Origin of the sequence: Bombella sp. ESL0385 (assembly GCF_009725755.1) — a bacterium.
In the GTDB taxonomy this organism is placed as follows: Bacteria; Pseudomonadota; Alphaproteobacteria; order Acetobacterales; family Acetobacteraceae; genus Bombella; species Bombella pollinis.
In genome coordinates, this window is record NZ_WNIJ01000001.1 from 170,852 (window position 1) to 228,522 (window position 57,671).

Genomic DNA, 57,671 nt, shown 5'->3' on the forward strand with positions numbered 1-57,671 from the left:
AGCTCATTCATGGTGGTAGCCCGTTTATGCAGTCGCAAATCCGTGACCAATTTGCGGCTTTATCCTCCGTTATGACAATGCATGCGGCTCGGTTGGCTCATGTTTATGGCTTAAAAGGCCCGACCATTGCGATGGATACGGCGTGTTCTTCCTCTCTTGTGGCGGTGCATCAAGCCTGTAACAGCCTTCGCCTTGGGGAATGTGACGTAGCTTTAGCCGGTGGGGTAAATTGTATCTTCGCCCCGCAAACCGCCATGCTGATGACAAAAGGGCGTTTCTTAGCCAGAGATGGGCGGTCTAAATCCTTTGCGGCTGATGCTGATGGGTATGGGCGTGGGGAAGGCTGCGTCATATTGATGCTCAAACGCCTTAAAGATGCTGTGCGCGATGGTAACGAGATTCGCGGTGTGATTTGCAGCTCTGGGGTGAATCAGGATGGCCATACGCCTGTTCTCACCATGCCGGATGTGGATGCCCAAGAGAGCTTGATTCGTGAGGTTTTGGGTAAGGTTGAGGTTGCCCCGCGCGATGTTGCTTATGTGGAGGCCCATGGGACGGGCACACCGGTCGGTGACCCGATTGAGGCTAAGGCGATTGGGCAAGCCATTGGGCAGTATCAGGATGAGGGGAAGCCTGTCCTTGTTGGGTCGGTAAAGGCGAATCTGGGCCATTTGGAGGCTGCGGCAGGGGCAGCGGCAGTGTTGAAGGCTATGCTGTGCTTGGAGCATGGCATGGTTCCCGGCCAAGCGAATTTAAAAGAGCTTAACCCGGCTATCCCGTTTGATGAGTATGGCATTAAGGTGGCTCAAGGTGAGCCAAGCCCTCTGCCCCAACGCGATAAGCTTTATGCGGTGGTAAACTCCTTTGGGTATGGCGGGACCAATGCCGTAGCCTTGCTGCGGCGGCCTACAGAGGCGGAGAAAAATGCCGCCCGTAAGAAGGCTATGCGCGAGCATCGGCTTAAAGGGGTGCGGCCAGCAGGTTTTATGGGGCGGACGCCTTTGCTGCTGAGTGCATTTTCTGAGGCGTCGCTCAAGCGGATGGGCCATGTTTATGCCGCTCAACTAGGGGATGAGGCGGATAAGCGTCTGTGGGATGGGCTGTGTTTTGCCGCAGCACGATATAGGGCACGCTTCCGCCAACGGGCCCTTATCCTCCCAGAGCGTGGGGCAGATGCGTATGTGCAAGCGCGTGAGGCGTTGGAGGCCTTGGCGGTGGACCGTAATCACCCAGCCCTCTTTACGGGTAAAGCGGTGGTGGACCAACCGGTAAAGCCTGTCTTTTTATGCTCTGGTATGGGGCCACAATGGTGGGGGATGGGGCGTTACTTGCTGCGTAAGGCCCCGGCTGAAGTGCGCGCTCTTGCCCAGCAATGTGATGTGCTTTTTCAGGAGCTAGCAGGTTGGTCTTTACGGGATGCGTTGTTGCAGCCAGAGCGTAAGTCCCGCGTGCAGGAAACAGAGGTTGCACAGCCTGCCATCTTTATGGTGCAGATATGCCTTGCGGCATTTTTTGCTCATTATGGCATTACGCCGGGGGCTGTGGTTGGCCATAGTGTTGGGGAAGTGGCAGCAGCCTATATAAGCGGTGCGCTGGAGCTTAAAGACGCCGTTACGGTTATTTACCATCGCAGCCAGTTGCAGGGCCGTCTTGCTGGGCGTGGAACGATGCTGGCCGTTGGGCTAGGGCGCGAGATGTTGGCCAAACGGTTGGAAGGCCGCTTTGGCGGGCAGATTAGCATTGCGGCGGTTAATAGTGGGGAGTCTTGCACAGTTGCAGGGCCGCAAGACGCTCTTGCAGAGCTAGAGCAAGCATGTCGCAAGGAAGGTGTGTTTGCCCGCTTCCTCAAGGTTGAAGTCCCTTATCATAGCCCAGAGATGGCCGCTATTGAGCACGATATGCTCATAGCCTTGGCGCAGATTCAGCCTAAAAAACCGGTGATTCCGCTTTATTCCACCGTGACGGGTCAAGCATGGCGGGATGAGGAGCGTCATGATGGCGCATATTGGTATGCAAACGCGCGTGAGCCGGTCTTATTTTATGAGGCTATGCACCATCTGTTGCAGGATGGTCATGCCGTCTTTTTAGAGGTCGCGTCACATCCGGTTTTGGGGGCCTCTGTGACGCATTGTGCGGAGGAAGGGCGATATGAGGTCGCCGTCATCCCCACTTTGCGCCGTCATCATGATGATGCAGAAGGGCTATTGCGTGCCTTAGTACGCCTAACCTTGAGTGGGGCGGAGCCGGATTGGCGTTATATCCTTCGGGCCGAGCGGATGGATTTACCCTTCTATCGGTGGGTTGAAAAATTAGTCCCCTCTTTGGAGACAGAAGCCGCGCGGCGTGACCGGTTGGATGAGCAGGTTCATCCTGTTTTAGGGACACCGAGCCTATTGGAAGGGCGTGCGTGGCGGGCGGATATTAGTGTCGTCGTGATGGAGTGGCTGATGGACCATAAGGTGCATCAGATGGTGCTGTTCCCCGCTGCGGCTTATATTGAGGCCGCTTTGGCGGCTCATGCACAGTTGGAGGCCAAAGCCCCCGCTGTGATTGAGGATGTGACCCTCAATACCCCCCTTGTTGTGCAAGAGGGGCAAGTGCCCGTTATGATGTGGCGGTTTAACACAACAACGCGGCGTTTAAGCTTTGAGAGTGAAAGCTTTGCATGGAATGGGGATTGGCAAACTCATGGTCATGCTACGGTGCTGCAAGCGGCTCCGTGGTGTGCGACTGCGGAGCGGAATCAGGGGTTCGATTTTACGGCTCTTTGCCAAGGGACCACATGTTTTGAAGGGGCAGAGGTCTATCAGGCTTTTGCCACGATCGGGCTGGAATATGGCCCTGCCTTCCAAACATTGCGAAGCTTGCATCGTGGGGTGGGCTATGTCGTGGCAGAGATTGCCCTTGCTGATGACCAAGCTGCCACAATAGGCGAGTATTTGCTGCACCCAGCATTGCTCGATGGGGCTATGCACGCGCTTATCGGGGCCTTCCCCTTTGAGGAGCAAAAGGAGGTATTCGTCCCTGCATCAATCGAGCGGGTGAGTTATCTGGGGCAGAAGGTTGCGCGGCTTTATGTAAAGGTCACACCGACCCAACGGACGGAGCGGAAGATTGTTGCGGATATGCAGCTCTTTACCCCAGAGGGAGAGTTGGTGTGCGAGTTATTAGGGCTATGTTGCCGCCGTATGGCTCGCCGTGGGGGAGACCGTTCTACAGGTGCGCATCTTATTTACGCACCGGAATGGATTCATGCAGAGCAGCAGCTTTTGTTAAGTGAGCCTTTGGCGATTACGTTTTGTCATGCGGAAAATGACGCTCTTGCAGAGGCTGTAGCGGAGATGCTGCATCAAAATGGGGCAGATATAACCCATGCTGCTTCTCTTAACGGGGCGGATTTAGCGGAACGCTTGGCGCATGAGTCCTTTTTAAGCAAACAACGTGCGCTTGTGTTGTTCCCGCGAGATGGTGCGGATTATCAACACTGCCTTGATGATGTGATGGCGTGTATTGAGGTCATCCAGCATATCCCACAACGGCGGCGGAGGCATCGCCTTGCGGTCATCCTCATCACGCGTGGGGCTTATGCGGAGCATGGGCAGGCTGTGGCGATGCAGCGTGTGTTCCATGGTTTGTTACGCGCTGTGGAGGCAGAGAGAACAGACCTAGCCATACGTTGTGTGGATGTCCCCGCTATTGGGGCGGACCAGCTAGTAGAGGATATCGCTGCCGAGCTGGTGTTGGAGGGATGTGCTGAGGATAGTGTCTGGTTGCGCCCGAGTGATGAGGGTGTGCAGCGGCTTGTTCAGCGGTTAGTCTCCCCATCTCTCAAGCCAGAGCCGCAACCTGTCTCATGGGGTGAGATTATCAGCTCTCATGATGAGGGGAGCTGTAGCGTGCGGCTAGAGGGGGGACGCGCGAACACGGTGGAGACCATCCGCTGGCAGGCTTATACCGTGCCAGAGCCGGGGCCGGGTGAAGTCAAGCTGCGGACATTAACAGCCAGCCTTAACTTTAAGGATGTTCTTAAAGCCCTTGGTCTCCTCCCGGAGAGCGTGATTGAGGGGACCTTTAACGGCGAAAGCCTCGGTCTTGAGGCCGTGGTAGAGGTTGAAGCCGTTGGTGAGGGTGTTGAGGATATGGCACCGGGTGATCGGCTCGTTGTGGCTTATCCTGATAGCTTTGCTTATCGCCGTGTGTTGAAGGTAAGCGCGCTGGCAGGCTGTGCCTTTAAGCTTTCGGCTGATCTAACGCATGAGGCTTTAGAGCAGCTTGCAGGTGTGCCCGTGGCCTTTATGACGGCCTATTACACCTTAGTGAAGTTAGCACATCTTGCCGAAGGGGAGAGTGTGCTGATTCATGCTGGGACAGGTGGTGTAGGGCAGGCAGCAATTCACATTGCAAAAATGCGTGGGGCTGTCATTTACACCACAGCGGGCAACCCGGAGAAGCGGGACTATCTACGCCAACAAGGTTGTGCCGGTGTGTGGGATTCCCGTACGTTAGAGTTTGTCGATGGTATCCGTGAGGCTACCGGGGGCCGCGGGGTAGATGTGGTGTTGAACTCCCTCCCCGGTGAGGCGATGGTTCATAGCCTTAAACTTGTCGCGCCGATGGGCCGGTTTGTGGAGATTGGCAAGCGCGATATTGTTGAGCATCGGGCCTTGGATCTGAGACCGTTTAATGAGAATCTGACCTATATCTCCTTCGATATGGACCGGATGATGCCGCATGAGGCGTTGTTTGGGATTATGGATGAGATTTTGACGCTCAGCCGGGAGGGTAAGCTTGCTCCCTTGCCGATAAAAACCTTCCCTGCGGCTGAGGCGGCGGAAGCCTTCCGCTATATGATGGCCTCGCGGCATATTGGGAAGGTGCTGCTCTCTTATGAGGATATGAGCGGCCTAAAGGCACGGCCTATTGCGCGCCCCTTACCGGGCTTTAAGCGGGATGGCTCGTACCTCATTACCGGGGGGATGGGCGGCTTTGGCCTCAAAACGGCGGAATATCTGCTCTTACAAGGTGCGGGGGCTGTGCATCTGGCTGGGCGGACCTTACCGCAAGACCCGGAGCGTCAACATGCTATCGCTCAGCTTAACAAGCTTGCTGCGGCGCATGGCGGGCAGGTTGTAACGCATCGGTTGGATGTTACCCAGCCTCGTGCGGTGAAGGCATTAGTGCGGAAGCTCGCTCAAGATGAGCGGCCATTGCGCGGGGTGTTCCATGCGGCTGGGGTGGTGGAAGACCAGCTTATTGAATCGATGGATGATTCGCGCAGCATCGCCCGTGTTATGGCCCCTAAAATTGTGGGGGCGCAGGCTTTGGATGAAGCAACGCGCGGCCTGAAGTTGGATCATTTTGTCCTTTATTCCTCCTTTACGGCAGAGTTGGGGAATGTGGGGCAGAGCAGCTATATCGCGGCTAATAGTTACCTTAACGTTCTGGCAGAAAATCGCCGCCGGCAGGGCTTACCGGCTCTTGCTGTAGGGTGGGGAGCGATTGGTGATGTCGGTATGGTGACAGAGAGTGAGGGGGCGGGCCGTCTTTTTGAAGCTGCGGGTATTAAAACCATGAAAGCGGCGGATGCTTTGGCCCTTTTACCGGTTCTTTATGGTGTGGAGCGCAGTGAAGTCTCTGTGGTGGAGATTGATTGGCGGCACGCTTTTGGGGCTCTCACATGGCTGAAAAACTCGGCACGTTTTGCGCTCTTGCAGCAGGAAAGCCAAAGCGGTGGCGTTTCTGATTCCGTGCAGCTTTTAATGAGCATGCCTGAAGGGGAGCGGTTAGATTATGTGCTGACACGGCTAAAGCAGCAATTAGGGACGGTCCTCCAAGTGGACCCGCAGAGCATTGCTGATAGCGCACGTCTTGCCGAGTTGGGGATTGATTCCCTCGCCGGGGTGGAGCTGCAAACGGCTATTAATGTGGAGTTTGGTGTGGATGCGACTCTAACACTTCTTGCACGGAGTGAAACCATCATCGAGATGGCGCGGAGCTTGCTGCAACAGGCTGTAATGATGGTGCAGCAAGGCGGTGCCATCACGGTGGAAGGGGCAGAAGCATGAGAGACATATCGTACCGGACGATTCAGCAGCATGGTTATACAGTCGACTTTTACGACAATACGCTGGCTGCTTTGAATAAAGATGCTAATCGGGTTGATGAGATGCTCAGCTTCCGGGCGGTGGAAAATCCCGATAAGGTCCGCTTCTTCTTGCTCGATGAGGAAGGGGAGATTGAAGAGAGCGCGACTTTCCAGCAAATGCATGATTGGGCATGTCGGATTGCCGGATTGGTGGATCGTTTCATGCCGGAGCGGTCCCGGGTTGTTTTATGCTTTGAGAATGGAACAGCCTCTGTCGCGGGCTTTTTTGGCTGCCTTTATGCGAATATGGAGCCCGTCTCTGGTGTGTACCCGGCTATGTTGGGTAGTGCAGACCGGCTTTTTGAGATTGTGGAGGATTCCGGGGCGGTTGCGGTGCTCGGTACGCGCGAGACGCTTATGGGCTTTAGGCGGCAGGCTGCTGGGCGGGCTGCGGGCCTGAAATGGATCCCTATAGAAGGTGCCGAGCAGGCTAAACCGCTTCATCGCCGTCATGCTGCGGCGTTGGATGATATTGCCTATGTGCAATATACGTCCGGCTCTACGGGGCATCCGCGTGGTGTGGAGATTACGCACCGTAATGTGGGGGCGAATCTGCAACAAATGATGCTCCGCGGCAATTTATGGGCGGGGGAGAGCGGGCTTATATGGTTGCCTCTCTCGCATGACCTTGGTTTGGTGAGTGTGCTTTATTGCATCGGGGCTGGTGGGGCATTGTGGTTGATGCGGCCAGAGCATTTTATCGCCAAGCCGGAGCGATGGGTGCAGGCGATTGACCGGTACCGCCTTAGTTTTTCTGCCGGGCCTAATTTTGCGTACGAGCTTCTAGCCCGACAAGTGCCAGATGCGGCTTTAGAGGGGTTAGACCTGTCTTGCTGGGCATGGTCCTTTATCGGGGCGGAAATGATAGAGCAGGATACGGTGGAGACACTCTTTAAGCGGTATCTGCCTATTGGGTTGAAAAAATCTGTCCTTAGGCCTGGCTACGGGATGGCAGAAACCACCTTAATGGTCTCTAGCGGTAAAGGGGATGGCAAAGAGGTTGTATCTTTTGATGTCGTCTCTCGCCGTGCTTTGGCAGAGGGGCGCGTTGCCCCACCGTATGATGCTTATGATAAGCGGGCCGTGGCGAATTGTGGGCGTGTGATTGATGGTCATGACATCCTCGTGGTGGACCCAGAGAACGAGGCTCCGCTGCCAGACGGTCAGGTAGGGGAGTTATGGTTTAGTGGGCCATCCGTTACGCCGGGCTATGTGAATCGTGAGGTCGAAAACCGCGAGCGTTTCATTATGGGTGATGATGGCCGTCGGTGGTTCCGTAGCCGGGATATGGGCTTTATGCAGCAGGACTGTTTGTTCGTCACGGGGCGGTTGGAAAATAGCGTGCCGATTGGTGAGCAGCGTTATGACCCTGCGGATTTAGCCCAAGCTGTACGGCAGGCATGCCCCTTATTTACAAGCCGTGCTGTGGCGGTCTTCCGTCATGAGGGGATGTTATGCGTTATGGGAGAGCTTTCCTTAACGCATATTCGCCAGACGGAAGATTATGGGGCGGTGTTGGAGGCTATGGCGCGTGCTATGCGGCATGTTTGCCCGGTTAAGCAGATACGCTGCGTATTAGTACGCCAAGGGGGTATCTGGCGGACCCCCAGCGGTAAGATGCGCCTTGCGGCAACATCTGAGGCTTATACGCAGGGGCGGTTGCCTGTGGTGCAAGAGCAAAGCTTTGGCCCGGAATCATTAGAGCATCTCGAGGTTTTGGCATGGGGAGAGCGGCCCTTATGAGCGGGGTTTACGGGTATGATAAAGGTAATGAGGGTGCGTGGTCATGAGTGAGACAAAGACGACTGTATTAACCCAAGAGGGCCCTGAGGGAATCAGGTACGATTTTAACGAAGGCTGCCGCGTTTGGGTGCCTGAGGGGGCCAAATGGTTGGTTCGTCTCCGGGATGTGGAGACAGATACTATTTTGTTCCTAGAAGAGCTTATAGGCTCTGGCATGGTGCGGAGCTTTAAGCGTTATTATATTCCTTTTGAGATTTGCGTCTGGAAGGATGGGGAGCTTATCTTCACCCATCTATGTGATTTGCGCGATCGTGAAGTGCTTATCACGATGAACTTGGGTGGTCTTGGGGATCATCTTGCATGGATAGGACATGCCCTAGCTTTTGTAGAGAAGCATAAATGCCGTGCGACTCTTTTTATTGCGTCATATTTAATTCCGCTTTTTGAGGATGAATATCCTGATATTCGCTTTATTGGTGAGTCGGATGTGGGGGATAGGCAATATTATGCTCAATATGTGGTGCTTGTTTTTTTTGATGATCATCACCGTATTTGTCAGCCTAATGATTACCGCCAAAGTGGGTTGGCCCATATGGGGGCTTATATTTTGGGGTTGCCACCGCAGGAGCGTAGGCCGCGTATCTCAGTAGATGAGGGGGGGCGTCCTATGGAGGAGCCCTATGTGTGTATCGCTGCTCAAGCTTCAGGGTTAAGTAAATATTGGAACAACCCGCGCGGATGGTATGACCTTGTCCGTTTTCTGAAAGAAAAAGGGTATAAAGTTGTATGTATTGATGCCATGCGCATTGCTGGGCCTACTGCGGCATTGCGGCCTATCCCCCACGGAACGCAAGACGAAACAGGGGTCCGCCCCTTAACAGAGCGTGCACGTTGGTTAAAACATGCGGAGTTCTTTGTGGGAGTATCATCGGGGCTTTCATGGTTGGCGTGGGCAGCGGAGACACCTGTTGTGATGATTAGTGGCTATACCGAGCCTTATAATGAGTTTTACACACCGTATCGGGTGATTAATCGTAATGTCTGTAATAGTTGCGCAAATGATGTGAATATTGACTTGCGTATGGATGATGTTTTCTTTTGCCCACGTCATAAGGGAACAGACCGCATGTTTGAATGTTCTATAGGTATTTCTTTTACGCAGGTTAAGGCGGTTATCGAGACAATTCCCGGCTTTGGGGAGTTTGACCAATGACAGAGCATAAGAATGATGCCCCGCAAAATGGACGCGGGAAAGAGCGTATTTTGCAGGATATTGCTTCCCTGCGTCCACCCTCCTCACAGGGAGCTTCTTCCTCCTCGTCCTCGTCAGAGGCCTTAGTGTCGGGGGGGAAGTTGTCCTCCCTTGGCGGGAATGAGGCAATGGTAGAGCCGGGGCAGGCAGCTGTAACGTCTTCCCCCGTGCCATCCTTATTAGCTATGGGTGGTTCGTCAGGGGTGGGGCAAGATGTCTCATCTAACGCAAGTGGGGCGCAAGGTGATGATATTGAGCGCATACCCGGTGCTGCATTTCCTGCGCCTGCGCCAGTCCTGACGCAAGAGGGTCCACATGGGCTGCGGTATGATTTTAATTTAGGGATACGCGTTAAGCTCCCAGAGGGTGAGCAATGGCGGATACGCTTTTGGGATGGGCAGACTGATACATGCCTTTATGACCAGAAGAAGGGCGGGGAGATGGTATATTCCCGCAAGAAATACTTTCTCCAAGGTGTGATAGAGCTTTTTGATGATGAGAAGCTCGTTTGGACGCATCATTATAATGCACGGGGGAAGAAGGTTGCCGTTATTATGCCTGCGGGGACATTGGGCGATCCGCTCGGATGGATACCCTATGTAGAGCGTTTTGGCCAAGTGCATGGCTGTACGCTCACCGTTGTGGTGAGTGAGATGATTCGCGATCTTATGGGGCCGGTTTATCCAGAGATTCGCTTTATGGTGGATAAAGAGTTTGGTGCTGTGCGTGATGAGTTTTACGCCACGTATTATCTCGGGCTTTTCTTCCATGATGAGGATCAGGAATGGCAACCGCGGGATTTCCGCGCGGTGGGGCTGCATCGGACGGCAGGGTGGATTTTGGGTGTGGACCCAACAGAGGTCCGCCCGAGAGTGGCGGTTGAGGAGCCTGATACCCGCCCGATAGAGGAACCTTATGTTGTTGTCGCGGTGCAGGCCTCTTGTGCGTGTAAAATGTGGCATCACCCTATTGGGTGGTTAGATACAGTAAAATACCTCAAAAAGATGGGGTATCGTGTTATTTGTATCGATAAAGACCCTGTGGTTGGGGTGGGGTGTTATTGGAATGCCCTGCCTCATGGTGTGGAGGATGAAACAGGCGAGCGTCCCTTGGCAGAGCGTGCGCGTTGGTTAAAACATGCAGAGTTCTTTGTGGGATTATCCTCTGGTTTGTCTTGGTTGGCATGGGCGGTTGAGACGCCTGTCGTGATGATTAGCGGTTTTACAGACCCGATGAATGAGTTCACTACGCCGTATCGGGTCTTTAGTACGCATGGTTGTAATAGCTGTTGGCATGATGTTCGCACGCCTTTTCAGCATAATGATTATCTCTTTTGCCCTCGTCATAAAGGGACAGACCGCGCTTTTGAATGTACGCGCATCATCGGGACAGCGTATGTGATTGATACGATTAAGCGTCTCTGCCGGGACCACGGCTATGTTCCACCGGCTGTTGCAGCAGGGGAGCCTTGGCCTGATGATAAAGAGCGTGCCGAGGGCGCGACCAAACAGGAAGGTTACGAGCATCGGCATGAGGTCTATTGGACGCTCTAAGAGCATGAAGGAACCTTGACGTCCCTTACTCTGGGGACGTGCCTTTCTAAAGGTAGGCTGCTAGAAGGGGGAAAGGTTCCTTCTTTGCGAGATGGGTGACTAATGACAGAAACATCTTTGCCGGTTTGTGTAGCCGCGCTTTATCATTTTACAGCCTTTGATAATTATGAGGCTCTCCGCCAACCGCTATTGGATATGTGCCAGCGGGAGGGGGTAAAGGGCAGCCTCCTTTTGGCCCGTGAGGGGATTAACGGCACGATTGCCGGCTCTGATGCTGGGATTGATGCAGTATTGGCCCATATTAATAACCTGCCCGGTTGTGCGGGGTTTGATTATAAAAAATCCCGTGCCAAGACGATGCCTTTTTTGCGGATGAAAGTCCGGTTGAAGAAAGAAATTGTCACAATGGGGCAGCCTGATATTGACCCGCTCGTCTGCGTTGGGCGGTATGTTGAGCCAAAGGATTGGAACGCCCTTATCTCCGACCCTGATACGGTGGTGATGGATACACGCAATGATTATGAGGTAGCGATTGGGACCTTCCGCGGGGCGGTGGACCCGGACCTCAAAACCTTCCGTGCGTTTCCAGAATGGTTCCGTAAGTGGCGTAAGGAGGTAGAGGCCCAAGGCCGCACACCTAAAATCGCGATGTTCTGCACGGGGGGCATACGCTGTGAAAAATCCACCGCCTTTGCGCGGCAGGAAGGGGTGGAGGATGTGTATCACCTCAAAGGCGGTATTTTAAAATATTTGGAGGAAATCCCGGAGGAGGAAAGCCTGTGGGAGGGTGAATGTTTCGTCTTTGACCAACGTGTGTCCGTTGGGCATGGGTTAAAGCTGGGCCAATATGACCTTTGCCATGCGTGCCGCGCGCCTATTAGTGCAGAGGATAAGCAGTCCCCTCATTATGAGGAGGGGGTAAGTTGTCCTCATTGCTATAACCAACGCACAGAGGCCCAACGGCATCGTTACCGTGAGCGGCAACGCCAAGCCGCTCTGGCAGAAAAACGCGGCCAGACCCATCTTGGTGATGGCGCGCAGGGGTAAGGCCCTTTCCCTTCACAAAGAAAGGCGTCCCCCTGCACTGTGGAGACGCCTTTTGTTTTTAGAAATGCTCCCGTAGGGTCAGATTAACAGAGCGACCCATGCCTAACACGGGGCCGGGTGGACTGCCTGCGGTGCTGACAGCACGGCCACCAAGGGGGAGGGCGTAGCGTTGGTTCAGCAAGTTATCGAGGCTTACATCAAGCTGTAGATATTTGGACCAATGATACCCTGCTCCCAGATTCAGCAGCGCGTAGCCGGGGGTGCGGGGCTCATTACGCACCCAATCGACTGTATGCTTAGCTTTGACAAGAACAATCTCGGCCATGCCGTGCCAGGGGCCAAAATGCTCATGGAGGCGGATGCTCCCATTAAGCGGCATTTGTTGATAAAGGCCGGAATGGGTTTTGAAGTCCTGCCCCTTTACCCAATTCAGCTGGGTGGAAATCTCCCCCGTGCCCCATTTATCGCCATCCCATAAGGTGGCGCGGCCAGAGGCGTTAATGCCGTAGCTTTGGGCATTATGATTCTCAAATTGTAAGAGGTTAAACCCGCGGGAGAGGGCCCCAATCCGCACGACATTAATGTAATTATGCGTATAGGTATAAAAGGGTTGGACCATTGCCTCCCATTGATGATCCGCCGCATCATGGAGGCGGAAGGTAATGCTCGCTGTATTAGCGACTTCTGGCTTGAGGTTGAGATTGCCGACATAGCCATTGCCATCGCCAAACCAGTTAATCATCCGTGCGGTCATGCTTTCCCGGCTCCAGCCATAGCGTTCATAGAGGTTGGGGGAGCGTGTTTTGCGAGCATAGCCGCCTTCGATATTCAGATAGGCGTTGGCTTTATAACGTAGTAAGGCCGTGACATCGAAATTATCATCCGTCCGGCCCCGGCGCGCTTTGTTGAAGGCACGGGCGGCCTCTTGGTTGGTGCTGCCCATACTCATACCACTCATGCCCATGTTGGACATATCCATACCGGCCATGCCGCCCATACCCATCATGCTTCCCCCCATATTCATCCCCATATCACTCATGGAGGAGAGGCCCTGATAAGGGGAGACTGTGCCAGTGTTCATCATGATGACATCGCTACGCATCCCAAGCTCGCTAGACCAGCGCGGGGACCATTGAGCATCCCATTGGATGAAATGGCCAAGATGGTCGCGATGGGCGTGGTTAAGGCTATGGAAGGCCTCTGGTCCCATCATCATGCTGCCCTCTAAAGGGGGCCACCAATCATTAAGGCCATCATGGCTAAACGCGCTGCCTAGTTTAAGTTGATGGCTCCGGCTCAAGGGGAGGGTGGCTACAAGGCTATAACCGGCTGTGCGTCCATCACTATTCATCGGCATACCGGTGGTAGCACTATGGCCGCCTTTATCGGCTAGCATATTCATCGCGTGGGTCACATGTTGCCAATAGCCACGAGCCTCTAACGTACCCCAGTTGAATGTTCCTAGATATTTGCCATTAACGAAGGTGGAGCGGTTATTTGTTTCATCCATATATTGGTTGGGGAAGCCCTCATAAGGGGTATTTTGTTGCCCAAATGTGAGGCTAAAGAGGTGGTTCTTTAGCTTTAGCCCTGCTGTGACATCATGGTTGAAGCTGAGATAATTGGAGGATAAAACCCGCCCGCCGCGTCCCCCGGCGGTATAATCGCTCGCATGGGTGTAGGAGCCACTATAGCGAAGGCTGAGCATATCGTTCGCAATAGTGAGGGATCCTCCTGCGCCAGAGCCGCCGCCATTGCTGCGCCAATCTTCTCGTCCATCACCGGTGATGAGGACTTTGCCCTCTTTGGCAAATTGTGGGTCTTTGCGCTCCACAGAGATGGTCCCACCGGTGCTATCACCGCCGAGGCTAACAGGGGTGATCCCCGCAATCGCAACGCTATGGGCGACTTCATCGAGGCTGATTTGAGAGAGGGCGGGGTTCATATGGTTAGGGCAATCGGCCATAAGGGGCATGCCATCCACAAAGGTGGCTACTCGGTCATCGGCCATACCATTTAAGACGGGGAGGCTGGCAATCCCACCCGTTTTATAGCTGCTAAAACCTGGTACATCGCGGAATAACGCTGCGGTGTCCGCGGCCTGTGTGAAAGGCCGCCGCGTGCCTATCACGCTGATTTGCTCCACCGGGTGGGGGATGGGCGTGGCGGGGGCTACGGCATCAGATGCGGATGTGGGCAGCGTATTTTGAGGGGGTGTTTGAGCGAGCAGGGGCGTAAGCGGTAAAGCAAAACCACCCAGCACTAAGAGACGGCGCGTTAGGCCCCGCCCCAGACGATATGAGGGAAAAAACAAAATCAATCCATCCTGAAAACAACATGCAGAAAAGGCCGATGCACAGCCTTTTAAGCTGGCTCGGTCAGGCGAATGTTTGGTTTAGAAGGAGGCGAGGCGGCCCACGGCTTGGCGGGCGTTGGCGTGTGGGTTCTGGTGGGGCTTGTGCGGGGGGACTCGCCTGCCAAAGCTGCCGGGAAAGCCGGATGCAACTTAACAGCACGAATAGGCTGGTAAGGGTAAAGAAGATGTGCCCTAAAAGCGGGCAAAGGGGGCAGTCCACCCCGTGATGATGGCCCCCATGATGGGTCATTTTATCATGCTGGGCCGTGTGATGAGGAGTAGTCATCCCCATAGCGTCATGCATGGTAGGACCAGCGTGAGGCTCTGGCGGCGGTGCGGGTGCAATATCGAGATGCGTTAGACGTAAAATAGCCGCTCTGGGGCTTTCCTCTGGTAAGCTCGTAGCTGTGAGGAGGAGTTGCCCACTAAATGCTACGAGCATGATGAGCATCATCAAGCCGCGTAATATGTGGCGTTGTAAGAGAGTGGCCCTCATAGCGTTAGTGCCGTACCCCGCCAGAGAGGCAGGCGAGTAACGTGCCAAGCATGATAAGCCCAACTCCCAGATAAGCGGTGAGGTTCAAAGGCTGGCGGAAGACAGTCAGCCCGATAACCACAATGCAGACAATCCCCACCCCGCACCATACCGCATAAGCAATGCCGAGGGGGATGCATTTTAGGGCTTGGGCCAAGCAGAAAAAGGCCGCCCCATAAAAGAGGAGCGCGCCTATGGTCGGTAGGGGCTTGCGAAACCCGTTAGAGATATTAAGCAGGCTGGTGGCCATAACCTCTAACAAGATGGCCCCTAAGAGGAATAACCAAGCAAAAAAGGGCGTCATAAGAGGTGCTTATCAGTTTTTGCGTGGTTTGGCATCCTTCTTTGTATGAGAGGGCGGGCCTTTGGCAGCGAGCATCGGGGCGAGGAATCGCCCTGTATGGCTGGCTTTACAGGCGGCAATATCCTCCGGTGTGCCGGTGGCTACAACCTCGCCCCCGCCTGCGCCGCCCTCTGGACCAATATCAATGACCCAATCCGCTGTTTTGATGAGGTCCAGATTATGCTCAATAACCAGCACCGTATTGCCTTGCTCTACGAGTGCATGCAGGACGTTGAGGAGCTTATGCACATCCTCTGTATGCAGCCCAGTTGTGGGTTCATCCAGTACATAGAGGGTTCGGCCTGTAGCGCGGCGGGCGAGTTCTTTCGCGAGCTTTACACGCTGGGCCTCACCACCGGAGAGGGTGGTGGCTTGCTGGCCCAGGGCGACATAGCCTAGCCCCACTTGTTGAAGGATGGCGAGGCGGTCGGCAATGCGTGGTACCGCATTGAAGAAGGGCACAGCCTCATCCACCGTCATGGCCAGAATATCGGCAATGGATTTACCTTTAAACTTAATCTCCAGCGTTTCCCGATTATAGCGCGCACCTTTGCAGCTATCGCAGGTTACGAACACATCCGGTAGGAAGTGCATCTCAATCTTCAATACACCATCACCTTGGCAGGCCTCGCAACGCCCCCCTTTGACATTGAAGGAGAAACGCCCCGGCTTATAACCCCGCGCTTTGGATTCTGGCAGTTCGGCAAACCAATCCCGAATAGGGGCAAAGAGGTCCGTATAAGTAGCAGGGTTGGAGCGGGGCGTGCGCCCGATGGGGGATTGGTCAATCTCGATGATTTTATCGAGCTGCTCTGTGCCTTCTAGCCGTCCATAAGGGAGGGGGACGGCGGCCGATTTCATAATCTGTCGGGCTAGGCCTTTATAGAAGGTATCGGTAATGAGAGTGGATTTCCCACTGCCAGAGACCCCGGTGATGGCAATAAAGGTCCCTAAAGGGAACTTTACGCTGATATTTTTGAGGTTATTACCCTTTGCCCCATGGATGCTTACCCAGCGTTTGCTTTTGCGGCGGGTGGTGGGCACGGGGATGCCCCGGCGACCTGCGAGCCATGCGCCGGTGAGGCTATCGGGATTTTGGGCGACTTCTTCTGGCGTGCCATAAGCGATGACGCGCCCGCCTTGGGTCCCGGCCCCCGGCCCCATATCAATGAGGTAATCAGCTTGGCGGATGGCATCTTCATCATGCTCCACAACAAGGACGGTATTGCCGAGATTGCGCAGCCGCTCCAGCATGGTGAGTAAACGGGCATTATCGCGCTGATGCAGCCCGATGGAGGGTTCATCTAACACATAGAGGACGCCCGTTAGGCCGGAGCCAATTTGCGAAGCCAGCCGGATGCGCTGGCTCTCCCCACCTGAGAGCGTGCCAGAGCTGCGGGAGAGGGTGAGATAATCTAGCCCCACACGGTCGAGGAAATGCAGCCGCTCGGTAATTTCTTTGAGGATGCGCCGTGCAATCTCGGCCCGCTGGGGGGTGAGGCTGGCCTCCACAGTTTTAAACCATGCAAGAGCTTCCTGAATGGTAAGCTCTGAGGCTTCGGCAATATTGCTGTTATTGACCTTCACACACAGGGCTTCTGGCCGCAATCGTGCCCCGTGGCAGGCAGGGCAGGGCATAGCGGATTGATATCGGCCAAGGGCCTCGCGCACATGGATGCTGCTGCTCTGGGCAAGGCGGCGTTGTAGATGGCTGATGATGCCCTCAAAGGGGCGGTGGATGGTGTGTGTTTTGCCCTTACCATCCTGATAAGGGATGCTGACAGCCTCCGCCCCACCATGGAGAAGGAATTGGCGGGATGTCTCTTTCAGCTTGCTCCATGGTGTATCAAGAGTTTCCTCGCAATGGCGGGCGAGGGCGGCGAGGGTTTGGTCAAAGAGCGGGTCTTGCTCATTACGCCATGGCGCAATGGCGCCTTCTCGCAGGGTTAGGCTATCATCAGGGATGATGAGATTGGGGTCAAAATGCGTTTCTGTACCCAACCCATCACAGGTTGGGCAGGCCCCCATTGGCGCGTTGAAGGAGAAAAGGCGCGGCTCCACACTCTCTAGCATAAAGCCAGATTCTGGGCAGGAATAGCGGGAGGAGAAGGAGGCTTTAAGCGGCTCCCGCTCTTCCCCGCTGCGGAGGACTTCCTCAACAGAGGCCAAACCGTCTGAGAGTTCCAAAGCGGTTTCAAAACTATCGGCGAGCCGGGTTTCTATCCCCTCTTTTAGGACGATGCGATCGACCACAACATCGACATTATGGCGTGTTTTGCGGTTGAGTTTGGGGGCATCGGTGATTTCATAAAGTGTGCCATCAATCCGCACGCGCGCAAAGCCACGGCGGGTCAGCTCGGCGAGTTCTTTCACACAATCGCCTTTGCGGTCCCGCACGATGGGGGCGAGCAGCATAAGCCGCGTGCCCGCGGGCATGGCCATAACACGGTCCACCATTTGGCTGATGCTCTGCGCCTCAATCGGTAGGCCCGTAGTAGGGGAGTAAGGCACCCCCGCCCGCGCCCAGAGCAAGCGCATATAATCGTGAATCTCGGTGATGGTCCCAACGGTAGAGCGTGGATTGCGCGAGGTGGTTTTTTGCTCGATGGAAATAGCGGGGGACAGCCCCTCGATGGACTCTACATCTGGCTTGCCCATGAGCTCCAAAAATTGCCGCGCATAGGCAGAGAGGCTCTCCACATAACGGCGTTGGCCTTCGGCATAGATGGTATCAAAGGCGAGGGAGGATTTACCAGAGCCAGAAAGCCCCGTCATGACCGTAAGCTTATCGCGTGGGATCGTGACGTTGACATTTTTTAGATTATGCGTGCGGGCACCACGGACAATGATATGGCTGGTGCCGGTAGGTGTGGGTGTGTCTGTCACGCTATGTCCTCTTGATGGTCTTTATGGCAGGGTGGATGCATGGGCGATTGTTCTGTGCAATATAAGCAATAAGGGCACATGGTGCCAGAATCGAACCGTAAGAGTGCAAACAGCTTCTTAAGAGAGATGGGGATTATACATGGCTGGTAGTGTAAATAAGGTTATTCTCGTAGGTAATTTGGGGCGTGATCCAGAAACGCGCAATACGCAGTCCGGCAGTAAGATTGTTAATCTCGCCATTGCGACTAGTGATACATGGAATGACCGTAATAGTGGTGAGCGGCGCGAGCGGACTGAATGGCACCGTGTTGTGATTTTTAATGAGCGCGTGGGGGAGGTTGCTGAGCGATATCTGCGGAAGGGCCGGAAAGTCTATATTGAGGGCGAATTGCGTACGCGTAAATGGACGGACCAACAAGGGGTAGAGAAATACACTACCGAGGTGGTGATTGACCGCTTCCGTGGCAATCTTGTGCTGCTTGATGGCCAGCGCAGCGGTGGTGATGATGGTGGTTATAATGATGGCGGCTATAATGACGGGGGCAGTAATTTTGGGGGACAACAGGCCGGTCCTGCAAACCGTGGGGGCAGTAATGGCGGTATGGGAGGCGGCAATGGCTGGGATAGCTCTGCTGGCCACGACCAAGGCTTGGATGATGAAATCCCCTTCTAACTATGGCTGCGAATCAACAGGTCATACAGCCTAGGTGGGCTGGGGTCCTTGCTGTGATGGCGGGGGTAATGCTGGCGGGCTGTACCACAACCCCGCCCCAGCATCCTGATGATTTATGCTCAATTTATCGGGAGAAGCGTAGCTGGTATCACACTGCGATGCGGCAGGAGGAGAAATGGCACATCCCTTCTGCCATCCCGATGGCGATTATGAATCAGGAATCGAGCTTTCGGGCTAATGCGCGGACGCGGCGAACTTATATCCTATGGGTGATTCCGTGGGGGCATATTAGTACCGCCTACGGTTATGCACAGGCGAAGAATGAAATCTGGCGGGATTATCAACGCCAGACCGGGGCCGGGGGTAGCCGGACAAACTACGCTGATGCGTTGAATTTTGTGAATTGGTATCTCACCAATAGCCATAAAATTGATGGGATTCCCCTCACTAATGCAACACGGCAATATCTTGCGTATCACGAAGGTTGGGGTGGCTACCGCAAGCGGAGTTACGAGGCAAAGCCGTGGTTGGTCACTGTTGCGCGTAAAGTGGGGCGGCGTGCCCAGCAATATCAAAAGCAATATAATGCGTGTAAAGATGAGCTAAAGGGTAGTTGGTGGGAGCGTTTTTGGAATAGTATTTTTTAGGATTATTATATGTCATCTTGCCAGCATGGTTATAAATACTGGCAAGATGACCGGAAAAGACGGTAGATCAGGCCGTCTCTTCTTTTGCGCCGGGGGTAAGAGCGTCTTTACGCTCTTCAGCTTTTTTCTTTGCTTCTTCTTCTGCGAGCTTTTTAGCTTCTTCTTGCTCTCTGTCCTTACGCGGATGAGGCACAACGAGACCATTCATCAAGACATAATGGAACTGCTTGTCTTTAATCTCGGCCATAAAGACATCATCAAGGGATTCGATGCCTTTACGCTTTGCATCTTCTTTTAGATCATCGCCAGAAAGACCAACGTCTTTGAGGTCATCTTCCCGGATAACACCATCATAATAGACGATGAGAGCAGGGAGTTTCTTTTTATCCGTAATGGCTGTTAGCGCGCCGCTTGGCTCAACTTGGGCGAAATAGACTTCATCAAAAGAATAAATACCCTGTAGGTTAAGCTGAGAGGCGATATTGAGCATATCAATTTTATTGTTTTTATCGCGGATATTTTCCATCAGGAAACGCCCATCTTTTATGATGGGGATTTGCCGACCAATGGCAACGTTTCTGAACATATTAATTTTCCGGCAGAAACGCGTAATGGTTAGCAAAATACCCACCCCGATAAGCAGGGCGATGACATATTCATGGAAGGAAATATTGGTTGTGTAGAGAACACCGCCAACAAGCCCACCGAGGATGAAGTTACCGACAAGGTCGATGGCGTTCATTTGGGAGACTTGGCTACGGCCAGAGATGTTGAGATACCCAATGATGATAGCAAAGCCAGTGACGAGTTTTAAGAACATCCATATGTTAAGAGCAAGATTGGGAAAAAGTTGATGGAGCATGAAAGAGAACCTTAACGTGGTGGATAGGTAGTATGCCCCGGCGGGTTAATGCATTATAACATCCGCGTAGGCGCAGGGGATGAAGCCCTTGCATTAGCATGCTATAAGCCTCTTTAATAAGTTTTCAAGATGTTGCGCTCTCTTCTTCTCCTGTTACTCTCAAGGGCAGGTTAGCGCACAGATGTGTGAGACACTAAGAACCATATAAGGCAGATAAGGAGCATTCATGAGCAAGCACACGAATTTTCCGATTCCCGATCAGGCACCTGCTGCCATTCTGCCTACGGGGCGTTTGGAGATGATTATTTTTGATTGTGACGGCGTGTTGGTCGGTGGGGAGCATCTCTCTACCGCGTTGATGTCCGAAGACGCACGCAGCCACGGTTGGGATATCAGTGATGAGGAAGGCAATAAGCTTTTTGGCGGGGGTGAACTTGCCAAAATCGGCGAGATGATTGCTAAAGAAACAGGCGATAAACTGCCCGATGATTGGGATATGATTATGCAGAATCGCATCGTTGAGATGATGCGACAAAAGGCTAAAGAGGTTCCCGGTGCATCCAAAATGCTGCGGGATGTCGTTAATGAGATTCGCTTACCGATTCGTGTTGGTTCCAACTCCTCAGAGGCAGAGATGGAGGCTAAGTTCTCCAGCACGGGGCTGAATAAAATCCTCAAGGATGAGCGTATACATTCCGGTCGGGATTTAAATATGCCAAAGCCCCGCCCCGATATCTACCTCTATGGCGCAAAGCAGGAAGGGATAGACCCAGCACATTGCCTTGTGTTGGAGGATTCTGATGCTGGGGTAGAAGCTGCTCACCGGGCAGGAATGGCCTGTGTGTTGCTACGGGATTTAAACAAGCCTGCTCCATCTTGGCCGGGCCTGTTGCGTATTGAGCATCTAGATGAATTTGTCCCCTTGTTAAAGAAGATCATCGCTGCGCAGAAAGACCATCACAAAGGCTGAGTTTCTTCATAGTCGTAACCGTTTTTTGGAGACATGTTATGCTGACATATGAAGGTTTAAAAACATTACCGAAGAATGTCGCTGGCCCTTCTTACGATGTGCGTAAGGTTACATCGGGCATTGTTCATTTTGGTGTGGGTAACTTCTTCCGTGCCCATTTAGGGTATTATGTGGACCGTGTCTTGGCTTTGCCGGGGCAGGAGCAGTGGGGCATTACTGGGGTAGGGCTACGCTCGGGTGAACGCTCAGAGAAAAAGGCGGAGGAGTTTCGTGCGCAGGAGGGGCTTTACTCCCTGACGGAAATCGCCGCTGATGGTACGACACAAATTCGCGTGATGGGCGGGTTACGGGATTATCTGCAAGCCCCTGATGAGCCGGAAAAAGTGCTGGCTTTGTTGGCTGATAAGGCTACGAAGATCATCTCCATGACCATCACCGAGGGTGGTTATAATATTGATGAAACAACTGGGGAGTTTCGGCTTACACATCCAGAGGTGAAGGAAGACCTCGCAGACCCGCAACATCCTAAGACAGTCTTTGGCTATGTGGTGGAGGGTCTACGCCGCCGCCGTGAGGCTGGTCATGGGGGTTTGACGGTGATGTCCTGTGATAATTTGCGCCATAATGGGGATGTATCCCGTAAGGCTTTTGTTGGTTATGCGCGTGCTGTGGATGGCGAGCTTGCTCAGTGGATTGAGCAGAATGTCACCTTCCCCAACGCGATGGTGGACCGTATCACGCCATCTGTCTCCTCCGAGGGGAAAGCGAAGCTGAATGAGCGTAGCGGGTTGGATGACCTTCAGCCATTAATCTCGGAGGATTTTATCCAGTGGGTGATAGAGGATAGGTTTGCCGCAGGTCGTCCCGCTTTTGAGAAGGTAGGGGTAGAGTTTAGCGACCAAGTGAGTGCGTATGAGCATGCGAAGATTCGTATGCTGAACTCCAGCCATCTCATCCTTAGTGCTGCGGGGATGCTCTTGGGCTTGAAGCTCGTGGACCAAGTGTTAGCAGAGCAGCCTGTGCATAAGTTTGTGGATTTAATGTTGGAGAAAGACGTCATCCCAACATTAAAGGCTCCCCCTGGTGTAGATTTGCACAAATATAAGGCCACCTTGTTAAGTCGCTTTTCTAACAAAGCGATGGCGGACCAAGTGGCGCGTATCGCCTCCGATGCGACCTCTAAAGCACAAGTATTCTGGACGGAGACCGTCCGCGCTGTCCTTAGTGAGGGGCGGGAGCGTAGTCGTATTGTGTACTGCATGGCGTTATTGTTGGAGCTACTGCGTGGCAAGACGGAGAAGGGCGAAACCATTAAGCTGGAGGAGCCTTTCCTTAATGCCGATCAGCTAAAATCTGCGGCATCTAATGATTTTAAGGCGTCTATTGCTCTACCAGCCTTTGACGGATGGCGTGATTTGCTGACTCCTGAGATTGAGCAGGAGATTGCACAGGCGCGCGACGTTATTCGCCAAAAAGGTGTATTGGCGAGCCTACCTGTGTAACGCGTCGCACGGTTGATAGAAGGCTTAGTGAAAGAGGAGAGGGGAAACCTTCTCCTCTTTTTTATGGGATGGATGTAGGAGGTAGAAAATTGAGAAAAAGCTTGTAGGGAAAAGGATATTAAATTTATATTTAAGTTGGTACGGCCTTTGACATATGAATTATGTTTATAATACAAGCAGTTCTAGGAAGTATGTTCCCCGCCCTCGCGGGGATGAACCGCGAACTGGCTCTCTTTGTCGTCGGGGTCACGGATGTTCCCCGCCCTCGCGGGGATGAACCGCAACAGGGTAGGAGTAGTTTAATTATGGTCGAATGTTCCCCGCCCTCGCGGGGATGAACCGAAAGGCTTTGCAGACGGAGAAAAAGCTTTTTCATGTTCCCCGCCCTCGCGGGGATGAACCGATGAATATGGCCTTTCGACATTGCTAAACGCAATGTTCCCCGCCCTCGCGGGGATGAACCGTCCCTGTTAATGCATATCTTACCCCTAGACCGATGTTCCCCGCCCTCGCGGGGATGAACCGCAATTTCTGACTTGAAACAAACTTTCCAGAAAATGTTCCCCGCCCTCGCGGGGATGAACCTATATATTTACTTGACAAGTGACGAATACAATAATGTTCCCCGCCCTCGCGGGGATGAACCGAAAAACTTTCCCAAAACGATTAATACACTCTCATGTTCCCCGCCCTCGCGGGGATGAACCGAAGCCTATATTTATGCTCACTAATGACAAGAAATGTTCCCCGCCCTCGCGGGGATGAACCGAATACGCTTGGCCATATCCTTACACTCACTAGATGTTCCCCGCCCTCGCGGGGATGAACCGGCTCGTATGCTGTGCATACTATCCCTCTTCCTATGTTCCCCGCCCTCGCGGGGATGAACCGCAATATCGGGCCGGAGAAGACAGGTGAAGGAGATGTTCCCCGCCCTCGCGGGGATGAACCGTCATGGGTCCGCACGGTTTTGGGGAATATATCATGTTCCCCGCCCTCGCGGGGATGAACCGCTTCTTTCAATATAACCTATAGGGTAATGAGAATGTTCCCCGCCCTCGCGGGGATGAACCGGCCTTTTTATTTGCCAACCTCAATATTTATTAATGTTCCCCGCCCTCGCGGGGATGAACCGCGTAAATAACGCCATCCTTGCGGTTATCAATAATGTTCCCCGCCCTCGCGGGGATGAACCGAAAGTTTTCTCTTTAGGAGAAGAGGTATGACGATGTTCCCCGCCCTCGCGGGGATGAACCGGTGACTGACAAGAGGGCTTTCGGGTTTCATGAATGTTCCCCGCCCTCGCGGGGATGAACCGAATACTTGCGTTTTATTGTATTGGAATGTTGGATGTTCCCCGCCCTCGCGGGGATGAACCGTAAAACTATGAGCAAGGCCCGTCTCTCTACTGATGTTCCCCGCCCTCGCGGGGATGAACCGACGGATGTGGACACCCAATCTGACTTGAATGCATGTTCCCCGCCCTCGCGGGGATGAACCGTATCCATTCTTCCTCTTAACGAGGATGCTCCTATGTTCCCCGCCCTCGCGGGGATGAACCGTCAACAACACAGGTTTCAGACCCCTCTAATTCATGTTCCCCGCCCTCGCGGGGATGAACCGTACCACGCATCTCCTTTTTGCAACTGTGCATAATGTTCCCCGCCCTCGCGGGGATGAACCGTGTCGGTTTAGTATCAAAACGGTTGGTGGTGCATGTTCCCCGCCCTCGCGGGGATGAACCGGTGTTACGGTTTGGAAAGCCGATATTGGTAGTATGTTCCCCGCCCTCGCGGGGATGAACCTTTCCTGTGCAAATCGTCTGCAGCATAAAGCCCATGTTCCCCGCCCTCGCGGGGATGAACCGAGAGTCAGTTTGCATATATTTCGAGCCGTGTTATGTTCCCCGCCCTCGCGGGGATGAACCGGTCTTCCTTTCGTTTGTTTTTCTTTCGCAACAATGTTCCCCGCCCTCGCGGGGATGAACCGGCTCCCGATAGTGTGTTAGTGTAATGAATACTATGTTCCCCGCCCTCGCGGGGATGAACCGTAACGCAAGCTAAAAAGGTGCTGGGATTGTGAATGTTCCCCGCCCTCGCGGGGATGAACCGGTTATTTTGTTACAAATCGAACGAGCTCTGCCATGTTCCCCGCCCTCGCGGGGATGAACCGCAACGGTTTGGGTTTGTTCTGGAACTGGAATAATGTTCCCCGCCCTCGCGGGGATGAACCGAGGGGGAGGTAGAAAATGAATAGTTTCGATTTATGTTCCCCGCCCTCGCGGGGATGAACCGCAATGTCATGATAATCGGATGTTCTTTATTGAATGTTCCCCGCCCTCGCGGGGATGAACCGTAAAAAGGCCTCCCCTTAGTTTGTTTCTCTTTATGTTCCCCGCCCTCGCGGGGATGAACCGATATAGGAAAGGCCAAAAAAGCTCTAGCGGAAATGTTCCCCGCCCTCGCGGGGATGAACCGAGGCGACTATAGTTCCTCTTAGTGCGAAAGCCATGTTCCCCGCCCTCGCGGGGATGAACCGCATTTCAAGACGAATACGGCCTCGATACTCTTATGTTCCCCGCCCTCGCGGGGATGAACCGCACTAGCAGAGGAAATAAGGAAAGCTTATCATATGTTCCCCGCCCTCGCGGGGATGAACCGCCATCGCAAGGATAAAAACCGTTGCCAGCGATATGTTCCCCGCCCTCGCGGGGATGAACCGACCCAGTATCAGAGTGAGGATGAACTTGAGAAATGTTCCCCGCCCTCGCGGGGATGAACCGCTCATGACTGACACTCCGCAATCGGGCTATCCATGTTCCCCGCCCTCGCGGGGATGAACCGTATTTCCGGATATAGGAATGAGAGTGAAGAGGATGTTCCCCGCCCTCGCGGGGATGAACCGCCTATTTTATTCAGGCTTTTGTGTCGGTTTCGATGTTCCCCGCCCTCGCGGGGATGAACCGCTATTCCTACTCCACATAGAAGTTGCTCGAATATGTTCCCCGCCCTCGCGGGGATGAACCGGATACATCGAATTCACATCATAAACCCGCACGATGTTCCCCGCCCTCGCGGGGATGAACCGCATTGCCGCTGCCGCCGCCCCTTTACCCGTTCATGTTCCCCGCCCTCGCGGGGATGAACCGTTAACCCAATATTTGACAGCGGGTCAGGTTTCATGTTCCCCGCCCTCGCGGGGATGAACCGAAGCAAATGAAAGCACAGGCGGCGTTGCCGCAATGTTCCCCGCCCTCGCGGGGATGAACCGATTTATAATTCTATCCACAAATTCGGATATATATGTTCCCCGCCCTCGCGGGGATGAACCGGCAGTAGTAAATCTAATAATAGAGATACTGAAATGTTCCCCGCCCTCGCGGGGATGAACCGCAGTCTTTCAAATCGTATCGAGTCTATTACCCATGTTCCCCGCCCTCGCGGGGATGAACCGTAATGGCTTCGTGGTGTAAAAAACACACTGTCATGTTCCCCGCCCTCGCGGGGATGAACCGGGAAATATTTTTAACGAGGGTTACTTAACACAATGTTCCCCGCCCTCGCGGGGATGAACCGCGGATGTCATTACTGAGTCCTATAAAGCCGCGATGTTCCCCGCCCTCGCGGGGATGAACCGTCGACTATTCGAGCTACTTCTATGTGGTCGCGATGTTCCCCGCCCTCGCGGGGATGAACCGTTTTGCGAATTCACGCATTGCTCCCGTATTATATGTTCCCCGCCCTCGCGGGGATGAACCGGGTACATGGAGTTGACGTCATAAACCCGCACAATGTTCCCCGCCCTCGCGGGGATGAACCGGGAGTTCTTAAAAATGGTTCTGGGTGCGATTTATGTTCCCCGCCCTCGCGGGGATGAACCGAATACGCGTTGCATCGTGTTGACGAAAAACGAATGTTCCCCGCCCTCGCGGGGATGAACCGGCTTTCTTTACTAGCAAAGCCAAAATGACTTTATGTTCCCCGCCCTCGCGGGGATGAACCGGAGCTGCAAAAGCTTTCTTTACTAGCAAAGCAATGTTCCCCGCCCTCGCGGGGATGAACCGTAGATAGTCGACCTATGAGGTAGATTTATAATATGTTCCCCGCCCTCGCGGGGATGAACCGCCAGCAACGCAACACCCGCCCCCCTCGTGACCATGTTCCCCGCCCTCGCGGGGATGAACCGGGATGTCGTGGCTTATATCCCTAAAAGCCAAGATGTTCCCCGCCCTCGCGGGGATGAACCGTGAAATTGGACACTATGCAACGCGTTAATTTGATGTTCCCCGCCCTCGCGGGGATGAACCGAAAATACCTAGGAAAGATAGTGAAATAGGGGAATGTTCCCCGCCCTCGCGGGGATGAACCGTATCAGCAATATTTGATTTGGAAAGACGCGCAATGTTCCCCGCCCTCGCGGGGATGAACCGGGATGTCGTGGCTTATATCCCTAAAAGCCAAGATGTTCCCCGCCCTCGCGGGGATGAACCGTGAAATTGGACACTATGCAACGCGTTAATTTGATGTTCCCCGCCCTCGCGGGGATGAACCGAAAATACCTAGGAAAGATAGTGAAATAGGGGAATGTTCCCCGCCCTCGCGGGGATGAACCGTATCAGCAATATTTGATTTGGAAAGACGCGCAATGTTCCCCGCCCTCGCGGGGATGAACCGGCAACAGCGGACATCAGAGCGTTAGCACAAGAATGTTCCCCGCCCTCGCGGGGATGAACCGACGTGTTAGGATTAGCAGAGGCTCTTCGTAACATGTTCCCCGCCCTCGCGGGGATGAACCGGAGGGGGAGGAATACTGTCTATATGTAGCAACATGTTCCCCGCCCTCGCGGGGATGAACCGCCAGAACAGAGCTGATTGACGCCGGGTTACTGATGTTCCCCGCCCTCGCGGGGATGAACCGTGAAAAATGCCTATTTAAGATGCGCTTGGCCAATGTTCCCCGCCCTCGCGGGGATGAACCGGAAATACTTTTAACGTGTCAAAAAATAACCATATGTTCCCCGCCCTCGCGGGGATGAACCGTTATGAGCAAAGCCCGTCTTTCCACCGCAAAAATGTTCCCCGCCCTCGCGGGGATGAACCGACGTGCTAGGCTTGGCAGAGGCCTTGCGTAACATGTTCCCCGCCCTCGCGGGGATGAACCGTGCGTGTTGTTCTGCCAGAAGACCCCGGCCAAATGTTCCCCGCCCTCGCGGGGATGAACCGCCTTATATGATGTATATGAAAGGAAATTTTTTATGTTCCCCGCCCTCGCGGGGATGAACCGCTGATATTGGGAGTGAGGAGAGTTACACGTGAATGTTCCCCGCCCTCGCGGGGATGAACCGTAACAAGAGGTAAGGATGGAACGGCTCATCCTATGTTCCCCGCCCTCGCGGGGATGAACCGGACCTTGAGGCCTTTAATCAAAACGAGGTCCAATGTTCCCCGCCCTCGCGGGGATGAACCGTTGGTTTGTAGTTGACTTACATTAGTATTGAGATGTTCCCCGCCCTCGCGGGGATGAACCGGCCTTGACAGAGAAAATTATTTTCTAGACCGTATGTTCCCCGCCCTCGCGGGGATGAACCGGCTTTTCTGATAGTGAAAAAACTATTTCGGATATGTTCCCCGCCCTCGCGGGGATGAACCGTATATATTTACCTAACAAGTGATGAATATAATATGTTCCCCGCCCTCGCGGGGATGAACCGGCGGCATTCTGCAGGGACGAGTTCACTGAGATATGTTCCCCGCCCTCGCGGGGATGAACCGACACCTAAAGAATTGATCCAACGAGTGGGGAGATGTTCCCCGCCCTCGCGGGGATGAACCGTTATGAGGGCGGCTGGTATTTTAAAGCCAGAAATGTTCCCCGCCCTCGCGGGGATGAACCGGGTTCTCCCTCTACATGGAAAGCCCCCATTAAATGTTCCCCGCCCTCGCGGGGATGAACCATGGCAGCATTTTGCCACGATGGGCCCGCGTATATGTTCCCCGCCCTCGCGGGGATGAACCGTCTTTCTCAGACATTTCAGAAATGGTCTTGCTATGTTCCCCGCCCTCGCGGGGATGAACCGATGGACGATGGGGAATTGTCCAAGAACCGCTCATGTTCCCCGCCCTCGCGGGGATGAACCGAGATGGTCGAGCGTGCCCGCCATATCCCTGCAATGTTCCCCGCCCTCGCGGGGATGAACCGCAACGCGTCAATCTTCTCAATAACGCGGTGTCATGTTCCCCGCCCTCGCGGGGATGAACCGTCTTAACAAAAATATCTTCGTTGAGCGTCGTGATGTTCCCCGCCCTCGCGGGGATGAACCGAGCGTCCTCGGCCGCATCCAGACGCCCTTGATATGTTCCCCGCCCTCGCGGGGATGAACCGCCGAGATTGGTAGTGTGGAGAGTTATAAATGAATGTTCCCCGCCCTCGCGGGGATGAACCGCAGAACGGCAGAAGCGGGAAGAGGCGGTAGCAATTGGTAACTTTCAGAGGAAGGTTAGGCATAAAAACAACTAAAATTTATCGTTATTAAAAAAAACAACAAAATAATGAGTTGATTTTTGCACCAGATTTGACATGCTCCCTGCATGACGATGAAGCCCTTCTCTTATCTGCCGATTATGATGCGGACAGGCCAACGCGATGCCCTTCTCATTGGGGGGGGGCAGGTGGCGGTGCAGAAGATGCGCTTGCTTAAAGGGCGGTGCCGGCGGCTTCATATTTGGGCGGAGAGCGTGCATCCTGAGCTAGAGGCTCTCATTGCGCAGGGGCAGGCGGTGTTTCGTCAAGGGCGTGTTGAGGAGCAAGCCCTGCGAGAGATATTGCCGGAGATGGCTGTAGTCTTTGCCGCTACGGATGATGAGGCTGTTAATGAGATGGTGTCGCGGCAGGCTCATGCGTTGCGTGTGCCTGTATGCGTGGTGGATAATCAAGAGCTTTCCAGCTTTATTACCCCGGCGTTGGTGGATCGCTCCCCCGTGCAAGTGGCGATTACCACGGGGGGAGCCTCTCCCGTTTTAGCGCGCCGGGTGCGGCAGATGGTCGAGGCTATGCTCCCGGCTAGAGTGGGTGAGGCCGCACGGTTTATGCAGCAACAGCGCGGTTGGCTGAAGGCTCGCCTCCCGCATGTGAAGCAGCGGCAACGTGTGTGGGAATCCTTTGTGGATGGCCCTGCTTATGAGGCCGCTTTGGCGGGGGAGGAGGCTTCAGCCCGTCATCAGCTAGAGCAGCTTGTCGAGGCAGCGGAGGGAGTCGCCACGCGCCCGCAAGGGGAGGTGTGGCTTGTGGGGGCTGGGCCGGGGAATCCCGATTGGTTGACCCTTGCCGCCCTCCGTTTGATGCAAAATGCTGATAGTGTTTTATATGATAACCTCGTGGCTCCAGAGGTTCTGGACCGCGTGCGGCGGGATGCGGAGCGTGTGTATGTTGGCAAAAAGCGTAGCTATCATACGCTGCCGCAACGTGATATAGAATCCGAGCTTTTGCGCCGTGCCCAGCGGGGGGAACGCGTCCTACGGTTAAAAGGAGGGGACCCGTTTGTTTTTGGCCGTGGGGGTGAGGAGATGGAGAGTTTGCTCGCCGCGCATGTGCCGGTGCGGGTTGTCCCTGGCATTACGGCGGCGAATGGTTGTGCGGTAGCGGCGGGGATTCCGCTCACACATCGGGATTGTGCCCAAAGCTGCATTATGGTGACGGGTCATGCGCGCGCAGATGGTACGTTAAATCTGCATTGGCCCAGCCTTGCCCGTAAGGGGCAAACGGTGGTGATTTATATGGGGTTAAGCTCTATAGGGGAGCTATGCCAGCAAATGCAGGGGCATGGTCTGCCCGCCCATTGGCCTGTTGCGGTGATTTATCGTGGCTCCTGCCCGGATCAACGATGCGTCAAGGGTACGTTGGGCACAATTACCGCGCTTGTGCAGCAGCAGGGGTTGGAAAGCCCAGTCTTAATTATTGTGGGGGAAGTGGTGCAGCATCGTGGTGCGGTGGAGCCGCCGGCTGCTTCCAGTGAGAGCACATCAAAGGAGCGTGCGTGATGAAACGTCTATCCCGCCCGGGAGAGGGGGAAGTCCTATTGCTGACGGCAAATCGCTTGCTGGATGGCCGTATTGTTTGGCTTGGCGAGGGAGAGCATTGGCGTGAATCCATTGCTGAGGCAAAACGCTTTAGCTATGAGGAGGCAGGCCCTGCCTTAGAGCGTGCTTTGGCCGCAGCGGCGCAAAAAGAGATTGTGGCGATTTATGAAGTTGTCGCCCATGATACACAGCCGCCAGAGCCTGTAACAGCACGCGAAGTGATTCGTGCCCACGGGCCGAGTGTTCACCCTGATTTTTCGTATGACGATGCCCTAGCGCGGACCTCAGCGCAGGAGAAGGAGCGTGCGCAATGACTCAATCTAACTCACATTCTGTTGGGCATTATCAATATGAGGAGCGGGACCGGGGCTTTCTTCAAGAGCGGATTAATGAGTTTGAAGGCCAAGTGCGCCGCCGTCTTGCTGGCGAATTAAGCGAGGAGGAGTTTAAGCCGTTCCGTTTGATGAATGGCGTTTATCTTCAGCTTCATGCCTATATGTTACGCGTGGCGATTCCGTATGGTGTGTTAGATAGCCGCCAGCTGCATAAGCTTGCTGATGTTGCTGCGAAATATGACCGCAATTACGGCCATTTCACCACCCGGCAGAATATTCAGTTTAATTGGATTGCGTTGCAGGATATGCCAGCCATCCTGCGGGAATTGGCCGAGGTGGATATGCACGCCATCCAAACAAGTGGTAATTGCATCCGTAATGTCACCTCTGATGAGTTCGCTGGGGCGGCTAAGGATGAGCTGATGGACCCGCGCATCCATGCCGAGATTGTGCGGCAATGGTCCACTTTGCATCCTGAGTTCACCTTCCTGCCCCGTAAGTTTAAAATCGCGATTTCTGGTAGCCCAGAGGACCGTGTAGCGGCGCGCTTTCATGATATTGGCTTGCTGGCACGTCCTAGCGAACATGGCCCGCTCTTTCGCCTTTTTGTGGGGGGTGGTTTAGGGCGGACGCCCGTTGTTGGGCAGGAATTGTTCGATTCCGTGAGGGAAGAAGACCTCATCGCCACGCTAGAGGCCGTGTTGCGTGTTTATAATGCGTTTGGTCGGCGAGATAATCTCTATAAAGCGCGTATCAAGATTTTGGTGCAGACCATTGGGTTAGAGGCTTTCCGCAAAGCTGTGGAGGAGGAGCTTAGCCGCATGGACCGTGCGGCTTACCGCTTGACGCCGGAGCATGTTGCACAGATTCGGGCGCGTTTTGCTGTGCCGGACCTTCAAGCCCCAGCGGATGCGGCCTCTCTCTTTGAGCAGCATAAGCAGGCAGACCCAGCCTTTGCCCGTTGGGTGGCAAGCAATACGCACCCTCATCATCATGACAGTTATATTTGTGCGGTTGTTTCTCTCAAAACGCCGGGGGCTATCCCCGGTGATGTAACGGCAGAGCAAATGCACGGTCTGGCAGATTTATCCGCTCGTTATGCCTTTGGGGAAGTGCGGGTGACGCATTTGCAGAATCTGGTGTTTGGTCATGTGCGTAAGGACCAGCTTTATGATGTGTGGCAGGGCTTGCAGAAGCTTGACCTTGCCGCGCCGAATGTTGGGCTGATTAGCGATATTGTGAGCTGCCCCGGTTTGGATTATTGCAATCTGGCCAATGCGCGCTCCCTCCCCTTGGCGCAGAAATTGGGAGCCCGTTTTGGGGATGCAGCGTTGCAGGCTGAGATTGGGGCGTTGAGCATCCATATGTCGGGCTGCATTAATGCGTGCGGGCATCATCATGTGGGTAATATCGGCCTTTTGGGTGTTGATAAGCGCGGGGCCGAGACGTACCAGATTCTCCTTGGGGGGGATGGGGGAGAGAATGCCGCCATTGGCGGGATTTTAGGCCCTTCCTTTGCAGAGGATGAAGCCGTAGAGGCCGTAGCGCGGATTGTGGAGTTCTATCTCGCACAGCGGCAGAAGGGGGAAAGCTTCGCTGCTATGCTGAAGCGGTGCGGGCTGAGGGCCTTTAAGGAGGTGGCTTATGAAACTGTTTAATCTCAGCGGGCGTAAGACGTTAGAGGAAGCCTCCCCTGTGGCTTTTGCAGATTGGAAGGACGCTCCCCACGGTACAGCTATCTCTCTGCCTCAGGATGTCGAGGTGGAGGATTTACGCTCTCATCTCAACGAGCTGACCTTGATTGTGTTGGAGTTCCCCATCTTCCGGGATGGGCGGGCTTTTACGCAAGCGCGCTCTCTGCGGGAATATGAGGGGTATAAAGGGGAGATCCGGGCCTCTGGTCATCTTTTGCCAGACCAAGCGATTCACCTTAAACGCTGCGGGTTTGATAGTGTGGCCTTACCAGAGGAAGCCAATACGCAGGATTGGGACGAGCAGTTGAGCCGTTATCAGTTTTATTATCAGAATACTGCTGTTAGTTCTGCCTGAAGGGGCCATAAAAGAATCGTTGGAACGGCTTTACAGAATAAACAAGCCGGAAGGGATGTGATGTCCCCTCCGGCTTGTTTGTATCAGGGGTGTTGTTTTAGAACTCTGCCTTAACAGAGCCAAAGAACTGGCGGGGCGCACCAAGTAGGATGGGTTGGTTATTGTAAGCGGCCCCCTCTTTATTATCCATGGTGAAGCCATTTTGCCCCATAGTGGAGGCGTATTTTTGGTTTGCTAGATTATAGATGTTAAAAGAGAAGACAAGCTTCCGTACGGCGGTGGGGTTACGCATTCCAAAATGGGTTAAGTCCCATGAATAGATAAGCCCGAAATTGGCCAGCCAATAGCTTGGCAATTTATAATCACCAACATAATCATAGCTGCGTTTGCCATAATATTGGGTATCGATATAGGCTTGTAGATGCTGCCATTCGTAAGAGAGGCGGGCCTTGTATATAAAGCGAGGATAAGCAACGACTTGCCGTCCTTTTGTGGCATAAAGTGTGCCGCCGCTGCGTATATTTTGGTCATAAGTCGCTTTATCGTAGCTAACGCTATTAAATAAGGCGAGGCCGGGTAGTGGTGTGATGGTAATGGCACCATCCACGCCATTCATGGTTACACCCCCTACATTTTGTACAGTGGACGTATTGTTGGTGAGGATGGACCCAGCCCCCGCACTGCCTAGAATCTGCTGCAAGCGGTTATGGAAGTTAGTGCGGTATAGATAGAGGCTGCTTTGGATGAGATGGTCGGTGTAGCGGTAACCTCCGGTGAAGGTCCATGCGGTTTCTAGCTTTAGGCTGTCTTTTGTGGCGTTATACGCTAGTTGAGACACTGCAAAGGGGGAGTTGCTGGAGTTATAGCCCGACTGGCTGTAGGCATGGGCATTTTCCGAAATATCAAAGAATAATTCATGATGATGGAGAAAATGCCAATCCCCGCTAATATGGGGGAGGAAGGCTTTGGCCGTTGTTAAGCTTTCAGCATTGGCCAGAGCGGGAAAGCGAGGCCCCCAGTTGGTGGCATGGCCTACACGGGTTGTATTGAGGATGGACTTAAAGCCAAAATGCAGCGCAACGGATTTAATGGGATGGTAGGTGTCCTGCACATAAGCCGTGAAGCTATTAGTGTTGTAACGCTGGCCCCAAAGGGGTTTAGAGGCGTGCCGTCTGGGCTGTTGGGTTGTTGGTAGGCATAAGCGTAGGAATCATATTGGTTATTCTCGTACCAAAACCCTGTAGAAAGCTCATGCTGCTTTAAATGGTACTCAAAGGAGGTTACCCGCCAAAACGTTCGATGGAAGGATGGCGCACCTGCTCGAAGATAGGCCCGCCATTAAGCTGCACTGTATCGACACCATTTTGATACGCATAGGGGCTGGCATATGTGCCGTGCCCGGTTTCGCTATGGCCATAGAGGCTGCTTTTCCATGTTAAGTGGTCTGTAAGGGCGAGGTCTGCTTTAACCCCGCCGAAAAAGTCGGAGGAGCTAGCGGTACTATCGTAATAAGAGACGTCCTTAGGGTCTGTCAGCCCATTATAGGCAGCAGGATACCGCCCTTGTGCCGCATGATAAGCCTGTGCCCATGCGCCGGGCCGCCCGTAGAAATTATCTAATCGAGACCCGGCTTGATCCAGCCAGCTAGGGGCGTAATCCTGATAATTCACCATCTGGAGGGCATCCCAGTTAAAGAAGGCGGAGAGCTGGCTTCTCTCCCCAATCGGTTGGACGAGCTTAGCATTGACCTGTTGCATAAACTGGTCCCCACCGCCCTTCCATTTATCGCCCTGATTGCGCATGTATGAGACGTAGAACTTTGTACCACTCTCATTTAACGTACCGGAATCAAAACGGAAGAAGGAATGGAATAGCGCATTACTCCCAAAGGTCTGTGCGATGGTCCCGCCTAATTTATCCTTCGGATTGCTGGAGATGTAATTCAGGCTTCCCCCCCAGATTATTGGTGCTAGCTGTGCTTTCTGCCCCGGCACTTTGGGTGACCTCTAGCCGCTCCACATTTTCGGAAGAAATTGCCTGTAAAGGGTTCAGCCCGTTATAGTTACGGAAGGTTGGCTCACCAAGGGGCAGGCCATCTAGCGTCATGCCGATTTCACTTTGAACAAAGCCGTGCATGTAAAGTTGGGTAGAGTAGGTATCAATGCCTTGCGGGTCATCGGATTGGAATTGAACCCCCGGTAATTGAGCAAGGGTGCGTAATGGGTTGGTACCGGGCACTTGTTGTTCTAGCTGCTTGTGGCCCAATACAAGCTTGTCCCTTGCGTTAAATGGCGGGTATGGACGGATAGCGTCTCATACCCACCAGAGAGGCTTTTGCGCGCCAGACGCTGTGTATGAGCGCGTGTTTTAAGGGGCTGTGGGGTGTTTATTAGATGTTTTTTTGTTGTGGCACGGTGGGAAGGGGTTTGTGCCGCAACAGGCACAATAAAGGGTACGGACAAGCCCGTTAGGCCGCCCACAGGAGATGGCGTGGTTTCATGATGATTATCCAGTAAGGGGCTGGGACGAGGCGAGCGAGGGGGCTAGGCCGATAGCTCGCCTTAATTAGCTATGCGCAGAAAATGGATTAGGCCTTACCGCAGACATCGTTGAGAGAGTGCTAAGAGGCTGATGATGCTCAGCACGAGAATGACCGCTAAGGAGAGCAATGCATCTCCCCGTGCAGCGGGTAGAATGAGAAGAATAGCCCCTAAAATGGGGATGAGCAGGATTAATCCACGCGCCACGGGCATGGCTGTGGCTGTTTGTGATTGTCGGCCCCACAGCCAATAAGCAATGGCGATGATGAAATAGATAAAGAGGATCAACCCACCTGATGAGCCAAGTAGGACGGGGTAGAGTGTTTCTGGCGAGCCAATGGCCGAGGCAATGACGAGCAACTCCAACAAAGTTGTAAGCCGTAATGACCAGAGCGGTACATGGCGAGCGGTCTCAAGGGTTAGCTTTTGCGGGGCTAAGCGCAGGCTTGCGAGTTCCTTTAGTGTACGAGAGACAACATAAACCGCCGAGTTTAAGCAAGAGAGAACAGCTACAAGCGTTACCGCAATCGCGGCATAGCGCGCCAAGGGGACCTTGAGATATTCCAACACGCTGAGGAAGGGTGATTGCCCGACATGCACGTCACTCCACGGCAGAAGGGCGATAATGACCAAAACCGACCCAGCGTAGAAGAACAGCACTTGCAAAGGTAGCCGCCGCATAGTCCGTGCAATAGCGCGTAGGGGGCGATCACTATCGGTTGCGGCAATGATGGCAATTTCGCAGCCGGTGAAGGTCTGTACAATCATGGGCACAGCCCCGATGACAGCCCATCCCCCTTTAGGGAAGACCCCACCATGAGCAGTAATGTTCTGGAAGGCTATCGCAAAGGGATGGCCCGAAAGGGCTAGCCATCCTAAGCCAAGGGCAATAAACCCACCTAGAAAGAGTAGCTTAAAAATGGAAAGGCCTGTCTCTGCTTGTCCATAATGGCGGAGTGAAAGACGGTTAATAGACCAAGCGATGGCTACAAGGACGAGCGCACCCCATAAAGGGGCAATATGAGCCAGCCGCCCGATAATCATACCCCCGGCCACAGCTTGCGCTCCAGCGGTCACAGCCCAGAGGAAAGCATAGCTCCAACCTGTAATAAAGGCGGTGCGTGAGCCGATATGGGTGGCAATATGGGTAATAAAGGACCCTTGCCCGCGTGCGGTAATGGCTAAGCCGCCCAAAAGACGCATCACCAGCCAGACCACTAACCCTGCCGCAAGGTAGGAGAGCAGCACTGCAGGTCCTGCCGCAGCGATGGTGGCAGAGGTGCCGACAAATAGCCCCGCCCCGATGATCCCACCAATAGAGATCATCGCGACATGGATGCCCTTAAAACGGCTTTGGCTAGCACTAGCTGGTGATGGTGCGGGGGGGTGGGCCATCGGGCTTTAACCTTCCTGATGTCCGGGGCCAAAGGGACGTTCCCCGATGATGGTAACGCGGTTCATGATGCGCCGGGCAGGGAGATAGTCATTTACGGCATAATGCTGCGTAATGCGATTATCCCAAAACGCGACATCGCCTTCTTCCCACCGCCAACGGACGGAGAACTCCGGTTTTGTGGCATGACGGGTGAGATAAGCCAAGAGGGATGCACTCTCCTCGGGGTCAACATCATTGATTTCTGTTGTAAAGCCCTCATTAACAAATAGAGCTTTTTTCCCTGTCTCTGGGTGGATGCGGACAACAGGATGGGTCACCGGGGGATAAGCATCGCGCGTTTCGGCCCATTTTTTCCGTTCCGCTTCTGTCCGTCCATAACGGGAGACGGGGAAAGAGCGGAGGAAGTCATGCTGGGCGGTGAGGGGGTCGATCCGCTGTTTTAACCCTTCAGAAAGCGCATCATAAGCGGCAGTGCCACTGGCCCAAATTGTATCACCACCGCCTGTCTCCGGTAAGAGACGGCTTGTGAGGACAGCACCTAAAGGTGGGTTTTGCTGGAAGGTAACATCAGCATGCCAGAGGGCATTATCGCGTAGGTCGTTCTTGGCTGTGTCCAGCACAATGGCCTCAGGTACATCGGGCACAGTCGGGAAGATAGGATGGAGATGAAGCTTGCCAAAATTACGGGCAAAGTCTCGCTGTTGAGCTGGGCTAATGGTCTGCTTACGGAAAAAGAGAACCTCATAGCGTAATAATAGCTGATGAAGGGTGTCTTTTTGCTCTGCGGAGAGCGGTTTGGAAATATCGATCCCCTCGATAATCGCCCCGATGGCAGGGCTGAGGGGAGTCGCTTTAATATCCGCATTAGCGGGTGAGGGAAAGGATGGGGCGAAGGCAGCGGCAGTAGATACCATGATGAGCACTCCTAAAAAGCGATTATGTATCGTTATTAAGTAAAACAACGATTCATATGTACATAATGATATAAATAATCATTTTGAAAAGTGAAAATTAGCAAAAACGCGATTATTTTTTATAGCTTATTGTTTTATAAGGATTAATTAAGGGTAAGACGCGAGGGATTTTGTCCGATTCGGAGGGAGGGAGTCATTTAAAAACTTTTTAAATGACTATTATTAGTCGTGTTAATTGCCTTTTGAGGGTAGCCATAGCTAATTGCTCTAATCGGTTTGCTCTATAGGCATGGAAGATATGCAGCTTAGGGTGAGGGTGTCCATTAAGGGCTGAAAATGGCGGCTTATGGCTCTGCTCACCCTCTAAAACCAGTGCGATGAGCCAAAGTACGGGTGTTATTTTGATGTAAGTTCAGATGGTTTTATGCAAAGACGGTTATGTGACACAGACCCTTTATCTGAGGAGATGACAGATGGGACGGATTTCTGGAAAGATCGCATTAGTCACCGGTGGTGGTAGCGGCATCGGTAAAGGCATCGCCGTACTTTTGGCTAAAGAAGGGGCCAAGGTCATCGTTGCGGACCTCAACCCAAAGGGTGGTGAAGAGGTCGTAGAAGAGATTCGCAAAGCTGGTGGCAAAGCATGCTTCTTACCGCTGAACGTGGCGAAAGAAGATGAGTGGAAAAAGACGATGGCCGCCATCAAAGAGCATGATGGCCGTCTGGATATTGTCGTCAATAACGCTGGTATCGCTTTTGATGGTACGATTGAGAGCACCTCTTTGGAGGAATGGCGGCGTGTGCAGTCCATCAATTTGGATGGTGTCTTCCTCGGTGTGAAATATGCCGTTGCTGCGATGCGTGAGCTGAATGGTGGGGATGGCGGGTCCATCGTCAATATGTGCTCCAGCTCGGCTCTGGTAGGGATTCCCAACCTCGCTGCTTATGGCTCCTCCAAGGGTGGGGTGAAGATGCTGACCAAGTCCGCTGCGCTGCATTGTGCGCGTAAGGGCTATAAGATCCGCGTCAATAACGTCTGCCCCGGCTACATCCAAACACCGCTGGTTGATGAACTGACCCGCACAGATAAAGCTGCTTATCAGCATCTTGTGGATATTCACCCTGTCGGTCATCTGGGTACGCCAGAAGATGTGGCTTATGGTGTGCTGTATCTGGCCTCTGATGAATCCAAATTCGTCACCGCTACCGAGCTGGTGATTGATGGTGGTTACACCTCCGAGTGAGGTAAAGCGCGCTTACGATGCGTTACTAAAAAGGCCTGCTCCCTTGGGGGCAGGCCTTTCCTTTTAGGTAGATTGCCTCTTAGGCAGGCTCGTCTTACAAGCCAGAAAAGAGAGCGGTTGAGAGGTAGCGTTCAGCAAAGTCAGGAATGACGGCAACAATGGTTTTGCCTGCCCATTCATCTTGTTTGGCAAGCTCCATCGCCGCAAAGAGGGACGCCCCGGAGGAAATACCAATAGGTAGCCCTTCTACCTTGGCGCAGAGGCGCGCTGTGGTAAGAGCGTCATGCTCAGCAACAGGGATGACTTTATCAATAGCGCGGATGTCCAATGTCTCAGGCTTAAAGCCCGGTCCAAGGCCCTGAATCCCATGCGGGCCGGGGTCATCCCCATTAAGGACAGCACTTTCAGAAGGTTCCAACCCGAAGACTTTAAGCCCTTCTTTGCGTGGTTTAAGGGCATGGGCAATCCCAGAGGCTGTCCCGCCTGTGCCTAACCCGGCTACGATGGCATCAACCTGCCCTGCTGTATCAGTCCAAATCTCCTCAGCGGTGGTTTTTTCATGCACGTGTGGATTGGCAGGGTTTGTAAACTGGCTTGGCATCCACGCATCTTTAGTCTGTTTGAGGATTTCTTCTGCTTTGCGGATAGCCCCTTTCATTCCTTGTTGAGCCGGTGTTAGCTCCAAGGTAACGCCAAGGAGAGCCATCATTTTACGTCGCTCTAGCGAGGCACTTTCGGGCATCGTGACGATGAGCTTATAGCCCATAGAGGCCGCGGCAAAGGCTAAGCCAATCCCTGTATTGCCAGAGGTTGGCTCAACAAGGACGGATTTGCCCGGTGTGATGAGGCCCTTTTCTTGCGCATCACGCAGCATTGCCACGCCGATACGATCTTTAACGGAGGCAAGCGGGTTAAAGAACTCTAATTTGAGTAACACATGAGCTTTAAGATGCTCTTGTTTGGTAAGATGGGGAATGGCCACAAGCGGTGTGCCGCCCACGACTTCCAAAAATGAAGGATAAACCTGCCCACGCGGTGTTGCAAAGGCTGTTTTGGAGAGTGGAAAAGGAACAGAAGTGGAGGATGACCCTGACATGTGCGGTACTCCTTGTCAGATGGAAAGGTGGCCTTAAAAGACCGGCCTTCAATATTTATAGCTCTACCTTAACCGATTGTAAGGGCAATACGCAAAGAAAGGCGGTTAAAATTATAATTCCCTTTTTTCTATCGTAAAATGCGGTAAAATGGGAGGCGCAGCTCTGCTTATGAGGATGATATTATGTACTTAAAGACAGACCGTATCCTAACAGCTTTGTCCATCATGTTGGATGTCGCCTTTTATGCGGGGCGGTCTGGTGTGGCGAGCGGGGCTGATATTGCACAGCGTAGCGGGCTTTTGCGACGGGGAATCGAGCCTGTTTTACAGGCACTCTCACGGGCAGGCTTATTAGATAGCATACGTGGCCCCAAAGGGGGCTATCGGCTAGGGCGTTCACCTCGTGTTGTGAACTTGCATGAGATTGCCAGTGCCGTAGGGGCGTACGATTCGTCTTGCTTCCCGGTGGAGCAGGATAATCCTTTAAGGACACTTGTGATGAAGCCTTTATGGGAAGAGTTAAATGATGGCATAAAAGGCAAGTTAGGCAATATTACGTTAGCAGATTTGCTACAACAAGCAGAACGCTTAGGGTTGGAGCGTCCGCGGCAGATTCCTATCTCATTCACTATTTAAAAAAATAGTTTTTTAGAAATAAACAATAAAAAAATATTTTTTTTACTTTGCTATACAACAAGGCGTAATCCTTCTCATCTCGATAATTTACTTATCCAATACACAGCCAAAAGGATGTTTTCTTTTCCATTACTTTTGGATGGAAAACCATTAAAAAATTATATCCTTTTTTCATCCTTGTAATAAAAAAATTATTTTTGATTAATCTATATTGATATAGCGTTAATTCTTGGTTACCTTAGCGTAAGGTTTTTATCTGTAACGATACGAGTCTTTGAGAGCCCATTTCAGTGGGTGTGGTTCTTGGGCGCGGGGAGGAAATATGCGCAACAAACTCTTGTTTACAGCGGCATTGTTCTGCGTAGAAATGACGCCGTTCGGGCGTATTTATACGCCTGCCCGTGCAGCTGATGCTTATGATGCTGCTGTAACGGGTCTTGATGATTCTGGTGTGACGGGTGTTTATAACGCTAATGGTGACCTTTCCGGTGACACCGATCATCCGACAAATGCTGTTGCCTCGCAGATTTTAGAGCGCGAGAAAGCAAGCCTGCCAACGGGTCCTAATGGGGTCAAAAGTGGCTTCTTTGGGCAAGGCACGGCTTACGTTACAGATACAACAAATAACAAAAAGTTGCCGTTCGTTCAGGCGTCTTCTGGGATGATGGTTGGTGCGGGTTCTGACCCAGCATCAACACAGAAGAATAATATTGTGACTCTGGATAAGACTATTAATTATGATGGTTATACTCTTGTCCGGGGTAATGGGAGTTTGGTCCTTCAGAATGGGGGGACAATCAACTCGCAAGGTGTGACAGAGGTTGGCTATTTGGCCAAAGATGCGGCTCACATGATTGTGGACCGTAACAGTGCCTTACATATGAATGGTGATGTAGCGGGCGCAACGCCGAATACCATCATTGGCTCTTTGATCGTTGGTAATAATGACCCAACACCTGATACGACTGGGACGATTACTAGCTCGGGCAATAGTGAGCTTATTGTCCAAAATGGTGGTGCTGTTACGGCGCGTACTGTTTCCGTCACGAACTATGTCGGTGGGAATGGTGGCGTTATTTACGTCACGGGTGATGGGTCTCAGCTTGTTGCTGGTGATGGTGGCCTCACAATCAATAGCGGCAAAGGTGTTGTCCTTGTCGATCGTAGTGGTGTGATTGAGAGTAAGGGTGTTATCTCCTTCGGTGATGCTCAGCTCGTTAGCACGACTGATGGGGCGCAAAATGGTAATAACGGCACCACGAATGACGTTTACGATACTGTACGTGGCAACTTGATTGTTGGGCGGCGTGGTACTCTTATTGCTGGGGATAGTGAGGTTGCATTAACCAACACTATGCCTGATGGCAGCACAGATAATGGCCTGACAGGGCATCAGCAGGTCGTTTATAATTACGGTCGCACGGATGGCATTACGCAGAATTATGGCCAGAATGCTATCGTCTCCAATGTTGATTATCCTCAGAGCACACAATTCTCCATCATAGATGGTACATTGGCAAACCGGACGGATGCTGGCTCTGATGGGAAGGGTGTTGACCCACTCCATACGGATATGAATATTGGCATCGCTGGTACAGCTACCTTTAATGCCACAAATGCCGCTGTTAATGCCTCCACGCCGTTAGATCCAATTAGTGGTAAGCAGGATGCAACGGGTATTACTGTTGCTGGTGATATTGCCAACTATAAAGATGTGTCTGGCAACAGCTATACGGGGAGCTTGAATAAAACAGGCTCTGGGACATTGACCCTGCTGGGGAATAATACTTACACCGGCACAACAACTGTCCAAGATGGTACATTGCAGTTGGGTGGTATTGTTGGGTCTTCCACACCATCCACGCCGTATGATCAACGTTTGGCTGCGCGTACATTGGAGCATAATACTCAAGGTTCGGCTGCGTCCTATAAGGGCAGTCAGGCCTATAATAGTGCTCTGCAAGATGCATATAATCAGGCCGGTAAGATTGATCCTTCTAGCGCGATTACTATCGGCAAAACGGGTACGGTCAATCTTGCTTGGGCTACAAATACGCTGGCTGATACACCTAATAATCCTAACCATTCGCCCAATAGTGCAGCGCGTGAAAATTATCGCGTTATCTCCAATAATATTTCCGGGCAAGGTCAGCTTCTGCGTGATGCGACAGACGGGGTTATTGGTGAGTCCGTAAATGTCTTAGACCAGGCAAATAGTGTTACTCATCTGACGGGTCAGGTTAATTTGACTCATGTTGATGGTAGCCCTGAGACGGCCCTTCTACTGCGGAAGGGGAACCTCGCGGTTGACTCCTATGCAGGTAAGACAGGTGCTATCAATATTACCGGTGGGGGTAATGTTGTCATCGGGAGCGATCTTGGTGGTCAGAAAGATTACACCAACGATAAAGCTGCACGGGGTGACGATAATAACCGGTTTATCCTACAAAATGGTGGTAGCTTAACCACCGATGGTAATATGGTCATCGCTGATAAGGCCGCTGGTGTTGGTAATGTTATCGTCACTGGTAAAAATGTGACGGGTGATTTGCCCTCTGGCCAAGGTGATACAGGGGCAACATCTAGTCTGACCTTGAAGAATACCGGCAATACAGGCAACCTTGTTGTGGGTAATGCTGGGACTGGCTTCTTAACGGTAGGTGAGCGCGGGACGGTTGCCGTTGGCGGTAACCTGACACTTGGTAAAGAGGCAGGCTCTTACGGTGTCTTGACCGTTGGTAATGGGATTTACGGGAACCACAATACGGATGTGGTGTCTCGTGTAGATCTTACCGGCACGGGCAGCACTGGTAACTTGGTTGTCGGTGGTCAAGGTTATGGTAACGTAAGCTTGCAGAGCGGTGGCGAGATTTCAGCTTATAGCGTTAGTGTTGGTGGTACACCGGGCAGCACGGTTGGCGTTGGGGCTATTCCGCCGGGCTTGGCAACGGATGCTAATGCATTGGATGGTGGTCAGCTCCTCAATATCGGCAAGGGTGGCTTGACGATTGGTGAAGATAAGCAGGATGCGACTCTGTATGCTGTTGGGGTGACCCATGGTGGGACCATCAACAGTGAAGGTCAGGTCCGCATTACGCGGGATGGCTTCTTGAAAGTTGGTGATGGTGATGCTTCCTTCGCCACGGTCAAGAAGGGCACGTTGATTGCTGGTGATGTTGGAGGCAATCCGGGTATTGTCAGCACATCCACTCAGGCCAATGCGTTCACGTTGTTTGGTAACGGTGTTATCCAGAATCGTCAGGGCTCTGACCTGCACATCGCGTCTGATATTTATCTCTCTGATGGGCATTATGCGACAGATGTTCGGCGTGGGACGTTCGACACCAACGGTCAGAATACCTACATCATGGGTAATTTGTTAGATCGTGGCCAAGGTGGGCTTGTCAAAACAGGTGCAGGTACCCTCTATATTAATGGGCACCAGAATAACTACACGGGTCAGACAGTCATTGATCAGGGCGCATTGGCTCTGGGGACAGATGATGGCGTGGCCTCTGATGTGAATCTGTCTTCTTCTGCAGGGTTGAGCGTTGGTGACGGCGGCAAGCTTACAGGTAATACGAAGCAGGACGTGAATGATTATGGTGCGGCTCCTGTAACGACTGTTGCCGGTGGTGGTACGCTTGAGGCGAACTGGGGTCATTCTACCGGTACGTTGAATATCGGTGCGCTGAATCACACAGGTACCGCCCTGACGATGAATGGCACTGATGGCCATCAGTCCATCTTGTCTGTCGGTGCGGGGACAACCGCAACGAATAATCGCATCGTCTTGCAGAATGCGACAGCTTATACGCCAAATGCGAGCGCGGGGGATCTCACTCTGCGTGATGGTGATGCGACAACGACCCCGACGGGCAAGACGGTTAGCGGGAGCTTTAGGCAGCTTACCAGTGGTGAGATCCACGTTAATGGTGATGCGGCTCTTAATAGCGCAACGCTCAATGTTCAGCGGACGGGCGATGGCCGGATTTTTGCTGGTGATGCGTATCGTATCTTAACAGCAACCGGTAAAGTGACAGCAAATCATGATAACGCCTTGACGGGGAACCTAGGGACAGGCTCGCTGTTCGTCGCGCCTTACACCGTGTTCGAGGATCATGCTGTTGATATTATCTACGATCGTAGTGATGTCTCCTTCAGCAGTGTGGCCAACACCCGTAACGAAGCGGCTGTTGGCCATGGGTTGGATAGCCTGCCGAGTAGTAGTGATGTTGTGAGAGCCGTTTCTGGTGTGATGACGGCTCAAGAAGCACGTCGGGCTATGAATAACCTCTCTGGTGAAATTCATGCGTCTGCCCGTACGGCTCTTATCCAGGATAGCTACCTGCTAGAGCAGGCTGTGCTGGATAGGCTGGCAGATGCTGGTTGCCATGATGGTGATTATGTCTCCTCTCAAGGGCGGTATGACTTCTATACACGGCGCAAGGAATCCCGTTGCTATCGTGATCATGCTGTCATGTGGGGTCAGGCTTATGGGAGCATGGGGCATAATGGCGGCGGCGGTAGTGTCGATGCCTTGCACCATCAGACCGCAGGCTTTGTTATAGGGGCGGATGCTCCGGTGGCCAATCGCTGGCGTGTTGGTGGCATGATTTCCTACGGGCATTCCATGTTCAACACAAACAGAGCGAGCAATTCCTCTGGTAACAGCAATAACATCAGCATTGGTGCCTATGCTGGGTCTCATTGGGGGCGGTTCAACTTGAAGTTGGGCGCGTTCTACACATGGAACTTGATGAATACGCGCCGCCATGTTGATGTGCTTGGCTTTGGTGGGCGCCAGACAAGCCATTATCGTGATGGTACGGCACGCGCCTTTACGGAGCTGAGCTATAAGATGAATGTCGGCAAGCTCCAGTTTGAGCCGTTTGTCGAGGGGGCTTATGTAAACCAATATGCGGGTAGCTTCCACGAACATGGGGCGGCGGCTCTTTACAGCCACTCCGGGAACCGCAGCGTTGGCTTTACGACCTTCGGCTTCCGTACGGGTCAGGACTTCCGGATTGGTGATTTGCGGATGCATGCCCATGTCATGGCCGCTTACCGGCGGGCTTATGGCTCCTTGGGGTCTAGCCGTGGGCAGCGTTTCCTCGATGGTGGGGATAATATGAACATCACTGGTGTGCTGCTCTCCCGTGATGCTGCTGTGACGAAGGCTGGTGTCTCCGCTAAGCTGACGAATCGGATTGACCTTGACCTGTCCTATATCGGGCAATACGGGAACCACTCTATTGATAGTGGGGCCACAGGGTCTATTAAGGTTGCCTTCTAATGAGAAAGCCCCCGGGGTTTATCCGGGGGCGCTTTTAGAAAGTTCTTATGTAAAAGGACGGATCACCATCTCGGTGATCCGTTTTTTTATGTCTTTATGGATTGGGTAAAGCGGCGTGGTAGATAAGTGTACCTGCTAAAGTCAGCATGATGAGGGCTGTTAACCCGTCTAATATGCGCCATGAAAGAGGGTTGCTGAATATAGGTTTTAGTATGGCGGCACCATAGCCAAGTAGGGGAAACCAAACGAAACTTGCCATTATGGCCCCTAGCCCAAAATAAGGACGACTGGCCTCTGGTTGGGTTAAGCTGACAGAGCCCATAAGGAGTACTGTATCTAAGTATAAATGGGGGTTGAGCAGCGTAAAGCCGCAGGTCATCATCATAACCTTTTTAAGGCTTTGGGGCGGTTGGTCCTCTAGGGTAAGGTGGTTGTGGCTCATCATATGGCGTAGGGCTTGTAGCCCCTGCCAGAGCAGAAAAGCAGCGCCTCCGTAGGTCAGAGCTGTTGTAAGATACGGGACGGTTTGCACAACATGTCCAACCCCTAGGACAGAAAGGGTAATCATCACCGCATCCACCCCAGCACAGAGCAGGATGATAGGCAGGACATGCTCTCGTTTTAGGCCCTGCCGTAGGATGAAAACATTTTGGGCGCCGATGGCGATGATAGCCGAAGCTCCCAAACAAAAACCAGTGAAGACGGGTGTGAAGATTGTATGCATCATTAAAGGGAGTGGTTGGTGGTGGAGCCGTGCGTAGTTATTTATGCAGGGCGTAAACATTTTTATTAAAGTCCAGATGAGTGCTTAAAGCGTTTTGCAAGCCCGAAGATTACTGTAAAAGCGCGGAAGGGAATCATAACCCGCCATGAAGGGGCAAAATTTCCCGCTAAGAGGGCAATGATAGCATCGCGCATTCTAAGAGGTTTGTTTTTAGGGCGCATGAAGAAATAGCGTAACAGCGGGTCATTGATGCGATAGACGAGCCAGCTAATCAGTTGCATTTCTTGGCGTGTTTGACGCTCAGCCTTACGGGCGGCTTTGCGGCCCCATTGGGGGCTAAGTAACCATTGGGAGGCAACATGAGCCCCACGGAGGGCCCCTTTCATGGCTAGCATGACGCCGGAGGAAAAGACGGGGTCCAAAAAGCCGAACGCATCTCCAATGATGAAATAACGCTCCCCCCATGCTTTGTCGCCTTTATAGGAATAATTGCCCGTGGTGGAGAGGGGGGCGAGGGCTTCGGCTTTGGCCATACGGGCTTGTACGCTAGGGCTTGCTTGCACATGCTTCCAGAAGAGTGCGTCGAGAGAGCCACCATGATGTTTAAAGCTTTCATGGTCGCCTACAAAACCAACACTCATGACATCATCTGGCAGGGGGATCATCCAAAACCAACCGCCCTGGACAAGATGGACGGAGATATAGCCCTCCATCCCTTCGCCTTCAGCGCGTGGGACATTGCGGAAATGGCTGAAGATTGCCGCTTTATTATTGCGAAGGTCGCTATATTTCTGCCCATGTTGGCGGAGCATGAGCGTATCTCTCCCAGAGGCATCAAGGAGAAAACGAGGGGCAAAGAGGCGCATCTCGCCCGTTTCCGTTCTGGCTTCGATTAAAAGGGTTGCGGTGGATGTGAAAGATACTTTTGTAACGCGTGTTTTCTCTAGCGTTGTGGCCCCAGCTTTTGCGGCATGGCGAAAGAGTATTTCATCAAATTCAGCCCGTCGAACCTGGAAGGCATGGTCCGCTTGTGCATCAATGGCGTAACGAAAAGGGAAGGACATGCGCCCCTCTCCTGTGTCGGTAACAAATTCTGCACCAGGTTTGTACACGCCTATAGCGGCAACATCGTCCAAGACGCCCAGCTCTTTTAGAATGGGTATATTGCAGGCGAGCAAGGATTCCCCAATGTGAAAGCGGGGATGCTGCTCTTTTTCTATTATAACGACATCAAGTCCTTGTCGTGCCAAGGTGATTGCCGCTGTGCTGCCTGCTGGCCCACCACCGATAATGAGAACATCACAAGGAAGGGGAGAGTTGTTGGTCATAACAGTTATCCAGTTGGTAACATGACAGTCCCTGTCCCGCTCAGTAGGAGCGTGGTAGAAGGGCTCAAGAGGGAGAAATCATAAATCATGCCATTATGGCTCTGATGTTTCTGCGTGACGGTAATGGTCAGCCTATCCCAATGGGGGATATCCAGCCTATCGCAATGGATGTGAATATCACGCACGCTTGTTAGCCAGCCTTGGCGGGCTTCATGGGCGGTTAGTGCTCCATGAAGGGCCGCTGCTTGCATGGCTATCTCTACCCCTGTGATAGGTGGGAGATGGTCTGCGATACGGTAAGGATTCGCGGGGTCATTATGGCATAATATCTGGGCTGTTAGCTGTGTTGCATCCCAGTGGGTGGCACGGTCTAACAAACAGCTTACCCCTTGGTGAGGAATAAGGGTGAGTATGTCATCACGAGTTAGCATGAGCGAGGGCGAGTCTAAGATGGTTCTCCCCGTAAGGCAAGGTGAGCGTGCAGTCCCGTTTATGGGCTATGGCATAGAGTAGCGGGAGAACATGCCCTGCTGGGTTATGACGTAGAATGTTCATCATCACGTCTGGGAGAGGCGGTGGCGGAGTGGCCTCACCTTTTCCCTCTTGGAAGGATAATGTGAGCGATAGGGCTCCGTTTGTACCAGGTGTGAGGATGAACGCACAACTAAATGCGTGGTCTGTGCGGCGTGCTGTGCCTAAAGAGCCGGGGACGGGCGCATCATAAATGCAGAATAGAACGGGGCGTTGCTCTATATGCGCTTCAATAGCGGCTTTGAGGAGCGCGGCGGGGAGGGTTTCATCATGAAGGCCGAGTGAAACAGCCGACTGGTGGCTGTGATGGCCGATCATCCAATAACCTGCTGGTGCATTATGGACGGAATTATGAAAGAGCGAGGGAGATACCGCCCCCCCCGGTGTGGTGAGGGATTCCAAAATTCGGTTGATGATAAAGCCATCCCCATTAGAGCTTGCAAAAATAATGGGGAGGTCCTCCGGCTTATAGGGGGTTTGTTGGCAGGCTTCTTCAGCGCAGAGCACAGCAAGACGGATAATCTGGCTTGCTCGGCGTTGTTCATTGATCGGGAGGCTCGTAGGAGCGGGAAGTTTTAGCGATTCAGCACATAAAGAGGCTTCACCACGAAGGATGTTTTGTACGGTTGGCCAACCATGCAGCCCCTCTCCCCAACAGCCAATGGCTTCGATTGCGACGATCATGCAAACCTCCCTAGAATGAGGCTGCTATTAGTCCCGCCAAAGCCAAAGGCATTATTCATTACATAATCAGAGCGGCTATGACGGGCGGTAAGGAGAATATCGCTGCGAAAGGTAGGGTCAGTTGTGTGGCTATTCATGCAAGGGGGGAGGTGATGAGTATTGAGTACGATAGCGCAGATCATCGTCTCTAAAATACCAGAAGCTCCTAGCGTATGGCCTGACCATCCTTTGGTAGAAGAGCATGGCACGCGAGACCCAAAGAGTGCGTAAATCGCACTATCCTCCATTTTATCATTTGCGCGGGTGCCGGTACCATGCATGTTGATATAGCCAATCGCCTTGGCGGGGAGGTGTGCGTGTTCTAATGCGCGTTGCATAGCGCGTATGGCCCCTGCCCCAGTGGGATCGGGAGAGGACATATGGTAGCCATCACTACTCGCCCCATAGCCGACAAGCCGCGCTCTATAACTTGATGTTCCGAGGGGAAGAGGGCGGGCGTTAGCACGCTCTAATAAAGCAAAACCGGCGGCCTCCCCAATGGAAATGCCATCACGCTCGGCATCACATGGGCGAGCAGGGTGAGGGGAGATGAGCTCTAGTGAAGTAAAACCTTGGAGGGTCATCCGGCATAGGCTATCGGCCCCGCCAACAATAGCGGCATCACATACGCCGCTCGTAATAAGATGAGCGGCATCTATAAAAGCCCGTGTGGAGGAGGCGCAAGCGTTGGAAATGGTCAGCAAAGGCCCACTAACACCGAGTCGTGCAGCGACATAACGGGGGAGGGAAGAGAGGTCTTGCGTGTTGGTGTAATGAAAGCTCTTTGGTAGCGTCGGGTCACCGGGCGTACGGGCTGCGTATGCCTCTTCTGCACTGAGAATACCGGATGTGCTTGTACCCATAATGACCGCAATGCGATGAGGACCATAATGCGCAGATGCGGTTTTTACAGTTTCTATGAAGCCATCTGTCATTAAGGCCATATCGGCCAGTCGGTTATTCCGGCAGTCAAATTGTGCGAGATGAGGGGGGATGACATGCTCCTCCACCCCGGCGACTCGTCCTATATAACCATGCCCTGTTGGTTGAAATTGGTCAGGTTGGAGGGTGTGTTGCTTATTTTGTAAACAACGCTGCGTTGCTTCTATGCCGCGCCCCATAGCACTAATAGCGGTTCCTGCGGTGATGATAAGCTCTGTCATAGCTTCGCTCTCATTGATGCTTTGGGAGGCATGGCCCCCATAAGGAGGAAGCTAAAGATCAACGCCAATAAGGCCCCGCAGGAGATGGTGAGGCCAATTTCTCGCAAGAGGGGTGTTTGGCAGCTGGCGAGGATAGCAAAGGAAGAAACAGTCATCAGGTTACAGGTTAAGAGTGTGCGTAGGGTGCGGGTGCGTTCGGCCTCATCTAATTGAGGTCGTCCAAAAAAAAGAGCGTAATCTATATTTACACCTAGCACAAAGGCGAGGGCGACAATATGGATGATTGAAAAAACAGGGTGATGAAGGCGCAATAAGGCTAATGTACTTAGGCCGGTGAGCGTTAAGGTGAGGGCCACACGGCCAACGCGCCCTGGGCTTTTAAGGCAGAAAAAGAGGGTTATGAGGGCAAAAGCTGTCCCGATGATGAGCCATAAGGCCGCTTGTTGAACATAAGGGTGAAGCAGGTCGCCTACGGCTGTCCTCATATTCACCAGCAATATTGTAGGGTCGTGCTGAGCATCACGACGCAACCATTCGGCTGCTTCTGGCGTGCGGGGGATAAGCAGGCCGTACCAACTGCCATGACGGGGAAAGAGTAGGAGTGCAAGGCGATAAGCGAGCGTGGTGTTAGTGAGGTCTTCTATTCCTAGGGATGGTTGTTGTTGTGCGGAGGCAACGTCCCGAGGGATAGTGGCGAAGGCATCAGCTGAGAAGGGAGAGCCTTGTAACGCTGTATGTAGATTAGCTGTGATAAGTTTTTCTGGCGGGAGGCTCTCCACCCTGTGTTGCTGGCGGGCTTTGCTGGGGAGTAGTAACGCAGCAGCTTCTATATCATGTGAGGGGGGGAGACGCTCTAGAATGGCTTCTTCCCGCTGAAGGACAGTTTCACTATCAGCGGCGTGGATAACACCTAACAGGCCTGCTTGGGGGGCTCCAAGTTGTTGACGGAGTTGGCGGTCCGTTTCGAGCATGGAAGGGGGTATGGGGTTGAGGATTTGGCCTTGGCGTTCGATTTGAAAAGGATGAAGCCAGAGGAGGGCCAAAGCTAAGGGGGCAGCAAGAAGGCAGAGCATACGATAATGCCGTAATTTTTCCCAGCGTAAGAGCGAGCGGGAAATGCCTTGATGATAGGCTGCTAAGTCGGCCTGGGTGATGAGATGGGGCAGCACCCAGATGGTCAAGCATGCGGCGGTGAGGATGCCGATGGCTGAGAACAAACCGAGTTGCATAAGCCCCGGCAAGCCGCAGAAGATCATACTTAATAGGCCGATGATGGCTGTCAGAGCGGCTAATTTCAGGCTTGTACCGATACGGCCTAAGACAATGGGGATGGCCTCGCCTTTATCACGATGGCCGAGGAGGAGAACGGGATAATCTAACGAAACCCCCAGCATAGTCATGCCAAACCCTAGGGCAATGCCATGTACCCAGCCAAAGAGGAGGTGTAGCCCGAGCATAGCGAGAGAGAGAGACAGCAAAAACGGCACACCAATGGCGGCTAGGACCCAAAGGGAGCGAAACCGCCAATATAGGATTATAATAACGAGTGAGAGAGAGAGTAGGGCCAGGCGGTCCATATCATGCCGCAGGGATTGTGCAGCAAAAAAAGAGAAAGCTGGTGTGCCTGTAAGGGTGAGCGTGTAGCCTTTATGCCCGTCTACACTTTGGGCAAAGGCTTGCATAATGGTGTGATGAAGTTGCGTGAGCTGGGCGGTATCAAGGCTGGGATGGCGGAGATGGAGCAGCATCAATGTGGCGTGATGGTCCGTTGTGAGCCATAAACCATCTTTGCTCTGAGGTGGGTTTACTTCATTGAGACTTGCCAAGTAATCCCCATAAGCCCCTGTAGGGTCATGTAGGCCGACATCTTCCACCACGGGGGCTGCCATAGATTGTAGGAGGTCGTAAAGCTGGTTTAGGTCGGTTCTGAGAGCCGTTGGGGTGAAAAGGCGGGTATGGTCATGAGGGGCAAGACCATAACGATGAGCAAAAAGAAGGGGCTGGTCCTTTTGCCATGAGAGGGCGCTCGGGCCATCAAGAATAAGGTTGAACTGCCCTCCCGCGACTAAAGCGTCATGAAAGCGATGGCCTATGTTGAGGAGAGTGGCTTCATCATCGCCTTTGATAGAGGCGAGCATAAGGGATTGCGTCGTCCCGTTATTAAGCTCGTCAAGCAGGAACTGAGATGTATCGTCATGGGGCCGGGGGAGGAAGGCCCGCATATCCATGCGTAAAGGGATGCAGGAGAATGTACCTATGGCTACGGCGATGGCGCAAAAAACTGCGAGTAGGAGGGGGAGGCGGCGTCTCATTGCGGGGTGATGATGGTCTCGGTGCTATCGCCATTTGCTTGGATGAGGCGTGTACGTTCTAGCACGTTATTGCGCCCCTCTAGTTGGACGCGTTGGATAATCTGCGCAACCTCTGATGTGCGGGGGGTGAGGAGGAGCGTCCAATGTCCCATATCGCCTTGTGCGCTGAGATTATAGTAGGTTTGTAACAAAGTTACGTCACCTTGGAGGGGGCCGCGGATTGTTGCTGCCATAATTTGCATAGTTGGGTTTATGTGCAGGGGGATGCTCCGCATAGGGCTTTGCCCATGTTGGAGCTGCACCATATCGCCTTCCAAAATAAAGTGATCTTGCACAGGGGTGAGGGTGTATTTCTCTATATGGTCAGGGGGTACGAAGCGGAGCAGCCCTTCGCTATGGAGGGGTTGCTTTAACGCATGGAGCTGGCGTGTTTCACGAAAGTGATTATCCCGTTGGGAGACCAGCCCAATATGGTGAATGATCTCTACGGCTAGGGCCTCATTAGATGTGGAGGAGGCTATAGGGGCGTGGTCTTGCCTGTAGAGGGGCTGGGCTAGAGCAGGGCTGAAGGTAAGGCAGCAGAGAAGAAGAGAGAGATATTTCATAAGGTCAGAGACCTTCTTCCCAGAAGTCGAAAAAATTGAACCAAGCATAAGGGTTTTGCTCACATAAATCTTCCATCCAGCGGGCATAGGCGAGGATGTGCGGATGTAAAGTGGACTGTGTTTCCCCTTGTGAGAGAGTATCAGTAAGGCGGCGGCATGCAATATGGTAAGAGCCATTTTTCTGCCGAATGGCTGAGACAAGCACAACCGGGGCGCCTGTACGGGCAGCAAGTTGATGCGGCCCTGCGGGAAGGCGGGCGGTTTGCCCAAGAAATGTCACAGGGACAGAGCGGCTATCATCATGGGCGCGGTCGGCTAATATGCCCACTACCTCCCCTTGTTTAAGGGCGTTGAAGGTTGTGAGCATACTATCTGCATGGCCAAGCTCAATGAGGTCGGCTTGAAAGGTCGGGGCAAGGGTTTCAATCAAACGTGAGGTTTCCCCTAGGAACCGTCGATACATCAACATGCGAAAGCGGACAGGGGCATCTATGCCGAAATAACGGAGGACATCAAAAGAGCCAATATGTGCCCCCATGATGATGCAGCCTTTTTGTTGTTTTAGGGCGTCTAAGAGGTAGTCGCGCCCATGGATATGGATTTTATGGGGTGGGAAACGTCCACTGAGAAGATAAATGCGGTCTAAAATATTGGTGCTGTAAGCATAAATATGTGCAAGGACCATACCATAATGGGGCTGTTGACCTCGCCCAACATTATGGAGATGAGTAAGATAGCGCCATGAGGCACGGCGCACCGAAGGATAAAAGGTGGCGTAATAAAGGGTTGCAGGCCAGCGGAATAACGCTGTGATGTGGTACCCCAAATGCAGTGCAACCCAAATGAGCAGCCGGCCGATTACTAGATTACCCTTTTCTGGGCGGAGCCATGTGTTGGCGCTCATAAGGATGGGCCCTTAGCCGTACCACGGAGGATGGTGCTTGTGGTGGTATGGCCGTCATGATGATGCAAACTAAAGCGGATCCGGCCACCGCCTAAAGCACTGGAGAAAAGATGGAGTGGTTCCTCCGGGCGGACAATGGAGAGAAATTTTACATTTTCGATAAAATGGGGTTTGAGCTTTAAGCGTGTAAAGACTTCCTCCAGCAGGACAATGCCTGGCACAGTAGGATTCTGGGGAAAATGGCCAGGGAGGGCAGGGTGTGTAGCTGGGATGGAAAAAGGTGGATAGGAGCGTTTTTCAGCATAATCGCGGATGAGGCTCTCCCAAGCGTGCCGTGTAAGTTTGCCAATGGCATTGCGTGGTAAATGCGGCAGGCGGACAAACCGGCGTGGCATAAAGGCGGGGTCAATATAATGGCGCAGGGCCCGCATAAGGGCAGTAGTATCGTCTATTGAGCTGACAATAAAGGCTTGCAAGCGCGTGGGTTCTGGCTTGTCGTTTTGGAGCTCTGCTTCACTAAAGAGGGGGGCGAAGCAGCCATCTAAGACCCCGTCTAGTTGGAGGAGTGCTTTGTTAAGGGCTCCATAAGAGGTGCGTTTTCCCGCGATTTTGAGGAGGTCCCCTTTGCGGCTCATGAGCGTGAAATGGCGTGGCCCTTTTTGGGTGATAATGTCATTAAGGGGGTGAGGTGTTGCATAGGGAGCGGTGCAGATATAGGCCTCTGCATCTGTTGAGGTTGGGTCTGCAGTTAGGGTTACCCCGTCGTAAAGTTGCCATGGGTCGGGGTTTATTGTGCGGCGGCTAGCAATGGAGCCTGTCTCGGTAGAGCCATAAATCTCCATCACTGGGGCGTGGAAAAGGGTTTCTGCCTCAAGAGCGAGGTCATGGGGCAGGGGAGCAGAGGCGGAGATAATGCGCCTTACTTCTGGCAGGGCGATACGTGCTGTGGTGAGGGAGCGTAGATGCACTGGCGTTGTGATGAGCGTATGTTCTGTGGGTATGTGAGCGGCTAGTTTTTCGACATCGCGGGGGAAGAAGGAAGGGCCGCTTGCTGTGGCTGTGTGGGTATGGAGGCTTTGGAGGATGAGTGTCTCAAACCCGTACATATGGTAGGGCGGTACCGTACCTAGCATAGTCGTAGTGGTGGGATGATGTGGGGCGAGGAGGGGTAGGGCTGCGTGACTGCGAGCGACAAGCTCCCCCCAATATTTAATATGCATTTTAGCTTGGCCCGTACTGCCTGAGGTAAAGACGTAGGCCGCTTTATAGTCCACAGCAAGGTGGGGATTATCTGATTGTGTTGCCTTGAGTGTGGCCAGAGGTGGGAGGGACAGATTCACCAGCTCTTCTGGCAACGCTGTAGGGCTGCTGCAAAGGGCGTTATGTTCCTTTTGTAAGGCCAGTAATTGCGAAGCTGCGTGATTGCTGGAGAGTATGCAATATTGTCCCTTTAGCAGGCTTGCTAAAAAGACGATGGTAAAGTGTAGAGGGTCGGTATGGAGGTTGATAATGGGGCGTTCTGGCCAATGATCAGCCAAGGCCCATGCGAAGGAGAGAAGTTGCTCACCGCTAATAGGCCCGGCCATCATGTAAAAAATAGGGCGTGCTGGTGCGGTGATGAGGGATAGATCAAAAGAGGCGTGCATGGATGAGGCAAATCGCGTTACGATGGACGATGAGCCTCAATATAATGTGCAAGGGAGCGTAATGAGTGGAATATCTCACGATTGTTATCATCATGTGATTCCAGCTTGATGCCGTACTGTGTGTTGACCATCAGGGCAATTTCAAGCACATCAATGGAATCGAGCCCCAACCCTTCCCCAAAAAGGGGCGTCTCTGGGTCGATGTCGTGGGGGTCCATATCAAGCTGCACGGCGTCCACAAGATGTGTTGCAACCTCGTGCTCAAAGGGGGTTTGTTCATGCAAAGGGGCAGTGGCTGTCACTGAAAGAGGCATCCATTTATATGAAGGGTAAAAGCTGTGACCTCTTAACACCGGGTGTAGCAGGCAGCAAGAGCCGTAGGGCTTGGCTTTGGCGGATTGTCATATTTGCTAGTGGTGTAGGAGTGGTGAATCTGACAATCGGAGGGCCTCAGTGGCAGGCAGTATGTGTCGGGTTGGGTATGATGATGCAGCTTGTGATGTTGCTGCCATACCGGGTGTGTTGGGGTTATGGATTATTATTGTGTATAGGGGTGGCCGGCGGGTTATGGCCGGGCTTTGTGCGGCTGGGGGACCAGCTCTTACTTTATGCGCTGGCTTTGCTGGGGCCGTTTATGATGTTTGTACGCTCCTTACGGCGGGGGCAGACGGCGTTTATCACACAATTAGCTGAGGCAGTACACGGGTCTTTGCGCCAGGATATACGGCGTTACACGATCATCCTAACATGGGTGTGGAGCGGCTTTTTTATGATCGCCTTGGGGGCCCCGGTTATTTTGTGGCTCTATGCGCCACAGCAAGGATGGTGGCATATCCCCATACGCGGCGGTACGTTGGGCGTGGCATTGCTTTTATTTTGTGGTGAGATGCCTCTGCGGCGGGTGATTATCCGTCACTATCAACATGCCACATTAAAGCAAAATATTATGGCAAGCCGTGTTGTTTTTATGAGAAAGAACTCTCTATTCTGATAGGTCTTAAATAGTTCACTCATATGTGATGAAATAGGCCATGTCTGATAGTACATTTTCTTCACAACGCTCATCGTCTTTTGTGCCTGGGGACATGCGGGAGGGCATTATGGCGCGTGGTTTATTTGATGACGTGGCAATATATTATGATCGGATAAATAGCTTATTTTCTCTAGGGACGGGTCGTTGGTATCGTCGTCGTATGCTCAGGCGTGCGGGGTTGCAGCCGGGGCAAACCGTTTTGGATGTGGCTATTGGCACAGGCCTCATCGCGCGGGAGGAGGTAGCTATTATAGGGGCGGAGCATGTTATAGGGGTGGATGTAAGTTGGGGTATGCTCCAGCAATGCCAACGCGCTTTGCCTATTTCGCTTGTGCAGGGGGATGTGATGTCCCTTCCTTTTGGCGATGAGAGTATTGACTTCCTTAGTCTAGGTTATGCGTTGCGTTTGATGGAAGATTTGACTCAAACCTTCGCTGCTTGCCGCCGTGTGTTAAAACCGGGCGGGCGGATTTTGGTCCTGGAGATTGGGCGGGCGGAGAGCCGTCTATTGCATAAATTATTGCATATTTATCTAGGACGGGTTGTTCCATTTTTATCGGGGCAAGCGGCGTATCGGGCGAGTCGCGGCCTGATGAATTATTATTGG

Annotated in this window: 40 protein-coding genes and 1 CRISPR repeat array (2 of these 41 running past the window's edge); of the genes, 18 read left to right on the forward strand and 22 right to left on the reverse strand. The window is 53.0% G+C overall.

The features are described from left to right. The 5 genes from GM557_RS00860 to GM557_RS00880 form a co-directional block, all read left to right on the forward strand. Window positions 1–6,065, forward strand: the 3' portion of a protein-coding gene (locus GM557_RS00860; protein WP_155572578.1) for a type I polyketide synthase. Its footprint begins 403 nt before the window's first position; the window shows 6,065 of its 6,468 coding nt (coding positions 404–6,468); its start codon lies beyond the left edge, outside the window; it ends in the stop codon at window positions 6,063–6,065. Next, window positions 6,062–7,888: an AMP-binding protein gene (locus GM557_RS00865; protein WP_155572579.1), complete on the forward strand. Its 1,827-nt coding sequence runs from the start codon at window positions 6,062–6,064 to the stop codon at window positions 7,886–7,888. Before GM557_RS00860 ends, GM557_RS00865 begins: the two co-directional genes overlap by 4 nt. Window positions 7,889–7,931: 43 nt before the next feature. Beyond that, entirely contained in the window at window positions 7,932–9,101 is a 1,170-nt protein-coding gene (locus GM557_RS00870) for an autotransporter strand-loop-strand O-heptosyltransferase (protein WP_155572580.1), read from the forward strand. Further along, window positions 9,098–10,693 carry an autotransporter strand-loop-strand O-heptosyltransferase gene (locus tag GM557_RS00875; protein WP_155572581.1) on the forward strand — a complete coding sequence of 532 codons (1,596 nt, stop codon included), beginning with the start codon at window positions 9,098–9,100 and terminating at the stop codon, window positions 10,691–10,693. The genes GM557_RS00870 and GM557_RS00875 overlap by 4 nt, the downstream gene beginning before the upstream one ends. 102 nt (window positions 10,694–10,795) lie before the next feature. Then, window positions 10,796–11,740 (forward strand): rhodanese-related sulfurtransferase, encoded by a 945-nt coding sequence (locus GM557_RS00880; RefSeq protein ID WP_099026530.1) that lies wholly within the window; start codon window positions 10,796–10,798, stop codon window positions 11,738–11,740. Between the two features lie 58 nt (window positions 11,741–11,798). Here the strand turns inward: GM557_RS00880 and GM557_RS00885 are convergent, their stop codons facing one another. From GM557_RS00885 to uvrA, 4 genes are all read right to left on the reverse strand, one after another. Continuing rightward, window positions 11,799–13,886: a TonB-dependent receptor domain-containing protein gene (locus GM557_RS00885; protein WP_266106825.1), complete on the reverse strand. Its 2,088-nt coding sequence runs from the start codon at window positions 13,884–13,886 to the stop codon at window positions 11,799–11,801. Between the two features lie 232 nt (window positions 13,887–14,118). Next, window positions 14,119–14,592, reverse strand: a complete 474-nt coding sequence (locus GM557_RS00890) for a permease (RefSeq protein ID WP_155572582.1) — start codon at window positions 14,590–14,592, stop codon at window positions 14,119–14,121. Between the two features lie 4 nt (window positions 14,593–14,596). Beyond that, entirely contained in the window at window positions 14,597–14,935 is a 339-nt protein-coding gene (locus GM557_RS00895; RefSeq protein ID WP_099026527.1) for a multidrug efflux SMR transporter, read from the reverse strand. A 12-nt stretch (window positions 14,936–14,947) separates the two neighbouring features. After that, window positions 14,948–17,860, reverse strand: a complete 2,913-nt coding sequence (uvrA, locus tag GM557_RS00900; protein ID WP_370513400.1) for an excinuclease ABC subunit UvrA — start codon at window positions 17,858–17,860, stop codon at window positions 14,948–14,950. A gap of 139 nt (window positions 17,861–17,999) precedes the next feature. Between uvrA and ssb the strand changes: the two genes are divergently transcribed. Together ssb and GM557_RS00910 are read left to right on the forward strand one after the other, a co-directional pair. Beyond that, a complete protein-coding gene (gene ssb / locus GM557_RS00905; protein WP_155572583.1) occupies window positions 18,000–18,533 on the forward strand; it encodes a single-stranded DNA-binding protein in 534 nt (177 codons plus the stop codon). A gap of 2 nt (window positions 18,534–18,535) precedes the next feature. Beyond that, window positions 18,536–19,180 (forward strand): hypothetical protein, encoded by a 645-nt coding sequence (locus tag GM557_RS00910; protein ID WP_155572584.1) that lies wholly within the window; start codon window positions 18,536–18,538, stop codon window positions 19,178–19,180. 67 nt (window positions 19,181–19,247) lie between these two features. Here GM557_RS00910 and GM557_RS00915 read toward each other — a convergent pair whose 3' ends face one another. Further along, window positions 19,248–20,042 carry a DUF421 domain-containing protein gene (locus GM557_RS00915; protein WP_155572585.1) on the reverse strand — a complete coding sequence of 265 codons (795 nt, stop codon included), beginning with the start codon at window positions 20,040–20,042 and terminating at the stop codon, window positions 19,248–19,250. A gap of 298 nt (window positions 20,043–20,340) precedes the next feature. On the opposite strand from GM557_RS00915, the gene GM557_RS00920 reads away from it, so the two are divergent. The 6 genes from GM557_RS00920 (at window position 20,341) to GM557_RS00945 (ending at window position 32,973) form a co-directional block, all read left to right on the forward strand. Beyond that, window positions 20,341–21,012 (forward strand): HAD family phosphatase, encoded by a 672-nt coding sequence (locus GM557_RS00920; protein WP_155573429.1) that lies wholly within the window; start codon window positions 20,341–20,343, stop codon window positions 21,010–21,012. Between the two features lie 38 nt (window positions 21,013–21,050). Continuing rightward, window positions 21,051–22,514 carry a mannitol dehydrogenase family protein gene (locus GM557_RS00925; RefSeq protein ID WP_155572586.1) on the forward strand — a complete coding sequence of 488 codons (1,464 nt, stop codon included), beginning with the start codon at window positions 21,051–21,053 and terminating at the stop codon, window positions 22,512–22,514. A 191-nt stretch (window positions 22,515–22,705) separates the two neighbouring features. Next, window positions 22,706–28,956: direct repeats of the CRISPR family, unit length 29 nt; unit sequence ATGTTCCCCGCCCTCGCGGGGATGAACCG. Window positions 28,957–29,101: 145 nt separating this feature from the next. Beyond that, the gene (gene cysG, locus GM557_RS00930; protein WP_155572587.1) at window positions 29,102–30,550 is read left to right on the forward strand and encodes a siroheme synthase CysG; all 1,449 of its coding nucleotides are present in this window, start codon (window positions 29,102–29,104) and stop codon (window positions 30,548–30,550) included. Next, complete coding sequence (locus GM557_RS00935) at window positions 30,550–30,903, forward strand: DUF2849 domain-containing protein (RefSeq protein WP_155572588.1); 354 nt, start codon at window positions 30,550–30,552, stop codon at window positions 30,901–30,903. Before cysG ends, GM557_RS00935 begins: the two co-directional genes overlap by 1 nt. Next, window positions 30,900–32,582, forward strand: a complete 1,683-nt coding sequence (locus GM557_RS00940; protein WP_155572589.1) for a nitrite/sulfite reductase — start codon at window positions 30,900–30,902, stop codon at window positions 32,580–32,582. The genes GM557_RS00935 and GM557_RS00940 overlap by 4 nt, the downstream gene beginning before the upstream one ends. Beyond that, on the forward strand, window positions 32,569–32,973 hold the full coding sequence (locus GM557_RS00945) for a DUF934 domain-containing protein (RefSeq protein ID WP_155572590.1): 405 nt from the start codon (window positions 32,569–32,571) through the stop codon (window positions 32,971–32,973). Before GM557_RS00940 ends, GM557_RS00945 begins: the two co-directional genes overlap by 14 nt. A 97-nt stretch (window positions 32,974–33,070) precedes the next feature. Here GM557_RS00945 and GM557_RS08875 read toward each other — a convergent pair whose 3' ends face one another. From GM557_RS08875 to tauD, 6 genes are all read right to left on the reverse strand, one after another. Continuing rightward, window positions 33,071–34,084, reverse strand: coding sequence for a TonB-dependent receptor (locus tag GM557_RS08875; protein ID WP_230880559.1), 1,014 nt, complete (start codon window positions 34,082–34,084; stop codon window positions 33,071–33,073). A gap of 169 nt (window positions 34,085–34,253) precedes the next feature. Then, entirely contained in the window at window positions 34,254–34,967 is a 714-nt protein-coding gene (locus tag GM557_RS08880; RefSeq protein WP_230880560.1) for a hypothetical protein, read from the reverse strand. Next, entirely contained in the window at window positions 34,888–35,238 is a 351-nt protein-coding gene (locus GM557_RS08885; protein ID WP_230880561.1) for a TonB-dependent receptor plug domain-containing protein, read from the reverse strand. Before GM557_RS08885 ends, GM557_RS08880 begins: the two co-directional genes overlap by 80 nt. Continuing rightward, entirely contained in the window at window positions 35,220–35,435 is a 216-nt protein-coding gene (locus tag GM557_RS08890) for a hypothetical protein (protein ID WP_230880562.1), read from the reverse strand. The genes GM557_RS08885 and GM557_RS08890 overlap by 19 nt, the downstream gene beginning before the upstream one ends. Window positions 35,436–35,567: 132 nt before the next feature. Then, the gene (locus GM557_RS00955) at window positions 35,568–36,908 is read right to left on the reverse strand and encodes an amino acid permease (RefSeq protein ID WP_155572591.1); all 1,341 of its coding nucleotides are present in this window, start codon (window positions 36,906–36,908) and stop codon (window positions 35,568–35,570) included. A 6-nt stretch (window positions 36,909–36,914) separates the two neighbouring features. After that, window positions 36,915–37,823 carry a taurine dioxygenase gene (gene tauD, locus GM557_RS00960; protein WP_155572592.1) on the reverse strand — a complete coding sequence of 303 codons (909 nt, stop codon included), beginning with the start codon at window positions 37,821–37,823 and terminating at the stop codon, window positions 36,915–36,917. Between the two features lie 473 nt (window positions 37,824–38,296). Between tauD and GM557_RS00965 the strand changes: the two genes are divergently transcribed. Then, entirely contained in the window at window positions 38,297–39,067 is a 771-nt protein-coding gene (locus GM557_RS00965; protein ID WP_155572593.1) for a glucose 1-dehydrogenase, read from the forward strand. 94 nt (window positions 39,068–39,161) lie between these two features. Here GM557_RS00965 and cysK read toward each other — a convergent pair whose 3' ends face one another. After that, window positions 39,162–40,163: a cysteine synthase A gene (gene cysK / locus GM557_RS00970; RefSeq protein ID WP_155572594.1), complete on the reverse strand. Its 1,002-nt coding sequence runs from the start codon at window positions 40,161–40,163 to the stop codon at window positions 39,162–39,164. Window positions 40,164–40,346: 183 nt separating this feature from the next. Between cysK and GM557_RS00975 the strand changes: the two genes are divergently transcribed. Continuing rightward, complete coding sequence (locus GM557_RS00975) at window positions 40,347–40,799, forward strand: Rrf2 family transcriptional regulator (protein ID WP_155572595.1); 453 nt, start codon at window positions 40,347–40,349, stop codon at window positions 40,797–40,799. Window positions 40,800–41,121: 322 nt separating this feature from the next. Then, window positions 41,122–46,095: an autotransporter domain-containing protein gene (locus tag GM557_RS00980; protein WP_155572596.1), complete on the forward strand. Its 4,974-nt coding sequence runs from the start codon at window positions 41,122–41,124 to the stop codon at window positions 46,093–46,095. Window positions 46,096–46,189: 94 nt separating this feature from the next. On the opposite strand, the gene GM557_RS00985 is transcribed toward GM557_RS00980, so the two are convergent. The 10 genes from GM557_RS00985 to GM557_RS01030 all read right to left on the reverse strand — a co-directional run bounded on the left by GM557_RS00985 (window position 46,190) and on the right by GM557_RS01030 (window position 56,333). Next, entirely contained in the window at window positions 46,190–46,822 is a 633-nt protein-coding gene (locus GM557_RS00985) for a LysE/ArgO family amino acid transporter (RefSeq protein ID WP_230880563.1), read from the reverse strand. A gap of 62 nt (window positions 46,823–46,884) precedes the next feature. Continuing rightward, a complete protein-coding gene (locus GM557_RS00990; RefSeq protein ID WP_155572597.1) occupies window positions 46,885–48,147 on the reverse strand; it encodes an NAD(P)/FAD-dependent oxidoreductase in 1,263 nt (420 codons plus the stop codon). 5 nt (window positions 48,148–48,152) lie between these two features. After that, window positions 48,153–48,578 (reverse strand): phosphotransferase, encoded by a 426-nt coding sequence (locus tag GM557_RS00995; RefSeq protein WP_155572598.1) that lies wholly within the window; start codon window positions 48,576–48,578, stop codon window positions 48,153–48,155. Then, window positions 48,565–49,362 (reverse strand): beta-ketoacyl synthase chain length factor, encoded by a 798-nt coding sequence (locus GM557_RS01000; protein ID WP_155572599.1) that lies wholly within the window; start codon window positions 49,360–49,362, stop codon window positions 48,565–48,567. Before GM557_RS01000 ends, GM557_RS00995 begins: the two co-directional genes overlap by 14 nt. Continuing rightward, complete coding sequence (locus GM557_RS01005; RefSeq protein WP_155572600.1) at window positions 49,359–50,564, reverse strand: beta-ketoacyl-[acyl-carrier-protein] synthase family protein; 1,206 nt, start codon at window positions 50,562–50,564, stop codon at window positions 49,359–49,361. Before GM557_RS01005 ends, GM557_RS01000 begins: the two co-directional genes overlap by 4 nt. After that, entirely contained in the window at window positions 50,561–52,876 is a 2,316-nt protein-coding gene (locus GM557_RS01010) for an MMPL family transporter (protein ID WP_155572601.1), read from the reverse strand. Before GM557_RS01010 ends, GM557_RS01005 begins: the two co-directional genes overlap by 4 nt. Further along, window positions 52,873–53,481, reverse strand: a complete 609-nt coding sequence (locus tag GM557_RS01015) for a LolA-related protein (RefSeq protein ID WP_155572602.1) — start codon at window positions 53,479–53,481, stop codon at window positions 52,873–52,875. Before GM557_RS01015 ends, GM557_RS01010 begins: the two co-directional genes overlap by 4 nt. A 4-nt stretch (window positions 53,482–53,485) precedes the next feature. Further along, window positions 53,486–54,385, reverse strand: coding sequence for an acyltransferase (locus GM557_RS01020; RefSeq protein WP_099026508.1), 900 nt, complete (start codon window positions 54,383–54,385; stop codon window positions 53,486–53,488). Further along, window positions 54,382–56,031: an AMP-binding protein gene (locus GM557_RS01025; protein ID WP_155572603.1), complete on the reverse strand. Its 1,650-nt coding sequence runs from the start codon at window positions 56,029–56,031 to the stop codon at window positions 54,382–54,384. The genes GM557_RS01020 and GM557_RS01025 overlap by 4 nt, the downstream gene beginning before the upstream one ends. Window positions 56,032–56,048: 17 nt before the next feature. Further along, window positions 56,049–56,333 carry a phosphopantetheine-binding protein gene (locus tag GM557_RS01030; RefSeq protein WP_257875103.1) on the reverse strand — a complete coding sequence of 95 codons (285 nt, stop codon included), beginning with the start codon at window positions 56,331–56,333 and terminating at the stop codon, window positions 56,049–56,051. 20 nt (window positions 56,334–56,353) lie between these two features. Here GM557_RS01030 and GM557_RS01035 point away from each other — a divergent pair, with 20 nt between their 5' ends. Continuing rightward, a complete protein-coding gene (locus tag GM557_RS01035) occupies window positions 56,354–57,022 on the forward strand; it encodes a hypothetical protein (protein WP_155572604.1) in 669 nt (222 codons plus the stop codon). Between the two features lie 40 nt (window positions 57,023–57,062). Further along, window positions 57,063–57,671, forward strand: partial view of a class I SAM-dependent methyltransferase gene (locus tag GM557_RS01040; protein ID WP_099026504.1) — the 5' portion only. It continues 123 nt past the right edge of the window; 609 of the gene's 732 nt are visible here — the first part of the coding sequence; the start codon lies at window positions 57,063–57,065; its stop codon lies off the right edge, out of view.

What these genes read in the sequence shown, in the direction of transcription:
- GM557_RS00895 (WP_099026527.1), bottom strand. Translation starts at nt 14,935, where the DNA reads ATGACGCCCTTTTTTGCTTGGTTATTCCTCTTAGGGGCCATCTTGTTA.
- GM557_RS00980 (WP_155572596.1), top strand. Translation starts at nt 41,122, where the DNA reads ATGCGCAACAAACTCTTGTTTACAGCGGCATTGTTCTGCGTAGAAATG.
- GM557_RS00865 (WP_155572579.1), top strand. Translation starts at nt 6,062, where the DNA reads ATGAGAGACATATCGTACCGGACGATTCAGCAGCATGGTTATACAGTC.
- cysK (WP_155572594.1), bottom strand. Translation starts at nt 40,163, where the DNA reads ATGTCAGGGTCATCCTCCACTTCTGTTCCTTTTCCACTCTCCAAAACA.
- ssb (WP_155572583.1), top strand. Translation starts at nt 18,000, where the DNA reads ATGGCTGGTAGTGTAAATAAGGTTATTCTCGTAGGTAATTTGGGGCGT.
- tauD (WP_155572592.1), bottom strand. Translation starts at nt 37,823, where the DNA reads ATGGTATCTACTGCCGCTGCCTTCGCCCCATCCTTTCCCTCACCCGCT.
- GM557_RS01015 (WP_155572602.1), bottom strand. Translation starts at nt 53,481, where the DNA reads ATGAAATATCTCTCTCTTCTTCTCTGCTGCCTTACCTTCAGCCCTGCT.
- GM557_RS00880 (WP_099026530.1), top strand. Translation starts at nt 10,796, where the DNA reads ATGACAGAAACATCTTTGCCGGTTTGTGTAGCCGCGCTTTATCATTTT.
- GM557_RS00940 (WP_155572589.1), top strand. Translation starts at nt 30,900, where the DNA reads ATGACTCAATCTAACTCACATTCTGTTGGGCATTATCAATATGAGGAG.
- GM557_RS00995 (WP_155572598.1), bottom strand. Translation starts at nt 48,578, where the DNA reads ATGCTAACTCGTGATGACATACTCACCCTTATTCCTCACCAAGGGGTA.
- GM557_RS00935 (WP_155572588.1), top strand. Translation starts at nt 30,550, where the DNA reads ATGAAACGTCTATCCCGCCCGGGAGAGGGGGAAGTCCTATTGCTGACG.
- GM557_RS00870 (WP_155572580.1), top strand. Translation starts at nt 7,932, where the DNA reads ATGAGTGAGACAAAGACGACTGTATTAACCCAAGAGGGCCCTGAGGGA.
- GM557_RS01005 (WP_155572600.1), bottom strand. Translation starts at nt 50,564, where the DNA reads ATGACAGAGCTTATCATCACCGCAGGAACCGCTATTAGTGCTATGGGG.
- GM557_RS00965 (WP_155572593.1), top strand. Translation starts at nt 38,297, where the DNA reads ATGGGACGGATTTCTGGAAAGATCGCATTAGTCACCGGTGGTGGTAGC.
- GM557_RS00915 (WP_155572585.1), bottom strand. Translation starts at nt 20,042, where the DNA reads ATGCTCCATCAACTTTTTCCCAATCTTGCTCTTAACATATGGATGTTC.
- GM557_RS01000 (WP_155572599.1), bottom strand. Translation starts at nt 49,362, where the DNA reads ATGATCGTCGCAATCGAAGCCATTGGCTGTTGGGGAGAGGGGCTGCAT.
- GM557_RS00985 (WP_230880563.1), bottom strand. Translation starts at nt 46,822, where the DNA reads ATGATGCATACAATCTTCACACCCGTCTTCACTGGTTTTTGTTTGGGA.
- GM557_RS00910 (WP_155572584.1), top strand. Translation starts at nt 18,536, where the DNA reads ATGGCTGCGAATCAACAGGTCATACAGCCTAGGTGGGCTGGGGTCCTT.
- GM557_RS00955 (WP_155572591.1), bottom strand. Translation starts at nt 36,908, where the DNA reads ATGGCCCACCCCCCCGCACCATCACCAGCTAGTGCTAGCCAAAGCCGT.
- GM557_RS00920 (WP_155573429.1), top strand. Translation starts at nt 20,341, where the DNA reads ATGATTATTTTTGATTGTGACGGCGTGTTGGTCGGTGGGGAGCATCTC.
- GM557_RS00945 (WP_155572590.1), top strand. Translation starts at nt 32,569, where the DNA reads ATGAAACTGTTTAATCTCAGCGGGCGTAAGACGTTAGAGGAAGCCTCC.
- GM557_RS00990 (WP_155572597.1), bottom strand. Translation starts at nt 48,147, where the DNA reads ATGACCAACAACTCTCCCCTTCCTTGTGATGTTCTCATTATCGGTGGT.
- GM557_RS01025 (WP_155572603.1), bottom strand. Translation starts at nt 56,031, where the DNA reads ATGCACGCCTCTTTTGATCTATCCCTCATCACCGCACCAGCACGCCCT.
- GM557_RS01020 (WP_099026508.1), bottom strand. Translation starts at nt 54,385, where the DNA reads ATGAGCGCCAACACATGGCTCCGCCCAGAAAAGGGTAATCTAGTAATC.
- GM557_RS00975 (WP_155572595.1), top strand. Translation starts at nt 40,347, where the DNA reads ATGTACTTAAAGACAGACCGTATCCTAACAGCTTTGTCCATCATGTTG.
- GM557_RS00875 (WP_155572581.1), top strand. Translation starts at nt 9,098, where the DNA reads ATGACAGAGCATAAGAATGATGCCCCGCAAAATGGACGCGGGAAAGAG.
- GM557_RS00925 (WP_155572586.1), top strand. Translation starts at nt 21,051, where the DNA reads ATGCTGACATATGAAGGTTTAAAAACATTACCGAAGAATGTCGCTGGC.
- GM557_RS01010 (WP_155572601.1), bottom strand. Translation starts at nt 52,876, where the DNA reads ATGAGACGCCGCCTCCCCCTCCTACTCGCAGTTTTTTGCGCCATCGCC.
- GM557_RS00890 (WP_155572582.1), bottom strand. Translation starts at nt 14,592, where the DNA reads ATGAGGGCCACTCTCTTACAACGCCACATATTACGCGGCTTGATGATG.
- cysG (WP_155572587.1), top strand. Translation starts at nt 29,102, where the DNA reads ATGACGATGAAGCCCTTCTCTTATCTGCCGATTATGATGCGGACAGGC.
- GM557_RS01035 (WP_155572604.1), top strand. Translation starts at nt 56,354, where the DNA reads ATGAAGGGTAAAAGCTGTGACCTCTTAACACCGGGTGTAGCAGGCAGC.